Origin of the sequence: Microcoleus sp. T3_D1 (assembly GCF_036700405.1) — a bacterium.
In the GTDB taxonomy this organism is placed as follows: Bacteria; Cyanobacteriota; Cyanobacteriia; order Cyanobacteriales; family Microcoleaceae; genus Microcoleus.
In genome coordinates this window covers 18,292-60,076 of sequence record NZ_JAUBOV010000044.1, presented here as the reverse complement: position 1 = coordinate 60,076, position 41,785 = coordinate 18,292, and the positions used below count along the sequence as shown (strand labels likewise).

The following is a 41,785-nucleotide window of genomic DNA, read 5'->3' as shown; positions in this document are numbered from 1 at the left end:
TCCGCAATTAGAAAGCTTGGCAGCTTCGGAACACAGGTATTCAAGAATAGCTTGAACATCTGAATCAGCCAGAATTACATTTTGTTGACAGCCAAACATGAGTAGTCCTCTTTGTTGTAATATAATACAGCAAAACACCGGAAAAGAGCGTGAACAAACGTTGAGATTTTTTAGATGCAGGAATCTAAATTTGCACTCGTTGAAGATCGCTGCAAATCTGTAGGTAGAACTAAAACTGATGTATTTATAGTCAATCAGGAGCCTCAAGGTTAAGGAAAAGCCGTCCTGAAAGGACGGGGCTTCAGCCCTCCGCTACGCTCCGCCCAGTTTTTTGGTGAAATCTTCGAGCATTTCTTCACAAAAATCAGCGGCTTGTATCTGCAAAAAGTGCGATCGACTCACATCTTGCACCATTGTCAAGAACAGGCTTTTCGGCCTGTTCCACAAAGAGTGAATTTTCTTGTGGAACAGGCCGAAAAGCCTGTTCCTAAAAAGCTTATTGAGAATGGTGCAACATCTCCGATCGAGCTATTAAACATAAAACCCAGAATCCCGCCTTCTCCAAGAAAGCGGGATTCTAAATTCAGAAAAGTTTTATGCAGTTTTTTTTGTCGCTAGCATACTGAGCAAATTAAATGTTTTTAGTCTCAAGCGAGAGGGACTTCGTTTCTGTAGCGAGAGGCTTCAGCCTGTCGGGGAATCAACCAAAACGGCCACTCACATAATCTAAAGTAGACTCTTCCTTCGGAGTTTGGAAAATTACCTCAGTCTTGTCACACTCCACAAGATAGCCAAACCGCTTCCCATCGTCAGAAAGTTTAGCATTGAAAAAAGCAGTCAGGTCAGAAACCCGAGAAGCCTGCTGCATATTGTGAGTAACGATCACAATCGTATACTTCTCCTTGAGTTCCCGCATCAACTCCTCAATCTTAATCGTAGAAATCGGGTCAAGAGAAGCGCAAGGTTCATCCATTAACACTACATCAGGATTAATCGCGATCGCCCTAGCAATACACAAACGCTGCTGCTGGCCACCCGAAAGAGAAAAACCGCTTTGCTTCAACTTATCCTTCACCTCATCCCACAAATAAGCTTGGCTGAGCGATTTTTCCACCAGCTCATCCATATCTCCCTTATAATTGTTCACCCTCGCACCGTAAGCAATATTGTCATAAATCGACTTCGGGAAAGGATTCGGCTTTTGAAACACCATCCCAATCTTGCGGCGCACCTCCACAGCATCAATATCAGGATCGTAAAGATTTTGACCCTTGTAATCAATTCTACCCTCTAAACGAAAACCGCTAACTAAATCGTTGAGGCGGTTAAAACATCGCAGAATTGTACTTTTACCGCAGCCAGACGGTCCAATCAACGCAGTAATGCGATTTTTAGGAATCTCCATAGAAACATTTTTAACCGCGTGAAAAGCGCCGTAAAAAATATTGATATTTTCTGTCCGTAAAACTGTTTCCGTTTGCTTGTCTAAATCCATCATCATACAGATAATACTCCAATCGAATTTTACAAATTACCGCTGAACAACGATCTCAATTCCGGTAGATTTCTTATAATATCTTGGCCGGGGCGGCTTTACTGGAACTCGGGTTTGTATTGAATATCTTGGCGAACCCGCCCCTACAATAATTATATTTATTTAACCGGAAATGATATGACAACTGACAACTGACAACTGACAACTGTCAACTGACTAATACACTTTTTTGTGAGTAGCCCAGCGAGAAAGAATACTCGTCAATAAAACCATAATCACCAAAATCAAAGATGCCGCCCAGGCCAATTCTTTCTGTGCCTTAAAAGGAACCGTTGCAAAGTTGTACACCAAAACCGAAAGACTCGGAGTTGGCTTATCAAATCCTGCCGGCCAAAAAGGCGAATTCAGCGCCGTAAAAATCAAAGGAGCAGTTTCTCCTGCAGCGCGAGCAATTGCCAGCGTCACGCCCGTTAAAATAGCCGGAATTGCCGCAGGCAAAACCACCTGCAACACCGTCTGATAATTAGAAGCACCCACACCAACCGAGGCCCATCTAATATCTTGCGGGACGATTTGTAGAGCTTCGTCAGTAGTCCGCACAATCGTCGGCAACATCAGCACGGCCAGCGCCGCGCCCCCTGCAATTGCCGAAAAACCTCCCATATTTACCACGAACAAACCGTAGGCAAATACCCCTGCAATAATCGAAGGAACGCCGCTGAGGACATTAGTAGCAAAGCGCACCCAGCGAGCTACTTGGCCGCTGCTGAATTCCGACAAATAAACGGCGGCCAATACACCAAAAGGAACAGCAATTAAAGAAGCAATTCCCACCGTCATCAATGTACCGAGAATTGCATTAGCAATACCGCCTCCCGATAGTCCGGGCGGGGGTGGCAGCTTGGTAAACAAGTCTAAATTCAGGCGATTGAAACCTTGTACGGTGACGTAGGAAAGAACTGCAAACAAAGGCAGCAGAGTGATGGCCAGACTAGCTCCAGCCAATACAGTCATCCCCAGACTAAACAGCGCTTGCGGGCTGTTTTTAACCTTCTTTAAACTGCCTGTTTTTGATACCAAAGGATTCTCATCGGAGACGCTATTTGACATAAACTAAAAATATGTAGGAAATGGCGGCAAACTTCTAGTTGTACTTCGCTCTTACTTGAGAAACAATCCACTCTGCCAAAATATTAACAATCAGTGTCATAATAAACAGAATTAGCCCAGTGTACATCAGAGCTGCTACTTGCAACCCGGAGGCTTCCGCAAACTGATTTGCCATCAGAGAAGCAATTGTATTTGCCGGAGCTAGCACAGAAAGACTTAACTGATTGGAATTGCCAATTAACAGAGTCGCAGCCATTGTTTCTCCCATCGCGCGACCGAGCCCAAGCATAATTCCGCCGACAATGCCGGAAAAAGCCGCCGGTACGAGTACCCTAAAAATCGTTGTCCACCGAGTAGCCCCTAAACCTAGAGATGCTTGTCGCAAATCGGGCGGGAGACTTGCCAAAGAGTCGCGGGAGATAGCAGTAATAATGGGCAAAGTCATGATTCCCAAAATTACTCCTGCTGGTAACATTCCCGGCCCAACTGGCGAGGTGCTAAAAATCGGCAGCCATCCGAAAGTGCCGTTGAGAAACTTGCCGAGAGTAGTAATCAGGGGAATCAATACAGCAATTCCCCACAAACCGTAGACTACGCTGGGAATGGCAGCTAAAAGTTCTACTAAAAAAACCAAAGCTGTGCGGACTGGCAGCGGCAAAAAATCTTCACTCAAGAAGATTGCAGTCCCTACTCCTAATGGTACTGCAATTAGGAGCGCGATCGCCGAACTGACGATCGTCCCGTAAATCATCGGCAGCGCACCGTACTCTTCTTTAACCGGATTCCAATCACTACCAAACAGAAAGCCCAAACCGTACTGTTGAATTGCAGGTAAAGCCCTGTAACCAACGGTGAGCGCGATTACCAGCAATATTACACCAACTCCTATGCCCAAAATCCGCGTGAGCCAGATAAAGCCTTGGTCTAAGGATTTTTCTGCCCCAGAGCGCGATCGGCTCTGTGATTGAGCGCTGTTATTATCTGAAATCATAGAAAAAAAAACCAAATATATAGTAGCGGAAAATAGCCTGTTTCGGAAAAAGCTAGAAGGAAGCAGAAAGAAAGACCATAAATAAAATCACATAGGGGCGGGTTAATTCATCACCTAACTTTTCAACAAATATTTCTGGTAAAACCCGCCCCTTGTATTTTGAAAGAGGTAGATGGCGATTTACAGCCCAAGCGGGGGCGGGTTTATCAGATTATTGATTTTAAGCAATTATGGTTTGTGAAACCCGCCCCTACACAGATGCACCGATTGTTACATAGAAGAGGGGCGGATTTATTAATCCCCTGACTTTTTAACAAATATTTCTGGTAAAATCCGCCCCACAGAAATATCTCTCTTCGTTCTTCCTGATTTTTACCCGCACGCGCAATGCCGAAGGCCTTTTTTCCCTCTGACAACGGACAACAGTCAACAGTCAACAGTCAACAGTCAACAGTTACTATTTGGCTACCTCAATCTTGTAGTCTGGGCTGATGCCGTCAGCGGCTGCGGCTACTTTTTCTCTAACGTTTTGGGGCAGAGGAACGTAGCCCAATTCGGAGCTCACTTTTTGACCTTCAGTTAAGCCGTATTCAACCATTGCCTCGATGGTTTTGGCTTTGTTGGGGTCAGCAACTGTTTTGGGGACGAGCATCCAAGTGTAGGTGACAATTGGATAGGATTGAGCGCCTTCGGGGTCTTCGATAAATGCTCGCAGGTTTTCCGGCAGCGGCACAGTCGCTAAAGCTTGAGAAGCTGACTCGTCGGTAGGTACTACAAATGTGCCTGCTTTGTTTTCCAAAGATGCAAATTTGAGATTGTTGTTTTTGGCGTAGCCGTATTCTACGTAGCCGATGCTGCCGACGGTTTGCAGGAGTTGGGCTGTGACGCCTTCGTTGCCTTTTGCGCCTACGCCTACGGGCCACTGTACTGTTTTGCCGTCGCCTACTGCACTTTTCCAGTCGGGGCTGATGGCACTCAGGTGTTTGGTGAAGACGGCGGTGGTACCGCTACCGTCGGAACGGTGGACGATGGTGATGGCTTGGTCTGGCAATTTAGCGCCCGGGTTTGCCGCTGCAATTTTGGGGTCGTTCCAGTTGGTAATTTTACCGGCGAAGATATCTGCGTAAACAGCCCGTGGCAGTTTCAGTGGTTCGGTTAAGTCTGGCAGGTTGTAGCCGATGACGATGCTGCCGGCTGTCATGGGCAGCAGTATCACGCCTTTGTCTGCTGGAACTTTGGCAATTTCGTCGTCTTTCATGCCGGTGTCGCTGGCCCCAAAGTCTACTGTGCCTTTGGTAAATTGTTCGACTCCGGCGCCGCTGCCTACTGATTGATAGTTAATTTGTACTTTGGGGTTGATTTTGTTGAAGTCTTGAAACCAACGCTGGTACAGGGGGGCGGGGAATGAGGCGCCGGCTGCGGTGATGGCTACGTCTGAGGCTAGGGCGAGTTTGGTGTTTTCCGCTGTGCCGGTGGCTGCAACGGGGGATGCGCCGGGGGATGCTGCGGTGTCGCCGCCGGGGCTGGTGGTGCCGCCTGTGGGTGTGCTGGGACTGCTGCAAGCTGCTACACTGAGGGCGATCGCCATAGCGGAAATTGCAGTAGTCAGACGGTTTGGATTAATCAAGTTGAGACGAAAAAGCATAGGTATAAAAAATCTGCGATCGTTATAGGGGTGTCCCGCACCAGCATAGCGCGCAAAAGTAAAGGTTAGGTTAAGAATCTTTACACTTAATGGCAATTTAATATTAATTAATATTATTAATGTTAGTAATGAGCTTGACAATTGTGAATATATAAGATATAGGGCAGAGAAATAGCTACGGAAACAAGCAGTCGATCGCCCGATCGCGAAAAATTCCTCATTAAATTATCACAAGATCGAGGCTGGAGAACCAGAAAACCATACAATGGTGGTTATTTTGACAGTAGTGCTAGTATTAAGAATTTAAAAGCTGCGGGCATTTAAGCTTGCATCTGACAAATGCCTTCTGACGAATGCCGTTTGATGATGTAGCAACCGCCCTGACGGTTAGGACGTTCTTAATTGCACAAACATAAACGGTCGATTGCAACTTCCTTCTTTCTTCCTTCTGCTATAATGCCTGCTCCTATTGAATTAATCTGGGCTGTTATTGGTTTGCTCCTGACGATAGGAGGCACTTTTTTGCCTGCATCTGTCACAATTCCGATTGGGTTGTGGGACGATCGAGGACTTCAGGCCTACTCTTTAGGTGTTACCTATCAAATTGGAGCCGTCTTGCTAGTAGGCTGCATGGGGGGGAAAAATGCTGCGGCTCTCTCGCAAATTGCTTATTTGGCATTAGGATTAACTTTGTGGCCAGTTTTTTCTCAAGGCGGCGGCATCGGCTATCTCAAAGAAGCGAGTTTTGGGTATTTGCTCGGTTTTGTGCCTGGTGCTTGGGTGTGCGGCTGGGTGGCTTTTAAGGTGGCTTCGCGGCTGGAATCTATGGCTTTTAGCTGTTTGTGCGGTTTGTTCACTGTTCACGCGATCGGCTTAATTTATCTAATTTTTACTTACTGGCTGCCTCCGGCAAAAAAAACACCTTTATTCGATGAGATTCTTAAATATTCGGTTTATCCTCTGCCGGGACAATTAGCGGTAGTTTGTGCGATCGCAGTGCTGTCATTTACTTTGCGCCGCTTGATGTTTTATTGATTGCGAAGGAAGTTCGGCAACGGATTATGTAACGGATGTAACGGATGTCAGGAAGAAGGAATAAGGAATAAGGAAGGAGGAAGAAGGAACAAGGAAGAGGTAACTGGTAATTGTGCAAAATAAGGTTATACTATACATTGCCCAACGGGAGAGTCCTGTCGCTGCGGCTGGGATTGCTTTTATCCACTGCATTCTGCTCGCAATGACAAGTGAGATTGGAGTAAATTCTCTCAGGCCCGATGCCCCATTTTCTATTGCTTAATTCATGCGTTTTAAAAGAAATCCCTTGTTCTGGGTTGCTGCTGTTATCAGTTTAGTTTTAGACCACCTGGCTAAGTTTTGGGTGGTGCAAAATTTTGAATTGACGGTTCCTCCGCAAACGCAGCCACTGTTACCTGGGGTGTTTCACTTCACTTATGTTGTTAATACCGGTGCGGCTTTTAGTCTGTTCAGCAATGGCGGGGCGATTTGGTTGCGGTGGCTGTCTTTGGCCGTTAGTGTCGGATTGATGGTACTAGCTTGGTTCGGGCCGCGAATTAACCGCTGGGAACAAGCTGGCTACGGTTTGATTTTGGGGGGAGCACTGGGGAATGGGATCGATCGATTTGTTTCGGGCCACGTTGTAGATTTTATCGATTTTCGGATAATTCGGTTCCCCGTATTTAATCTAGCCGATGTGTTTATTAATGCTGGGATTATCTGTTTGCTGATTGCAACTTTTCACAGTCCACCGCCGCCGAGAAGGCAAGACGATGGCGATTCTATTTCAGAGTAAATTTGAAGAAGCAATAAGGAAGTTCGCCAACAGATTCGCTTTCTTCGGATGTAACTGAGATGTTGCACCATTCTCAATAAGCTTTTTAGGAACAGGCTTTCCGGCCTGTTCCACAAGAAAATTCACTCTTTGTGGAACAGGCCGAAAAGCCTGTTCTTGAGAATGGTGCAAGATGTGAGATGTAACGGATGTAACAGCTAACTAACTGTAGGGTGCGTCAGCGGGGAGATCCTTAGTTTGTGGTCGCCACATTCAACCCTGACGCACCCTACAATGACTTTGGAAATGGCTTAAAATGAGATAAGAACAGACCTATTGTTAAAACTAAATTTGCCCGTGAATCCTAATCCATTTGCTCAAGAACGCTTACTATTTGCCCCAGCAACCCCCGATGCTGATGCTATCCCGACTATTTTTGCTTTTCCCAACGAGTACACGGTGGGTATTACCAGTCTCGGCTATCAGATAGTGTGGGCAACTTTGGCTGTGCGATCGGATATTGAAGTCAGTCGTTTATTTACTGATATCCGCGAACAACTTCCCCGACATCCAGAATTACTGGGATTTTCGCTTTCTTGGGAACTAGACTATGTAAATATTCTAAATTTATTGGAATCTCTAGAAATTCCGATTTGGGCGTCAAAACGAACTGATAATCATCCGATAGTATTCGGCGGTGGCCCGGTTTTTACTGCTAATCCCGAACCTTTTGCCGATTTTTTTGATGTGATTTTGCTGGGAGATGGCGAACATCTCATAGACAATTTTATTGATGCTTGTAAAGAAGTCCGTACCGCCGACAGATTAACTAAATTGCGGCATTTAGCCCAAGTTCCGGGAGTTTACGTCCCCAGTTTGTACGAAGTAACTTATCTCGATGCTGCTGAGGGGATTAAATCGATTCAGCCTGTCGATTCGGGAATTCCCAGTATGGTTGAAAAACAGACTTATCGCGGCAATACTTTATCTGCTTCCACTGTGGTGACAGAAAAAGCGGCTTGGGAAAATATTTACATGGTGGAAGTGGTTCGGAGTTGTCCAGAAATGTGCCGTTTTTGTTTGGCAAGTTATCTGACTTTGCCGTTTAGAACTGCGAGTTTGGAGGCTTCGCTAATTCCGGCGATCGATCGCGGTTTAGCTGTAACTAATCGTTTGGGTTTGCTGGGTGCTTCGGTGACTCAGCACCCGGAATTTGAAGCGTTGCTGGATCATTTGAATCATCCGAAATACGACGGCGTGCGGCTGAGTCTTTCTTCGGTACGGACGAATACGGTGACAGTTAAATTGGCCGAAATATTGACAAACAGAGACAGCAAATCTGTGACAATTGCGGTGGAAAGCGGGAGCGATCGCCTCCGCAAAATCGTTAACAAAAAACTCACAAATGACGAAATTATTCAAGCTGCTATTAATGCTAAGGCGGGCGGCTTAAAGGGAATTAAGCTTTACGGGATGGCGGGAATTCCTGGTGAAGAGATGGAGGATTTAGAGGAGACGGTGGCGATGATGCGGGCGATTAGAAAAGCCGTTCCCGGTTTGCGCTTGACTCTGGGATGCAGCACTTTTGTCCCGAAATCTCACACTCCTTTTCAGTGGTTTGGAGTGAATAAAGATGCGGAGAAGAGGCTGAAGTTTTTAGATAAAGAATTGCGGAAGTTAGGTTTAGAATTTAGACCTGAAAGCTATAACTGGTCTGTGATTCAGGGTTTGTTGTCAAAGGGCGATCGGCGGTTGTCTCGGCTGTTGGAATTAGTGCGGCATTACGGCGATACTTTGGGCAGTTATCGGCGGGCATTTAAGGAGTTGCGCGGACAGTTGCCTGAGATGGATTTTTATGTTTTTCAAGAGTGGGAATTGGATCGGGTTTTGCCTTGGAGTCATTTAAAAGGGCCGCTACCGGAGGCGACTTTGAAGAAGCATTTAGCGGAGGCGCTGAGTCATTTTAGGACGAAGGATTTGCAGTTGACGAGTTAAGAAATAGCGGATGCGAAAGTGCGTTAGCGAAGCTCGCCCCTACGGGGGCTACGCCAACGAAGAGGATCGCATCTTTGCAAGTAAGTAGATTGAAAGCTAACTTAACAAGATAAAATAAGGAGCGACGTACTATAATACAATTATGCCAGAAGTTCAACCCAAGGAAATTCAGCGTTATGTCACATCAGATGGCAGAGTACCTTTCGCTGAGTGGTTTGATTCCTTCAAAGATACAAACACTCAAGCCAAGATTCGATCTAGGCTAAATCGGGTTGTTACTGGTAATTTGGGAGACTATCGTTCAGTTGGAGAAGGAGTTTGCGAACTCAGAATAGACTATAGCCCTGGTTTCCGAATCTATTTTGGGCAAGTTGGAACAACAATTGTGCTTCTCCTCTGCGGTGGAGATAAAAGCACTCAAAACCGAGATATCCTCCAAGCAAAAGAATACTGGACAGATTACAACAGGATTTAAAACAATGGCTAAAAGTATTCCAGATCATCCGTTTTTGATTGAATCTCTGAGAAAAAACCCGGCATTGTCAGCCGCCTATATAACGGCGACTATAGAGGAAATCGACCCGGAACCTGAATTGCTGAAACTTGCTCTGGGCGATGTAGCAGAAGCTTTGGGTCTACCAAAAATGACTCCAGAACAATATGAATTGCACTTAAAAAAACTGGATGAATTGCTGTCGCAGCAAGGAAGTGATGCGATTGACAATCTGGGAACTTGGCTGAATGCTTTGGGATTGAAACTAACAGTTGCTGTTTGTACTGATACAGAGGATAATACTGCAAATGCTGAAACGCGATCGCAAATAACTGTTTAACTTGATATACAAAATGCCTAATTTTCGATATTCATCCTTAATTAATGCCACCGTTGAAGCAGTCTGGAACTTTCACGAAAGGCCGGACATTCTGCAACTTTTGACTCCGCATTGGCAACCGATTCAAGATAAGACGAGGAGCGACATACTATAATACAATTATGCCTGAAGTCCAACCGAAAGAAATTCAGCGTTATACTACGCCAGACAACAGAGTGCCTTTCGAGGAATGGTTTAATGTTCTCCGAGATGGCAAAGCTAAAGCTAGAATTAGGTTGAGATTAGACAGAGTTCAACTCGGCAATCTCGGAGATTATCGATTTGTTGGAGAAGGAGTCTATGAATTAAAAATAGATTATGGCCCTGGATACCGAATCTATTTCGGACAAGTCGGCACAACTATTATCCTGCTTTTAATAGGCGGGGATAAAAGCACTCAAGGCCGAGACATACAGCAAGCTATCAAATACTGGACTGATTACAGGAGTGAAGATAATGCCTAAAAGTTTACCTTACCATCCCTCACTAATACAATCTCTCAAAAACCCCATAGATTCTGCTATGTATCTAGAGGCTTTTTTTGAAGAAGAAAACCCCGAGGCAGAACTGCTAAAAATGGTACTTAACAATGTAGCAGAAGCTCTCGGTCAACCACAAATGACTCCTGAACAATATGAATTGCACTTAAAAAAACTGGATGAATTGCTATCGCAGCAAGGAAGTGATGCGATTTATAATCTGGGAACTTGGCTGAATGCTTTGGGATTGAAACTAACAGTTGCTGTTTGTACTGATACAGAGGATAATACTGCAAATGCTGAAACGCGATCTGAAATAACTGTTTAACTTGATATACAAAATGCCTAATTTTCGATATTCATCCTTAATTAATGCCACCGTTGAAGCAGTCTGGAACTTTCACGAAAGGCCGGACATTCTGCAACTTTTGACTCCGCATTGGCAACCGGTTCAAGATAAGACGAGGAGCGACATAGTATAATACAATTATGGCAGAAGTCCAACGAGAGTGAAATTCAGCGTTATGTTGCCTCAGACGGTCAAGTGCCGTTTGATAACTGGTATGATTCGCTCCGAGATAGCAAAATTTCAACAATTATCAATAAAAGACTTAACCGAGTTATTTTGGGGAATTTGGGAGATTGTCAATCAGTTGGAAATGGAGTCTTTGAATTAAGGATAGACTATGGCCCTGGTTTCAGAATCTATTTTGGGCAAGTAGGAACAACAATTATACTTCTTCTGTGCGGAGGAGATAAAAGCACTCAAGACCGAGACATTCGCCAAGCAATAGAATACTGGACAGATTATAGGAGTTAAAAAAATGCCTAAAAGTTTACCGTATCATGACTTTTTGATGGCACGGCTAAAAAACCCCGGTTATGCGGCAGTCTATCTCGAAACTCATTTTGAATTAGATGAAGGCGAAGAACCTGACGAAGCATTGCTGAAACGAGCTCTGGGCGATGTAGCTGAAGCTCTAGGTCAACCAAAAATGACTCCAGAACAATATGAATTGCACTTAAAAAAACTGGATGAATTGTTGTCACAGCAAGGAAGTGATGCGATTTATAATCTGGGGAGTTGGCTGAATGCTTTGGGATTGAAACTAACAGTTGCTGTTTGTACTGATACAGAGGATAATACTGCAAATGCTGAAACGCGATCGCAAATAACTGTTTAACTTAATCTAGAAAATGCCCCATTTTAAATATTCATCCTTAATTAATGCTACCGTTGAAGCTGTCTGGAACTTTCACGAAAGGCCGGACATTCTGCAACTTTTGACTCCGCCTTGGCAACCGGTGAAAATCATTCGCCGCGAAGGGGGACTCGATGTGGGTGCTGTATCAGAATTTCGCCTGTTATTGGGGCCGATTCCTGTAAAATGGGTGGCGACTCACACTGAGTGCGAACAATATCGCTTGTTTGTTGATGAACAAACTGAGGGGCCGATGGCACGTTGGACTCACCGACACGAGTTTACCTCAGAAAATGGCAAGACTAGATTGACAGATGCGATCGCATTTTCGATACCGGGCGGCCCAATTGTCGATTTGTTGTTAGGTTGGTGGGTGGAAATGCGGTTAACAGATATGTTTCGCTACCGCCACGAAGTCACAAAAAGAGAGTGCGAGAAAGATGCAAACAACGGCTGAATATTACTGTGCTTTCTGCGGCGAACCGAGTACAACTTTTGTTGATATCAGCGGTGGTATGGAACAATCTTATATCGAAGATTGTCAGGTTTGCTGTCGCCCGAATGTTCTGTATGTCAGAATAGATGAAGATACCCTGGATATTGAAATAGATACTGACTATCAAGAATAAGTGACTATCCAAATGTATGAATTGCCTGTGATGCTGACTTGGTAGAGTTCATAAATTTTGAAGCTGCTGCTTCTACGAAAGCCTGAAAAATTCGAGCGTTGAACGAACAGTTGGGCGACATTTCCGGATGCCATTGAATTGCTATCATCCAAGGGTGATAGCAATGTTCCATTGCTTCTACCAAAGTGTCAGGTGCATTGGCTACTATTCGCCAATCGGATGTTACCTTCCGCACTGCTTGATGATGCCAGGAAACAACTGTTGTTGAAGTTTTTCCCATAATTTTTGCTAGCCGACTGGTTGGCTCAATTTCAATGGTATGCTCGATCGCACGCGGGGGAATTCCCGATCCGTGATTAACCTCATCTCCGTAAGCATCCGGTACGTGAATCACCAAACTGCCGCCGCTGGCTACGTTCAGGATTTGCATTCCCCGGCAAATCCCCAACACAGGTATGTCAGCCTTCAAAGCTAGCTTTGCTAAGTTTAATTCAAAATTGTCGCGTTCTGCATTAACCGAGTAAACTGTGCGATCGACATAACCGCCATAAAGTTCTGGGTTGATATCTCCGCCGCCGGAAAAAATCAAACCATCTACTGCATCAAAAATACTAGCGGGATCTAATTGATTGGGCGGCAGTAAAATCGGAATGCCACCAGCCGCCTGAACTGCATCAATATAAGTTCCATTTAAGCGATATTCGCCTGCTGGACAGCGGTTGTATGTTGTGATGCCAACAATAGGAAATTTTTTCATTTGCTAGAGACTGGGAGATAATTATTTACATTAATACTCAGATTTGGCACTATTTGTAATCAGTGTGTCATGGGCGGGCTAGAAGCCCAACCCCTACTCCCCACAATAAAACTTACTTACTTATTGTGAAACAGCCATCTTGCCTGTTTCTTCTCTGATTACTTGTGATTGATTTCTACATTAAACTGAAAATTCCCTGCACTGCTGTCTAATTTGTAACAGTTTCAGTATTAATTTCCGGTAGGGGTTTGCGCGTGCACAGATAAGCCAGCGGCCCGAACAGCGGTACTAATGTTACTGCCCAAAATGCTATAGAACTCTGCATTCCTCGGCGCGCCATATCGTCTCCTAATAAGGCAGGAAATAGTAGGCAAAGCATACAAAAATCTAAACTCATTACATGGATAAAGCGGCTAGTCTGCCACTGCCCAATAAAATCAGACCAATCGCCTTTTGTCAAGCCAAAGGCAACTAAACCAACAGCAGCTAATGTTAAGAAAAATCCAGTAAAACGGGAGTCTAATATCTTTAAAAAGATATTTTTATGACCGGAAAATTCTGGATTCGGCTGGCGCAGGGCTAAATAAGGCAGCAAGGCAAATGCGCCGATGCCAAAGGATAAAACGCCAAATAACCATGCAGGTATTTTCTGGCCCCTGCCGTCAGCAAATAAGACGCAACTGTAGATGAGCGGCCAGACTCCCATGAGGTTGAATAACGCTACAATTAAAGGGTTGATGTCTGCTATTTTGCCTGTGGAAATATTGGTAATTAGTGTGATGGTTTTTTCTGGGCTGTCGGGTGGTGCAAATACAAAGGCGTAGGTGATAAATGCAATCCAAAGCAGCCCAAATCCAATTTTTCTGAACATAGTTAGTTTTTCTTACTTCTGATATTACTATAGCAAGCTTCAATGGTTTTTGAATAAGACTTTTTTTATTTACCGCAGAGGACGCTCTTGACGCAGAGGAAGAACGGAAAATATCTGAATGTATTGCTATTTGGTATTGCGGGTTTTGGGCAGATTGCTAAATTTTTGCATAAATTGGCGATCGATCCAATCTTTCCAATACCACAACAACCGTGATTCCCACATGAAATTGCCGCGAGATGCGATCGCCCTTTTATTCCCAGTACCAATTAAGCCTAAGTATTGTTCTTGCGGTGCAAAGGGTTTCAGCGGTTTTTCCAATAAAAACTGCTGCAAATTTTCAAACAGCGGTTTGCCCTGACGCACGGCAAACACGCCTGCTTTGGGACGGGGATAATTAACCATCGCAGCGATATCTCCTGCCGCAAATACGTTGGGGTGAGAGACGGATTGCAGGCAATCGTTGACTTGCATAAAGCCGTTTGAGTCGGCTGCTAAACCGGATTCTCTTATCCAATTGGCTGCCGATGCTTGTGTTACCCAAAAAATGCGATCGCACTCTAATTCTAAACCTGATTTACAGGAAATTTGGTAATCGGTAGGGAATGGAAGAGTGGTTTCCCTCTCAATTTTTTTTACAGCACAGACTTTTTCCTTTAAATGCAATTGAATACCGCGACTGATGAGAATTTCTTGAAGGCGGTGACGCACTCGATGGTTATGTGCAGACATTAATTCAGCACCGCTGTGAAACAAATGAATTTCTGATGATAAATTTTCTAAAGTTTCTTCCCTCTTCCTTCTTCCCTCTTCCTTCTTCCCTCTTCCTTCTTCCCTCTTCCTTCTTCCCTCTTCCTTCCCCAATCGAGATTGCATATTTAATGCTAATTCTACGCCGCCTGCACCGCCGCCAACAATAGCTATACGCAGCGGTTTTTGGGGATGGTTTTGCCTTTCGGAAATTAACTGATTCCAGCTAGCTAAAAACTCCGGTACGGGTTTAGCTGCAATTGCATATTCTGCAGCACCCGGTACAGATAAAGTCGCAGGAGTGCTGCCGATATCCACCGAAAGCACATCAAAATTAACCGGAGGGCAAGTTTGACAAATAACTAAATTTTTGTTAATGTCGATCGCGATCGCCCGATCGATTAATATTTGACATCCGGCCAATTCCGCGAGCGATCGCAAATCGATGTGACATTCATCATAATCGTAAAACCCGGCAACGTGTCCCGGCAGCATCCCCGAATAAGGCGCGTGCAGCACGTCGCTAATCAGAGTCAAACGCACTCCCGGCAGCGGTTTGATACCGAACATTTTTAATACTATAGCATGACTGTGACCGCCGCCAATTAACACTAAATGTTTCACAATTACAGATGTTCTATCGAGATATTCCAGCACCGATATTGTACAGCACTTGCACTCCTTGGGGCACAGAGTCCGGTAAGGATAGCTGGCAGTGCGTAATTAATGATTTCCCAGCAGTTAGACAGAATGCTGTCACTTACCCTCTGTCTCAGAGATTATACGGATCTCAGTTGCGATCGCATAACATCAATTCACCCATTTCAGTTAACCGATCCCACATTCAGCGCAAATGGCTGTAGACTGTAGAGCGAGCAAATTTTATCACCAAATTATGCCAGGGTGTGTTTCAATAGCTAACTCACCATTCAAAACTATGACATTACGCATCATTCCGCGCAGTTGGCAGCGATCGATTAAAACTCTTTTCCCGCTTCTGTTTGCCCTCTCATTCATTATAGTATTGCTGGCGAACAACTTCATTCCGGCGATCGCCCAGCAACCCCGCCAGGAAATTCGCGGCGTTTGGATGACGACAAACGACAAAGACATCCTCAGAGATCGTCGCAAATTAGGAGATGCTGTCAGCAAACTAAAACGGTTAAATTTTAACACAATCTATCCCGTTGTCTGGAATTCTGGCTATGCAATGTATCCCAGCGATGTAGCGCAGCAAAAAGACATTCAACCCTTTGTTTACAGAGGGTTAGAGGGACAAGATATGATCGGAGATTTGATAGCTCAAGCTCACCGCCAAGGCCTGCTAGTAATTCCTTGGTTTGAGTTTGGTTTCATGGCTCCTCCCACATCAGAATTAGCCTTAAATCATCCCGATTGGCTGACACAAAAACAGGACGGCAGCCAAACATCTATCGGTGCAGGTGGCGAAGTAGTTTGGCTCAATCCCTTTCATCCCGAAGTGCAGCAATTCATTACCCAACTCGTACTAGAAATCACCACTAAATATAACGCCGACGGCATTCAATTTGACGATCACATGAGTTTGCCGTCTGAATTTGGATACGATGAGTACACAGTTGCTTTGTATACCAAAGAAACCAAACAACCTCCGCCAAAAGATTTTCAAAACCCAGCATGGGTGCAGTGGCGAGCCAATAAAATCACCGCTTTTATGTCGCAGCTAAATCAAGCCGTAAAAGCAGTCAAACCCAATGCAATTTTCTCTATTTCTCCCAATTACTACGAGTTTGCTTACAAACATCACCTACAAGATTGGCGGGCTTGGGTGCGTTTGGATATTGCCGACGAGCTAATTGTGCAAGTCTACCGTTCCAATCTAGAATCATTTGTAGACAAGATTAACCGTCCAGAAATGCAAGAAGCGCAGCAAAAAATTCCCACCGGAGTTGGGATTATGACAGGTTTGAGAAATAACCCCGTACCGATTCAGCAAATTAAATCTCAGGTGCAAGCAGTCCAAGGATACGGCTTAGGTGTCGCTTTCTTCTACTACGAAAGCTTGTGGGAATATGCACCAGAACCTCTAGCAGTTCGACTTTCTCAATTTAGCGGTTTCTTCCCGTCTTCTGCATTCCGAACAGCGCTACAAATACCCAGACGCGCGGCGACTTTCCCTCCGCCTGCGCCACCAAAACCAGACCCCAAAGCTAAGCCAGAGGAACCTACCAAAAACAGCCCACCTTCGCCATCACCAACCACGTAAAAGAATTAAAGAGTCATCAGTCATTAGTAATTAGTTAGAAACCATTAATTCTGAGGGGGGAGTTTTACAACAATAAGGCTCTGAGGGGCGGGCTAGGAGCAACCGTTCACAAGAAAATCCACTCTTTGTGGAACAGGCCGGAAAGCCTGTTCCTAATAGAGGCGCAAGATGTCAGTTTAACCGGAGTTAATATAACAACCATCAATAAAAATGCAAACAAAGCAAAAAATTTTACTGCCAAAAATGGGCTGCGGCACTTGGGCCTGGGGCAACCGATTCCTCTGGGGCTACAATGAAAGTATGGACGACGAATTGCAAGCCGTTTTCAATCTTTGTGTTAGTAACGGCGTCACTTTATTCGATACCGGGGACTCTTACGGAACAGGGAAATTAAATGGACGTAGCGAACAGCTTTTGGGTCAGTTTTCTCAACACTATCAAGGTGCAAATAAAGAGAGTATTTGTATTGCGACAAAACTGGCTGCTTATCCTTGGAGACTGACGCGACAATCAATGATATCGGCTTGCAAAGCCTCTGCTGCGCGCCTCGGAAAAAATGTAGATTTGGTGCAAATGCACTGGTCTACAGCCAATTACGCTCCTTGGCAAGAGGGGGCTCTTTTAGACGGTTTGGCTGACCTTTATGAGCAAGGATTGGTCAAGGGAGTGGGCTTGTCTAATTACGGGCCGAAACGGCTGAAATGGGTGCATCAAAGATTTAGCGATCGCCAAATTCCTATTGTTACTTTACAAGTACAATATTCGCTACTTTCTACCTATCCGGTGACAGAACTAGGATTGAAAGATGTTTGCGATGAATTGGGGATAAAATTGATTGCTTACAGTCCTCTAGCCTTGGGGTTGCTGACGGGTAAATATTCCGAAAATGGATCTCTTCCTAAAGGTATTCGAGGTTTGGCGTGCAAGCAGCTACTTCCGGGAATGCGATCGCTTTTGGAGTGTTTGCGAGAAATAGCGGCATTCAGAAACAAGACTGTTTCGCAGGTAGCAATTAACTGGTGCATCTGCAAAGAAACTATTCCGATTCCGGGGGCGAAATCTGGGGCACAGGCGAGGGATAATATTGGTGCTTTGGGGTGGGAGTTAGACTCCGGGGAGATTGCCGAATTGGATAAGGCGGCGGCGAGTGTAGATAAGAAAATGGTGCAGAATATCTTTCAAACTCGGTAAAAAGACTCTCGCGTGGGGTGGGGGCGGGTTTATTTAAGCTGTCTGCATTCTTTAAATCTTTTGGTGAACCCGCCCCTACAGTTTTTTGACGGCGGGTGCAAGAGATCGGGTTAAATAGATATGATTGCTGTAGGGGCGGGTTTTACAAACTATCATTGCCTAAAATCAATAATCTCATAAACCCGCCCCCACCGGATGACACAATCTTTTATTGATTCGCACAAAACTTTTCCACGCAGCGCACAAACATTTCTACACCCATCCCCAGCGCAGTTTCATCAAAATCAAAACGCGGGTGATGGTGCGGGTAAGCCAAGTTTTTCTCTGGATTTGCCGAACCCAAAAAGAAATAGCAACCGGGAACTTCTTGCAAAAAGAACGACATATCCTCGCCGCCCATTGTTTGACATTCTGGAACGATTCCCGCCGGAGTTTCGACAACTGCTTCTGCCACGTCGCGCACCAATTCAGCTATTCTCGAATCATTAATAACTGGCGGATAAAGCGCACAATAATCTAATTGGTAATTTGCCCCGTGACTCTGACAAATTCCGGCAATTACTTGCTCGATTCGCTGTGCAAAATAACCTTGATATGCTGGATTGAAATAGCGCACCGTGCCAGCGATTTGAGCAGTATCGGCAATGACGTTGTGGGTGTCGCCTGCGTGGAATTTGCCGACAGTTACTACCGCTGAGTCGATCGGGTCAATGTTCCGCGCGACAATTGCCTGCAAAGCGCTGACAATTTGGGCTGTAACTACGATCGAGTCCACAGTCTGATGTGGCATTGCGCCGTGTCCACCTTTGCCAAAAATCGTGCAGTCAAAAACTTCCACAGCCGCCATCAAAGCGCCGCTGCGGACGCCTACAGTGCCCAAAGGTAGATTGTTCCACAAATGCAAGCCGACGATCGCATCAACATCAGGATTCTTCAAAACACCCGCCTCAATCATCGGTTTTGCGCCTCCTGGCCCTTCTTCGGCGGGCTGAAAGATAAATTTTACCTTACCCGAAAAGCTGTGTTTGTGCTTTGCCAGATAACAAACAGTACCAAGGGCGATCGCAATGTGGCCGTCGTGGCCGCAAGCGTGCATAATTCCATCATGCTGCGATCGATAATCCACCTCATTTTCTTCTTGAATAGGCAAAGCATCCATATCCGCGCGAATTGCCAAAACCCGCCCCGGTTTGCCGCTGTCTATAGTTGCGACAATACCAGTTTTAGCAATATTAGTTTCATGATCTATTCCCCACTCCTGCAACTTTTGCGAGACAAACTGCGCCGTTAAATTTTCATCAAAACTCAACTCCGGCTTTTGATGCAAAAGGCGACGCCATTCGACTAGCTGAGGCTGCAAATTTCTAATTTCCAGCCGCAACTGAGATAAATCGACAGAGGTTAAATTCGGTAAAGTAGAAACCATTTTTTATTCTCCTTATAGCAATTCTGAATGAATAATTTGTGAAACTCTCTCTTTTCTTTCTCTGTGCTCTCTGCGCTCTCTGCGGTTAAAATAAAATCTTAGTTTTTAACCACAGAGGCCGCAGAGTACGCTGAGGAAGAGAAGAATGAGAAAGAGAGGTGTTGAGAATAGGGTTATTTAGAAGTCTGAGGAACTAAATTAACCCCTGGCAGTAACTGTTCTAAATCTAAATCTGAAGCAATTTTAGCTAATTTAGCAAGGTCAGTCGGGTCATCTAAATGCGGCAAAATACCCAACACAGGTATTTGAGTCAGCGACTGGATCAAATCAACGGGCGCTAAATCGGCAATTTCTTGTTCAGAATAAGCTTTAATGCAATTGAGCACAATTCCTCTCAGCTTAAAACCAGTGTGTCTGGCGAGAGCCACATTCGCCACAGCTTGCCCGATCGCCCCCAACCTCACAGGTACTACCAAAACCCCCCTCAGCCGCCAATCCCTGGCAATATCGGCCACCGTCAGTTCCCGCGTTACAGGTGAGCCCAGCCCTCCCAAAGCTTCCACCAACACAAAATCCTTGCGCTCAGAGAGGCTTTGCCACGCCGTCCAGACCTTTTCGAGCTCGATACGTCTCCCCTCCCGTTCCGCAGCAATCGGCGGTGCTAGAGGCGCATCAAAGTGCAGCGGATTGAGTTCTTCGGGGGATTGGTCGAGGGAAAACAAACGGGTGTAGAGTTCGCGATCGCCCGTTCCCGTTTGCATGAGTTTCATAAGTCCCAAACTGCGATCGGGAAAATACATTTGCCAATAAGCAGCCAGAGCGCTGGTCAAAACAGTTTTGCCCGCGTCGGTATCAGTTCCAGTAATTAGCAGCGAGTTCATTGGCAAATAGCTAACAAGTAATTGGCATCAACCTCAGTCTAGGGGAATTTTGCCAGAAGTTTAGAGTTCTGGCGATGGTGCGGGTGTTGGTGCTGGTTCCGGTTCCGGCGCTGGTTCCGGTTCCGGTTCCGGCGACGGTGCGGGAGTTGGTTCCGGTTCCGGCGATGGTGCGGGTGTTGGGGCCGGTTCCGGCGATGGTGCGGGTGTTGGGGCCGGTTCCGGTGTTGGTGCGGGTGTTGGCGACGGCGCGGGAGTTGGTTTGGGTGCGGGAGTTGGTGCGGGCGCCGGTTTGGGCGCCGGTTTGGGCGCTGGAGCCGGCGCTGGCGTCGGTTTTGGTGTCGGAGTTGGCGCTGGGCTTGGTTCTGGGTTCGGTTCCGGCAAAGGTTCTGGGTTCGGTTCCGGCAAAGGTTCTGGGTTCGGTTCCGGCAAAGGTTCTGGGCTTGGTTCCGGCAAAGGTTCTGGGTTCGGTTCCGGCAAAGGTTCTGGGCTTGGTTCTGGCAAAGGTTCCGGGGTTGGGGTTGGCAAAGGTTGCGGGGTTGGGGTTGGCAAAGGTAGCGGGTTTGGTATCGGAGTTAGTGTCGGCGTGGGATTTATGAGTGCTGGCGCAGTCGGAGTGGGTTTGGGGCGCGAATTGTTGAGAAATGAGCCGACTAAAGCCCAGGAACCGAAGCCTGTCAAGATTACTAAGCCGGCCAGCAGTCCGATCGCAGCAATGGGATTGTCCCAAAAAGTGTCGCCAGCAGGCTCAATTAACGGGTCTGGCTGGTTTTTTTGCGGGTGGGAACTCTGGGCGACGGGCTCTGGCGGTCTGCCCACGGCCACCGTTGCGATTAGCGAAGGGTTTGTCGGTACCACTGCTGGCGGCGCGGGCGGTACAGTTGGCTGGCTAGGTTTAGGATTAGTTTGGGCGTCGAGTGCTTGGGCGACTTCGCTGACAGATTGATATCGATCGCCCGGAGACCGGCTCAACATCCGATTGAGCACCAAAGCCAAACCCGTGCTCACCTGCACTTGCTGCTGCCAATTCCACTGCAGCGTTGTTTGATCGAGCAATTCCTGCGGTTCTTTGCCTGTCAGCAGGACGATCGCCGTTACGGCTAAAGCGTAGAGGTCGCTGCTGGCTGTTGCCCGCCCGCTTTGCAACTGTTCCATCGGCGCGTAGCCGATTTTACCGACTGTTGTCGCGTGGGCTGTTCCTTCGGGAGACTGGACTTTGGTGGCGAGTTCCTTCACCACTCCAAAGTCAATCAGCACCGGCATTTGGTCGTTTTCGCGCCGAATTATATTTTCTGGGGAGATGTCGCGGTGGATGATGCCGCGGGCGTGGATGTGAGCGAGTACCGGCAGCATTTGCCGGATAAATACCAAGACTTCGGCTTCGGTGAAGCTGCGACCATTTGAAGTTCGATCGAGCATTAGTTCGCGGTAAGTCATCCCTTCCACGTAATCCTGCACTAAAAACAAACGCTGGTTCTCTTCAAATATTGCCCGAAACTGGGGAATTTGTGGGTGCCCAATTTGGTAAAGTATTGCCGCCTCTCTTTGAAACAATTCCTTCGATTTTTCCAAAACGTATGGCCCGCTTTGCACGGGAATCAATTCCTTCAGGGCGCAGCGTTCTTGAAACCGTCCCAAATCTTCTACTAAATAAGTCCGGCCAAATCCTCCTTGACCTAAAATATTCACCAAGCGGTAGCGGTTTTGTAGGAGAGTTCCAATAGCAATAGGTGGCTGCATAAGTTTAAGTAGAAACTGGTGAACGAACCTGACGGTCAACTGAGTACATTTAGACTGCAGGCTTCTTTTTCCTTTTTTTCAAAGGCTTTTTTGAGTGACGGAGTTCCCCCGCCACTTTCGTAATTCAATCCAATCTTCTTTATAAGTTTGGCTGAGTTTTCATCTCGATCCAAAGATTCTCCGCATTGACAAGAATGCCAGCGCTCGGATAATTCTTTCGGTACTTTGTTGAGGCAATTCCAGCAATGCCCAGAAGTGCCTTTCGGATCGACAAACAAAACGCTTTTGCCCAACTTCCAGGCGACATATTTTAGGACGCTAGCAAATTGCCCATGAGCAGCATCAAGCATGGATTTATTCAAACCGCTTTTAGCTGACTGACCGTTCGGCAAGTAAACCAAATTGCCATTCTCAACATTAGTCTTGGGCTGGGCACGTCTCGTTAAATTTTTGACACTCAAGTCTTCAACAACTAAAACTTCACACTTGCTAAATAACTCGTGTGCAGTTTTAAACTGAAAATCTAATCTCGCTCTAGCTACGAACTGATGGAGTTTGGAAACCTTGTCCTTGATAACTTTCCAAGGCTTAGAACCCTTGACTCTATTAGCTAACTTCGCTTGAACTTTTGCCAATTTCTGGGCCGAATTCCTCAAAAACCTAGGATTCTCAACTCTCTCGCCATTGGAAAGATAGACGTAATTAGTGATTCCCAGATCGATGCCAACAGTATTTTCGACCGTCGGTTGAATTTCTGCAACCGTTACGGGAACTGTTTTATCTTCTAGCGTCAGGGAGATATACCACCCATCAGCTTCTCTGATAACTGTTCCCGTCTTAACTGTGAACCTTGTTGGTATTGGACGGTGGAAAACCATAGGTACTTGACCTATTTTTGCGAGGTCAATACAAATCCTATTTTGCTCGTCCTGGACAATATCAAGATTGTCTAGTTGAGGATAAGTGAAAGATTTGTAGTAATGAAGCCCTTTGAATCTAGGCTTGCCTCTACGATTGCCGTTTTTGTCGGGCGTGGTGAAGTTTGAAAAGGAAGTTTCCACTCTGTTGACGACATCTTGCAAAACCTGAGAATCTAACAGTTTATAATCAGGAAATACCTTTTTTGTGTTTTTCAGGTCGGCAAGTTGTATCGTCTGCCACTGTACATATCCGCCTTCAATGTTTGATAAAACATTACCTTTTTTAGTTAAAGGATTGCCTGATTCATCCTTTTTTCTGCCGTCCCTAGTTTGCACTCTACTTAAGGGAATATTTTGATAAATTTCCTCAATAGGGACTATCGAAACAATCAATGGGCAGGCGTTGATAGGCGTTCTCGTGGCTTCCCACCACCTAAATCTTTCACCGAGTCGGTAGTTGTACTGCCGACGGCAGAGTTCTAAATGAGCCACAATAGTTGTTAGTTGGGCTTTTGTGGGTTTAAGGCGGTATTTGTACGTGAGTTGCATTTTTTAACTTCCTTTTTTCGACCTACCTTAATGTACCATTTCTTTGGATTTAATGTTGAGAAAGTACATCAAAATTAAAGGTACTCGCAATGTCTAATTGTCGGTTTCCGTACCTACACCCGACGAGCCTTTCATCACGCTCGGTAATTTATTTGGGGTACTTCGCGCAGCGCTCAGATGTGTCCCCTCTAAATACACGCCTGGGACTTCCCGGCTGGTAGTTAAAAAATAGACGATCGCTCACAGACTTAGTAATGCTAGGTCTTTAATGCTCTTGAGCATACTTCACTCTCTGTAGTCCCCAGTCCCGACCAAAGTTAGTATTTTACATTTTTTTGACATTCTTGGACGCCATGATGGTCAGAAACCGGGTTTTTTCACGAAAATACACAGGTTGCAACCCGCAGATCCGATCGAAAACCCGGTTTCTGCGTCAATATCTCAAGGGAGAAATGCACGATTTTTCGTAGAAACCGGGTTTTTTGGCCTTAGCCCTAATAAATTGTCGCCCCCCGGCCTAAGCCATATCTCTATAAAGCTTGAGATTATTTATGGGAGATGTCTACTGACTACTGACTACTGACTAAGCTTTGCTTTCACCATGTCTTGAATTCTGTTACCGTCTGCTTTGCCCTTAAGCTGCTGCATTGCCTTGCCCATCACCTTGCCCATATCTTTTGCAGAAGTAGCGCCAACCGACGCAATCACTTCGTCCACGACTTGACTCACCTCTTCGTCTGACATTTGCGCCGGCAAATACTCTTCAACAATTGCCAACTCCGCCTCCTCTTGTGCCACTAAATCTTCGCGGCCACCTTTGCGGTATTGTTCGATCGAATCGCGGCGCTGTTTGGCTATTTGCATCAAAATTTCCATTTCTTGAGCTTCTGTCAGCGTTTCTTGCCCGGAGGGACGGAGGCTGACTTCTTTTTCGAGAATAAATTTCTTGATGCCGCGAACTGTTTCCAAGCGAAGTTTGTCCTTGGACTTCATGGCTGCTTTGATTTCTGCGTCAATGCGTTCTCTTAAGCTCATCGATTTCTACCTTGCTTTGCCCGATATCAAAAATCTGAAGTATGCTTCCGATTCTTAACTTTTTTTAGAGTATTTTTCAAGTTTATTGCCTGTTGGTGGCCTTTTTATCGCATTGAACCCGGATGCCTTCGGCTTTCGACTGAATTTGGGGTGGCTGCGCTTGCAGCCTCAGCCCCAAATTGACTCACGCTAGAACTTTTAGACGCAGGGGCACAAGTGCGATCGTACTTCTGCCAGTACAGAGTTCGCTAGAACTCACATCTTGCACCATTCTCGCTTAACAGGCAAGATGCATGTTCCACAAAGAGTAGATTTTCTTGTGGAACAGGCATCTTGCCTGTTCCTAAAAAGCTTATTGACAATGGTGCAACATTTCAGCTAGAACCCACATTCCCCACCCTGGGGGTGTCACACAGCATAATTACGCAGAATGCCCTATCTTTACAGTAATAAATTATGCCCTTAAAAAGTAATTTATCCGTTAATGTACGGTATTCTAGTATAACTTATAGTTTTATTGCTGGATAAAAATAAGTAAAAACCGATTGTGACCGTTGAGTGTGCCGAAAGTGGGCTAGAAACAGGGTTTCTCGGACATATTTCTGCAAGTCCTATTCAATTCGCCTAACCTAACACTTGTGGCCGCCCCGAAAGTTAAATCTCTTAAAAAATTGGCTGAATATTTCTAGTTTCAGATGGTAAGATAGCGATGGAATAAACGTCCTGCAAGAGGCCTGCTGTGATCCGTTCTGCTACTTTACCGCTTCCGCTTCCCGAGCCGCCGGTTTCCGCTCATGACCGTCTGCGGCTGTTCTCCGGTTCTGCTAATATTCCCCTCGCCCAAGAGGTGGCTCGCTATCTGGGGATTGATTTGGGGCCGATGGTTCGCAAGCGGTTTGCTGATGGGGAACTCTACGTTCAAATTCAAGAATCAATTCGGGGTTGCGATGTTTACTTGATTCAGCCAACGTGCTGTCCGGTAAACGATCGCCTCATGGAATTGTTAATTATGATCGATGCTTGTCGCCGCGCTTCGGCTAGACAAATTACTGCTGTCATTCCCTATTACGGATATGCTAGGGCTGACCGCAAAACGGCCGGAAGAGAGTCGATTACTGCAAAATTAGTGGCTAATTTGATTACGGAAGCTGGGGCCGGTCGCATTTTGGCGATGGATTTGCACTCGGCTCAGATTCAAGGTTATTTTGACATTCCTTTCGATCACGTTTACGGTTCGCCGGTGCTTTTGGATTATCTGGCGAGCAAGCAATTGACGGATATTGTTGTGGTTTCGCCGGATGTTGGCGGAGTCGCTAGGGCGAGAGCTTTTGCCAAAAAGCTTGGTGATGCTCCCCTGGCAATTATTGACAAGCGCCGCCAAGCTCACAACGTGGCCGAAGTGATGAACCTCATCGGTGATGTCAGGGGCAAAACTGCTGTGTTGGTGGACGACATGATCGATACTGCAGGCACCATTTCTGAAGGTGCGAGATTGTTGCGCCGCGAGGGTGCGAGGCAGGTTTATGCTTGTGCTACTCATGCGGTGTTTTCGCCTCCGGCGATCGAGCGTTTGTCTAGCGGGGTTTTGGAAGAGGTAATTGTTACGAATACAATTCCTGTGCCGGAAGAAAACCGTTTTAAGCAGTTGACGGTGCTTTCGGTAGCGAATTTGCTCGGAGAAACTATTTGGCGGATTCACGAAGATAGTTCTGTTAGCAGTATGTTCCGCTAGACAGGAAAGGCGCTTTTTGAATGTTTGTTTTAGGGTGCGTTAACAAGAGTGTAACGCACCGTTTTTTTGCCCGATAGTGCGATCGTTTCCCGCTAGTAATCAGCCCCGGTGCATCTAAATTTTACTGTCAAGTCCCATCAAATTCTTGGGGAGTGGGCGTCCCGCCCGCCCGGAAAATACAATTTAGAGACCGCACAGCTTATCAAGTTCCTCGGTAAAATAACGGTTATAAGTTTGTAGTGAGGACTAAAATCCTCATAAAATTCGCTCGGACTTTAGTTCTCACTACGAACCAATGTGACGATCGCCGATCGATCGCACTTGGTACCACCGGAACAAGAGATGGTAAAATTCTATCTTGTTGTTGGAAGAGGGCGACTTTTTTATATTCTAGATAAGTCTCATCACAATAAGGAGCCAATAGGGAAAAATCATGAAACATTCACTTGTACGAACAGTGGCCGCACTGGCAGGTTCAGCAATTTTAACACTTGGCGCGATCGGTTCGGCTAAAGCATTTACTTTTGACGAAACCGAAATTAACCAAGACCGAGTAATTGTCATCGCCCAACCCCGCCCTTTCGGCGGCCACCAATTGCTAATTGTAGAACAAGTATCTGACAAGCGAAAATGCTGGAGCGAAAGCGGCTCTAATCCCGTGAAAGTCGATCCGTTATTAGTTACTTTTGATTTCACCGGTATTTGTGGCCGCGCAACAGACAGCAACGGCTTTTCAATTCGCATGGCCGGCACAGATTTAGCATTAAAATACACCCTGACTTTGGAAAGTGTTGATGGTAATGTTCTACTAATGGGAACCCCGGTAGATTACCAAGGTAAATCTGTGATTATAGGTCGCACAAATGGCGATCTTAACGAATTCATGAAAATTACTCTCGATCCTGCTTGGCGCTTGAGTAAAAGAGCTTATCAAGGCCGCACATTAGGTCACTTTTATTTCACTACCAATGAACCCGCACCGGGAGAAATTGGCAATACCGGAGGCAATACCGGAGGCAATACCGAAGCAATACCGCAGCCAATACCGCAGCCAATACCAATACCAATACCGCCGCCAATACCGCAGCCAATACCGCAGCCAATACCGCAGCCAATACCGCAGGAAATACCAATACCGTAAGCAATACTGGCTTTTCTACAACTCGGAGATAGCTACCCTTCCGAAATTAAAGAAGCTGTGGGCTTTGGGTTTGTAGCGCGGTTTTCTCAAAATAATACTTTGCGGCCGCAACTTGCTGTTACCAGAGAGCAATTGGTATCTTTAGTTTGGGAATCCTTGAAATGAATACAAGGTGCTAATATCACATTTCCTAGCCATATTTCTATCCGTCCGTATAGCGACGTTGATATTCCCGCTGGAGTGCCGGAAAAGTTCTATTTGCGCGGAACAACAAGATAGTTAACTACTATCAAGATGGAACTTTTAAACCTACCCAGTCAGTCAATCGCCTTGAATTGATGGGGGGCTGCCAAAAGTGGAGGAATTTGGTTTGTCGGCGGGAATGCAGCCGAATTTAGTTGCTAAAGAGCCGTCTAAAACTTTTTCAGACCTTCATAATTATTGGGCTGCTTCTATTATTACTCAAATGTCTTCTTATTGTTCTGTTGGGAGCATCTCAGTTTGGCATTTACAGTGCGAGCGTCCCCGCTCGCGTATTGTACAATACGCGAGCGGGGACGCTCGCACTACAATAAAAAAAATGCTTTTTACACAACTGAGATGCTCCCGTTCTGTTACTGCCGCTATTAACAAAATGGGCAATCAATTTGCTCCGAATGATTATGCAAAGCGCAATTACGCGGCGGCTACTTTACGGATGCTGAAATGCGTTAACGCTTAGTAGGGCGAATTAGATACCCGACAACTTTGGCGAAGTCGGGTATCTGACTATTCTATTTTTTTTAGCTTGACATTTTACGCTACACCGTAATCAGTATAGGGCCGTTTGTATGGGGGTTGCAATCCCAAAACAATATCCTCTCTCGGTACTCCCATTTCAACTAATTCCTCCGCAGGATTTTGATCTGTCAAATTTTGCTGGAGCCAGATTTTGCCATCTTTGATGTCAATGTGAATGATGGTTCGATAAATCCGGCTTAACTCTTGCCAGCCGACATTCATCCACTGATAATGATCTCGTTCTGTGTCTAAAATAAGTTGCACTTCGACTTCATCATCGGAAACATCATCTTCGGCATAGTGGCTTATTAATGTCTGAACATATTGACGATATTGAGCTAGTTTGTCCATTGCACAATCACCTCATTTCTGGGATGGTATACGATTAGCAACACCTGATACTGTTGTACCGCAGTTTGAGTAAACTCATACTGAAAAAATGTTCTATACACTTCAAATGGAACTGCCAAGTACAATTTGCGATCGGGTTCAACCGATGCCAAGGCAAGCCGATAACTGAGAAATTGCCCCAATGCAGCATAAAAGTCTGTAATCGCAGAGGAATTGAGAAAGCTTTTGATTTCGACTGCAATTTTCTCCCCACCTCGCTCCGCTGCGACAAGCCTTTCTGCTCCCAAATCGACCTGAAAGTTAACATTACCAAACTTGAACTTTAGTGGATCGGCAGTAATCACCCACTGTTCTTTTTGAAGGGCCCGTTTTACGGATTCGTGGAAAGTATCTTTGGCAGACACAAACAAATTCTCAGCGCGATTGCAAATAACTATTAATTATATCGAAATTACGGTATATTGTCAATCGGTACAATCCTAATTTTCTAAAGAGTTTTAATTTTTAAGTTAATCAGGACTTGAGTCCTCATCATATCGTTTACTTGGGTTTCTTCTTAGATGGCTTTTTAGGACTTTTCGGGACGGGGATTGTCTCTGATTCTTGCTGTGCGATGTCTGGGGTTACTTTACATAAGTCGTTCAAGGAAAGTTTTTGCTGGGATTCCAGTTCGTTTAGCAAGTTTGATGCAGTTTCTAATATTTGCTTTCCCTGTCGGACTTGAATAGTAGTTTTATTTTCGATCGCATCTAACAACACAAAAATCGAGACTGTTTGCCAAATCTCTAAATCGTCGCCGATGACATCGCAAGCAGAGACAATTTTGCCGTTTTGTGGGGCGTGAATTCCTAAGCCGGAAGCTTGAATTAACGGCTGGATTTCTGCTATACTTAAATCCGCCAGGTCAGTAATTTTATGTTCGAGCGATACTAAATCTGCTAAATCTGGCAAGTTGACCGATTCGGCCGCTAAAGCATCGAATTTAAAGGTAAGAGTTTGATTCAGCGGATCGGAAATGGCATAAAGTGATTGAATTTGCGATCGACTAACCGCACCTTTATCGAAAAAATCTCTACCTTGGGGGGCGATCGCAATTTGCCCATTTTCAGCCACCTGCAAGCTTTCCAAACTAACCAGAGTCGCCGCCGTAGTCTTGACAAAAATCTCGTCTAACCCCAGCAAATCCGCCAATTCCTTCAAAGTTGGCGCAGGTTCAAACTCAACGCCCGCCCGCAAAATGAACTCTTCCAACACGTTAAACTCGCGCGGTTCACTAATCGCCACCTCCAGCGGAGTTTGGCGGATTGCGAAGCGGAATTGACGCGCCGCCAACACTGACAAACCCGGATTTTGTTGCTCAATTTGTTCGGCTAGCGAACTTAAATTCGAGTCTATTTGTTTAGTTGAGGACGCTAGAGACATCTACAAAACCTCCGCAGTGACGCACCGTTTTTGAAACTTCCTGATACATTTTTCCCACAGTACCTGTTTGTTGGGTAAATAAATCGTGGCAGCCGACAACTACCAGCAATTCTTGAGCGCGGGAAAATGCCACATTCACCCGTTCCGGTTCCTTAGCAAATCCAATATCGCCCCTAACATTATTGCACACTGTGCTGACAATAATTACAGGTCTTTCCATGCCTTGAAATATGTCAACCGTACCAGTGCGGATGCTCAAAGCAGGGAATCTGTCGCCTTCGATTCTGTCTTTAATTGCATTTAATTGAGCAGCATAAAAAGTGATAATTCCGATTTCTTTCGGTGGTTCACCCTCGGCAAATTTGGGCTGCCAAGCTATCTCCATTTGTTCGCACAAACGCTCGATCGCATCAATCTCCTTGACATTCAACCGCGAAGTACCCTGTTTTTCCTCTTCAAATCCTTGTCCGATCGGCGTTTTCACCCACAGAATGTGATTATTTTCTTGAAGGATTCCACCTGCGAGGTTGTGGGCGCGCTTGGTGTCAGCTTCCTGAATGCCACAGTTGAGTTTTTGCTGGTAAAACTGATTGATTGCGCCCATAATTTGCGGGTGCATTCGGTATTGAGTTGTCAGCATCTTTTTGATGCTGTCGCTGGCAGTTTCAAACAATACTTTAAACAAAGATTCTTTGATGAAGCTAAGTTCGTCTCCGGTACAGCCGATGTCTTCGGCAATATCGTCGATCGTACTTTGATTAAACATCGGCGGCAATTGTCGGTGATCGCCCACTAATACTAACTTTCTGCCTTTCAAAGCGGGAATTAACAACTCTGGGGGAGTGCATTTACTAACTTCGTCAATGATGACTGCATCAAAGCTAGGAAAGTTTTTAGTAAAATCGAAACTAGCAGCTTGCACGCAAGTAATGCCGATCACGTTGGCATTGTCAATATAAATTTGCTTTAAATCGTTGCGGTCTTTTTCAGAGGGATTGCGGAGTTTTTGAATCCAATCTGTTACAAAGTTTTGAGAGCGATTTAGTGCTGTTTCTTCTTGTTCTAATTTCCGCTGCCAAGTTTTGAATAGACGCTTAATTTTGTTTAAAAAAGCTACGCTGAAGAATCCTGTATTCGGAACTTCTGGCTGGTATTGAGTCGGGATAGTTTGCCATGCTGACTCCCACCAATTTCTTTCAACAAGTAATGCTGCGGTTGGTTGCTGCTGTTGTAGTTGAGCGTTAATTTCGCTCAATTCTGTTTGAAGTTCGGCGAGTTGCTGCTGCGAAGTTGCAGCCGCAATTTGCAGCGGGGATAAATGCTCGTCAAGAGTGTTTTTGATTGTCTCCAAAACCCCAAAAGGGTCTAAGTCAGCAATTGATTTTTCAAGCTGAATCGCGCTTGCTTTCCAAGCCTCAACTTGCTTGACAAACTGCTGCGGTTGCTCCCAAATATTCGATTTTTGGGCGAGATATTGTTCGGCTAAAATTCGCAATTTTTCAGGTACATTTGGCTGTTGGACAATTGCTTGCAACAAATTAGTAACTTCGCTAATTTTTAAGTTAGCCTCTTGCTGCGCTGTTTCTACCTGAAGTTTAGCGGCGGCTATTTCCTGCTGGCTCAAGGTTTGACCGATTTTATCTAATAACTGTTGCTGTTTTATAAGCTGCTGTTCGGTTTCGGTTTTCAGGGGAACCACGCACTGACGGGCATTTGCGAGGATACTGTGCAGCAATTCTTTGACTAGGCGATCGAAGGTAGCCTGGATCTGATTTGGGTGCAATGATTCACTATAAAATTGTTGAATGCTACCTAAGAAAGTGCGAGCTTTTTCGATGATAAATTTGCGCTGACTTTGGCTGACTTGGGAGTAGCTGGCGAAGTCTTTGGCTAGTTGTTGCCACTGTGTACGATCGCCCGCAGAGAGCACGATCGGCGTTTGACTCAAATTTAGGTGCAGAAACTCGCTAAACCGGAACTGTTGCCCTTGTATGTCCTTAAAACCTGCGCTTTCTTCGTGGGATATCGCCTTTTGCAACCGATCCAAATCGGGCAAATTGATTTTGCATTTGGGCGGCACGATCGGCAATTTGAGCGATCGGGAAATTTTCAGCAATCCTGGCGGCAATCCTACCATATCATCCGTGAGCATTGCGCCCGTTTCCCAGCAAGTTTTCACGACTTCATAGAGCCCCGTATCTGCCGTCTCAATCCACTGTGCAACGGCGACGACAACGGCTGCAATTTCCGCTTTTCGCAGTTCCAAATTCTTGATTTTCTGTTCGAGATTTTGGCGGTGTGTCTGATTTTGCCGATCGCCCAATTCGAGTTGATTGACAGCCTCAGACATCTGCCGCGACACCCGCAACGACTCTGCAACCGCCGACATAGCGTGACAAATATCATCAGCGCGATCGAAAGCCGTCTTAAATTCCGATAGTTGCGCTGCTACAGTTTCCTGCAGCCAAACCGCAATCCCAAACGCACCACAACCAGGGCGATCGAAGCCTATTTGAATAGCATTGCTAGCGGCAATCCGAACATTTGCCATAAAGTTTTCTACTAAAACATTGCCTTCGGAATATGGTTTTAGTCGGGGCATAAACTCGGCCACTTCTGGAGATTCCCAGTTAACATTAGGCGCATCCAGCAGATTTTCTAACCCACTAACTAGAGGTTCAATCTCGCTTTTTTCGGTTAAAACCCGTTCATACTCTGCTGCTTGCTGGTTGCACTTTTCCTCAAGACTTGCTTTACTGTCGTGCAGGTGTTTTAGTTCATTAAAAAAATCTCTCTCTGCGGCACAGTAGGCGGTAAATCGATCTGAGTCTGCCACCAACTGCCGCAAAGATTTGACATTAGTCAGACGCTGCGAGAGCTTTTGTTCGCAGTCAGTCGCCGTATTTTGCAGCCAAGTGCCGATCGCATTTTCCTCCAAAAACGGCTGGCCTTCTTCCTGCACCTTATGAGCTTTTCCCTTCCGCAAAGCCCGAATCGCCGGATTGTGAACTAAGCGACTCAAAGCATTGTCTACAGCCAAATTTGCTTGCGAAGCAATTAGCGTTTTGCCACCCTGACGGGCAATTTGATAGCAAATCTCCGCAATCACAGTTGTTTTGCCCGTTCCCGGCGGCCCTTGAATCAAAATTAAATCCCGCGCCGAAAGCACCGTTTCTACGGCAGCAAGTTGATCCTCATTAGCATTGCGATTTAATAAGTTTTCCCGATCCAATTTAATCACTTTTTCGGGCATTCTCGCCTGAGAAGAGTCGAATAAAAACTCACTTAAATAAGGATTTTGAGCGCGCCCGTCTGTCAGCATTTTTAAAGCTTTTTTCTTGCGTTCGATCTGACTGATATCGCCCGCCGCCTCAAAATACAAGAATCCTTGTTTGGGCATTTGATATCTGCCGCCCGCCATGCGATATCCTAAATCAACATCTAACTTAATGCGTAATTTACCATGTTCAAAGTCAATTTCAGCGATGCTGCCTAATGTCTCTCCATCTCGGCTGCTTCTGCTTCCGGGCGGCGAATCAAACAGGATAATTTCTTCATTTCTGGCTTTTTTCAGCCTTTCGCGAAAGTCGCCCAATTCTAAGGGATTTTCCTCATAGCCGTCAAGAGTTGCGGAATTACGATCGATTTCAAAAGTGACGATTTTAAAGCCGGAACCGTAATTGTGTCCTCGGAAAGGTACACAAAATTGACGCGCTTCGGCGATGCGTTTTTCCACATTTAAAAAAGTATGCCAAACTTTTAGTTGTTCGGTAGTCGGTATGTGTCTATCGTCCCAAAATGGCATTTGTTGGACGCGGGCGATCGACTTTACAGGAATTGGCGATCTACTCTTAGCCAAAAGTCGCAACTGAACCGGCAAAGAATACCCATCTTTCCTCCCTCTGGGAACCGCCACCAAACCAGCATCCAACAGTTTTAAACCGCCAATTCCGTCTTCACAGCGTACAGTTGCTAACAACCGCAAAGTGCGATCGGCTTTTTGCAACAATTGAGGTAATTCAAAATCATCTCCATCCGTAGCAAGCAGCAATTCCCAGATTTCTTCTTCCGAAAATCTCTCATTTACCTTTTGGCGGCGCACGTAGAAAAGATTGTGGGATTTGCCAGCTATCTCCGACATCAGAATTTCCGCACGTTCTCGGCATTCCCAATCGCAATATTTCCCTAAAGCCGCTTCTCCTTCTATATCCCGAATAAACTTATTAATTGTGCGATCGCCACTAAATTTATATCCCCAATCTTCTGTTACTAAAGATGGCATACTTTGATTTTAGATTTTAGATTTTAGATTTTAGATTGGATTTAAGGGTGTTGCTGATTCACGGTAGGAATCAAATTTTCGCTTGATGTTACAAAACTAACCCGACTTGGCTTATAGCAATGCCGAAATCTGAATTCTTATTTGTATTCAGCAACGCCGGATTTAAGATTAGCACATTGGAACTTGTGCCGACAGAACCGCGACATCCCAAAAAAAATTAAGGTGTGCATTGCACACCCTACGACCATCGCAAATTACCGTACAGGCAATGGGCGATCGAATTAAACAGTTGAGAATCAAAAGGGCGAACGATGGGACTTGAACCCACGAATGGTGGTACCACAAACCACTGCCTTAACCACTTGGCTACGCTCGCCGTATCAGTTTTAACTATAGCATCATATCTCAGCACAAGTCTAGGGGTAAGGCAAAAATATTTTGAAATATTTCTGAGCGTCCCTGAACCGGACAGATCGATGGTGCCTCAAGTTCCAAGCACAGTAAGACTATAGCACAATTTTCGCTCCGCGCGATCGGCCTGTGCGATCGGCCTGTGCGATCGGCAATTATCTCGCCCCCAGCACTTATGCGGCGTGGGTTCGGCCGCTCTGGCAGCGTCCCGATTCGATCCAGCGCATTAAAATAGCCTTATATCCCGGACTGCATCAGTTGTCAACCCTGTCTCTTCTCTCTCTTCTCTCTCTTCTCTCTTCCCTCTTCCTTCGCGCCCTTCGCGTCTTCGCGGTTCGTTAAAAAAAGTCTTGTCCGCCATCTAAAATCTAAAATCTAAAATCTAAAATCGATATCAGTTGTCAACCCACTCTCTTCTCTCTCTTCTCTCTTGCCTCTTCCTTCGCGCCCTTCGCGTCTTCGCGGTTCGTTTAAAAAAAACTCTTCTCCGCAATCCAAAATCTAAAATCTAAAATCGATATGAGCTACTGTATCAACCCAGAATGTCAAAATCCTCAAAACTCCAACACCGCCAAATTTTGCTTAAACTGCGGCTTTAACCTGTTGCTGAGACAGCGATATCGCCCGATTGAACTTTTAGGTAGAGGCGGATTTGGTAAAACTTTCCTAGCAATTGATGAAGACATCCCATCTGTACCCCGCTGTGCTGTCAAGCAATTTTATTTTTACGACCGTGACCCCGAAATTTTCAACAAAGCCGTTGAATTATTTCGCCAAGAAGCCGTCCGTTTAGACGAGCTCGGAAAACACCCGCAAATCCCCACATTATTAGCCTGCTTTGAACAAGAAGGCCATATTTATTTAGTTCAAGAGTTTATAGAGGGAGCGACTCTTAAACAAGAATTAGACAATAGTGTATACGATGAAGAGCAAATTTGGCAAGTGCTGCAAGACTTATTGCCCGTGCTGCAATTTATCCACGACAAGCGTGTCATTCACCGCGACATCAAACCAGAAAATATTATCCGCCGCCAGTCAGACAACAAACTCGTATTGATCGATTTCGGCATAGCCAAACTGCTGACTGATTCAGCGATACTCCGTTCAGCAACGCTCATCGGCAGTCAAGATTATGTAGCTCCCGAACAAATGCGCGGCAAAGTATTTCCTGCTAGCGACCTTTATAGTTTAGGGGTTACTTGCGTTCGCCTAATGACGCAAGTTCCTCCCTTGGATATGTACGACTGCAACAACGAGCGCTGGTGGTGGCGCGAGTTTCTCCCCAAAGCCACGAGTATTAGCGACGAGTTAGGTGCAATTTTAGATAAATTGCTGCAAACTCGTCTCACTCAGCGGTACAGTTTTGCTACGGAAGTTTTGCAAGATATCACAGCAGCTTTAGATATTCGCCATCAACATTTGCTTGCGCCCAAAAAGCCGATCGCTCCTGCTCTTAATTATAGCGACAACTCAACCGATATCAGCGCGCTACAAACTGCTGATTCTCCGATTTTACCCACAAATGCCGTAGCCAATTCCGCAGAAACTTTTCCCTTATCTGTTACTTCAAATCTCGATCCAACCCTGATTTCGGCACGGGGAATTAATTATACCAAACTGCGAGATTTTTTGTCAAACAAAAAGTGGAAAGAAGCCGATCGCGAAACTTGGGGCTTGATGTGTCAATCTCTTTCCCAGCAACCGGGAACTCAGCTAGAAATTAGCCAAATTTACCAGCTACCGTGCGAAGATTTGCAAACAGTCGATCGCCTTTGGCTGCACTACAGTCAAGGTCGGTTTGGCTTCAGCGTCCAAAAACAAATTTACGAAAGCGTTAAGGGAGACTATATCAGATTTTGCGATCGGGTCAACTGGCAAACCTACAATTCTGCTACTACTTTAGGGCAGATTAAATTTAGTCAGCAAGCACCAATCGGACACCTCCCGTCTCGCAGTTGGGTTGGCGGCATTCAGTGGCTGCGACACCTCGATGCCCTGTCAGCAAAATTAACCGAGTGCGACAATAATGCAGCTTGTAAATTGTAGTATTTATACCGACTAACTAGCTAAAAATTTAACTTTAAACTCTACCTGAAAGCAGATAAATTTGTCGCGAGAGATGTATCCATCGACCGAGGCTCGGTGCGATCGATTGTCGCACAATGGATGCTGAAGGTGAACACAGCTACAAGTCTGCGATCCTGAGACTGTAACAACAGAATTAAAGAGAGGTATCAATCCATGTTTTTTCACAAAAAACAATTAATGGCTGCGGTGACTGTAGACGAAGCCAACCCCCGTTTTGCCCAATTGCTGCTAGAACAGTTTGGCGGAGCAACCGGAGAACTGACAGCAGCTCTGCAATACTGGGTGCAGTCCTTTCACTGTGAAGATGCAGGGATTAAGGATATGCTCCAAGATATTGCAATAGAAGAATTCAGCCACTTAGAAATGGTTGGTAAACTCATAGAAATGCACACCAAAAACTCTGACCAAACAGAAGCTTATAAAAGCACTTTGTTTGCCGTGCGCGGTGTAGGCCCGCACTTGTTGGATAGCCAAGGTCAAGCTTGGACGGGTGCTTATGTCAACGAAGGTGGCGATGTAGTGCGCGATTTACGCGCTAATATCGGTGCGGAAGCAGGAGCTCGCCAAACCTACGAAGAGTTGATTAAACTAGCACCGGATATGGGAACGAAAAAGACGTTGCAGTTTCTGCTGACTCGCGAAATTTCTCACACTCAGATGTTCATGAAAGCTCTGGAATCGCTGGGTAAACTCACCGATCCGATGTTCGGCAATATTCCGCCAGATTCCACGGTGGATCTCTACTTTAACTTGTCCACAAATGGCAAGGATGAACGCGGCCCTTGGAACTCGGAACCTACTTTCCAATACATTGCCGATCCCGCTCCAAAAGCTTAATTTGATAGTTGTGTAGGGTGTGTGGCTTAACAGATTTAAGCCCAGTGTTAAGTAAGTTGTAAGCCGCGCACCTTCTTTTTGAGGGTGCGCGGCTTAGAATATTTAAGCCCAGTGTTCAGTAATTTTAAAACCGCGCACCTTGGTTAAGTTGTTACAGGTGCGTGACTCGGAATCTTCGGGTTGAGTGTTGAGTAATTTTCAAGTCACGCACCCTACGGTGCTATAATTATTTGAATTTCCGATCGAACCTTAACATCCCATCTATATTGAAATTGCGATCGACCTATTTATTAGTATCTCACGGCAGCCGTGACCCCAGACCCCAACTAGCTTTGGAAAACCTAGGTCAACTGCTGTCTCAAAATTGGGCTGACTCGTTCCCCGCAGTAGCAACCGCCACCTTAGAACTCGGCCCCGCACCCCTGCACGAACAAATTTGCAGTTTTGGCGAACGTACCCTGTCCCTGGGACTGACAGAATTGCAAATACTGCCTGTATTTTTATTGCCGGGAGTTCACGTCGCCGAAGACATACCGGCAGAGGTGGAAATTGCCCAAAAAACTTTTGGTGACCAGCTAAAAATTGAATTGCGCCCCCATTTAGGTTCCCAGGAAGCAGGCTTAACAAAATTGGTAAAAAGTCAGATGCAAGAGGTGACTTTTCTCCCCAATCTGCTATTGCCAAAATGGATTTTATTATCTCACGGTAGCCGTCGCCCCGGAGGTAACTCAACAGTTGAGGAAATCGCCAGCAAACTCGGTGCGGTGACAGCTTATTGGTCGGTAAAGCCGAGTTTGTCAGAGCAAATTGAGAGTTTGGTTCGTGGTGGACAGCAGCAAATAGGAATTGTGCCATACTTCTTATTTAATGGAGGAATTACAGATGCGATCGCCAAAAATGTCGCACAGCTAAAGCAGCAATTTCCAGCGGCGGAACTTCATCTCGCAAATCCTCTAGGCGCAAGTGTAGAATTAGCAGACTTAATTGGGAATTTAATTCAAGAATGAACCGCAGAGGCACAGAAGAGGTAAAGGAAGAAAGAAAAATGTCTTTAGGAAAAGTGTATTTAGTAGGTGCGGGGCCCGGAGATCCGGGTTTGATGACCTTGAAGGGAAAAGCTTTGTTAGAGTGTGCGGATGTCGTGATTTACGACGCTTTAGTCAGCCCTCAAATTTTGGCAGCAATCAACCCCCAAGCTGAACGAATTGATGCCGGAAAACGCAAAGGCCGCCACTCGTTAATGCAGGATGAAACAACTCAGTTAATGATAGAAAAAGCTGGAGATAATGCGATCGTAGTTCGTCTCAAAGGCGGCGATCCGTTTATCTTCGGCCGCGGTGGCGAAGAAATGGAAGAGTTGGTAAAAGCTGGAGTGTCAGTAGAAGTCGTCCCCGGTGTAACTTCTGGGATTGCGGCCCCTGCTTATGCGGGAATTCCTTTAACACATCGATCGTACAGTTCCTCTGTCACCTTTGTCACCGGCCACGAATCAGCGGGAAAATATCGGCCGGAAGTAAATTGGCAGGCGATCGCCCGTGGCTCCGAAACCATTGTAGTATACATGGGAATCCACAATTTGCCTTACATTATCGGCCAGTTAACAGATGCAGGATTGAGTGCAGAAACGCCCATAGCCTTAGTGCGCTGGGGAACGCGGCCGGAACAAGAAGAATTGATCGGAACTTTGGGTACAATTGTAGAGCAAGTTGAGGCGATCGGATTTGCAGCACCTGCGATCGCAGTAATCGGAAATGTTGTCAATTTGCACTCGATATTATCGGGCTGTCGGCCCGTTTCTCAGACTGTAGAATAAGCGGGATAATAGGAGCGATTGCAAATTAGGGGCCGTCAAGTTAATCTAGAATTAGCATCTTGTTCGCATCCCTTTTTTGAGTACGTCACTACTCCCTGATTGTATACGAGCGCCAGGACATGATATTAAGGATCGCGAATTAAATAATTTACACAAGTTTGTGGGGAGTAGGGGTTGGGCGTCCCGCCCGCCCTTTCTGGACGGGCGGGACGCCCATCCCACAAGAACCATCACGCATTGTAAGTTATTTAATTCTCATTTCTAAGCAACAATCTGGAAGTCGCTGACTGTCAGGGATGGCGTACCGTCAAGCGTGGCAAATAGCGCACCCGTTCCTAAACCAACTTGTGCCCCATTCTGGTTGAAGAATAAGTGGCCCGTGGCGCGACTGTAAACAATTAATTCCTTGCTGGTTTCTACTTCTAAATCGCTATTTACAAAGCCAATATGAGCAGAAGTAATTGCTCCGAATGCAGTTTGACCTAAGATAATTTTGTCTGTACCGATGGTAAAATCAGTAATGCGATCGCTCCCAACATCAGCAGCATTAAAAGCACTGTTTGATTTAAACAGAAACCCATCTTGACCAGCACCACCAGTTAGAAAGTCATTGCCTGCATTCCCTGCAAGTTGGTCGTTGCCATCGCCACCCATCAGCGTATCATTGCCATCGCCACCGGAAACACTGTCATCACCTAAGCCACCATTAAATGTGTCGTCGCCACCGGACATATCAACAACTGAATTGGCGTAGGTTCCCAACAAGTTAATTACATCATTACCATCAGAATTTGAACTCGCAGCTTCATCGCCCTTGAGGCCGATGGAGAACCGAAAGTCGTTCATGGTGATAGTAATGCTGTCGTTACCGATGCCGCCGATAATTTTGTGGTCGGAACTCGGTGCATCGTCGGGATGGGTGTTGTTGTCCCAGGTTTCAGCAAAGGTGATGTTGATGCTGTCATTACCAACACCGCCTTGAACATCATTTACGCCGTCGGGGTCGGTAATGGTGTCGTCGCCCGTACCGCCGAAAATGCGATCGAGATTGCCTAAACCGCCGTTGATGAGGTCATTGCCGCCCTGGCCATCAATGAAATCATCCGCACCGTCGTCCTTGATGGTGTCGTTACCGTCCGCGCCCATCAGTGTATCTGGATCGGGAGTACCGCTGAGAATCAAAGGGGTAATCGGGGGGTTTGTATTAGCCGGATTGACGGTGAGGTTGACCTTAGCTGTTGCCGTACCTCCTTGACTGTCGCTGACTTGATATGTTAAATAGTCCGCGCCGTGGAAGTTAGGATTGGGGGTATAAAGGATGAAATCACCGATCGCCGCGCCCGGTATGCCATTTTTCACCAAAGCCTTACCATGAGACGGATTGGTGGCAATGCTGAGAGTCAGCGCATCGCCGTCTGCATCGCTGTCGTTGGACAAAACATCGATCGCAATCGCCGAGTCTTGATTGGTGATGGCACTATCTGCGATCGCGATCGGCGCCTGGTTGACCTGATTAACGGTGAGGTTAACAGTGGCTGTCGCTGTCCCCCCGTGACTGTCGTCAAGCTGATATGTAAAGCTGTCCTGACCCGTGAAGTCACCCTGGGGCTGGTAAGTAATGAAATCATCAGCCTTGTCAAACGTACCGTTATGGTTAATCTCAGCTTTCCCGCCGACTCCATTGGTCAAAACTGTAAAAGTTAGGGGATCGCCGTCTGGATCGCTGTCATTTGCTAAAACTGGGATATTGACAGCAGTGACTCGATCTGTGGTGGCGCTGTCATCGATCGCGATCGGCAATTTGTTGGCAAACTCGATCGTTACAGTAGCTTTCGCTATACCCCCGTGAGTGTCATCGATCTGATAAGTGAAGCTATCCGCCTCCCAGAAGTCACCGTGGTGCCGATAAGTGATGAAGTCATCAGCCTTGTCCAGCGTGCCGTTATAGTTGATTTCAGCTTTGCCGCCGACTCCGTTGGTCAAAACTGTCAAAATCAGAGGATCGCCGTCTGGATCGCTGTCATTTGCTAACACTGGAATATGGACAGCAGTGTCTCCGTGGCTGGTGGCGCGATCGTCGATCGCAACTGGCAATTTGTTGACGGCTTTAACTGTCACCTCAACCTTGGTAACAGCAGTACCTCCCTTACCGTCGTCGATTTGATAGAGAAACACATCCTGCCCGCTGAAGTTGGCATTGGGAGTGTAGGTGATGGAATCGTCTTGTGGATTGTCCGGCGTACCGTTGTTGTTGACTTCTGCTTTGCCGTTGTTTGAAGTCTTGAAAATGCTGAGGTTCAGGGGGTCGCCATCCGGTTCCCTGTCATTGGCGAGGACGTTAATCTCGATCGCACTGCCA

At 45.9% G+C, this 41,785-nt stretch carries 37 protein-coding genes, 1 tRNA gene and 2 pseudogenes; 21 read left to right on the top strand and 19 right to left on the bottom strand.

All coding sequences use genetic code 11. The features are described 5' to 3' along the window. Nucleotides 1–312 precede the first annotated feature (312 nt). The 5 genes from QT992_RS20070 to pstS all read right to left on the bottom strand — a co-directional run bounded on the left by QT992_RS20070 (nucleotide 313) and on the right by pstS (nucleotide 5,241). Nucleotides 313–447 (bottom strand): hypothetical protein, encoded by a 135-nt coding sequence (locus QT992_RS20070; RefSeq protein ID WP_333338699.1) that lies wholly within the window; start codon nucleotides 445–447, stop codon nucleotides 313–315. 253 nt (nucleotides 448–700) lie between these two features. After that, nucleotides 701–1,501, bottom strand: a complete 801-nt coding sequence (gene pstB, locus QT992_RS20065; RefSeq protein WP_333342936.1) for a phosphate ABC transporter ATP-binding protein PstB — start codon at nucleotides 1,499–1,501, stop codon at nucleotides 701–703. A gap of 210 nt (nucleotides 1,502–1,711) precedes the next feature. Next, complete coding sequence (pstA, locus tag QT992_RS20060) at nucleotides 1,712–2,605, bottom strand: phosphate ABC transporter permease PstA (protein ID WP_333107069.1); 894 nt, start codon at nucleotides 2,603–2,605, stop codon at nucleotides 1,712–1,714. Nucleotides 2,606–2,639: 34 nt separating this feature from the next. Further along, nucleotides 2,640–3,596, bottom strand: a complete 957-nt coding sequence (gene pstC / locus QT992_RS20055) for a phosphate ABC transporter permease subunit PstC (protein ID WP_333321808.1) — start codon at nucleotides 3,594–3,596, stop codon at nucleotides 2,640–2,642. 457 nt (nucleotides 3,597–4,053) lie between these two features. Continuing rightward, a complete protein-coding gene (gene pstS, locus QT992_RS20050) occupies nucleotides 4,054–5,241 on the bottom strand; it encodes a phosphate ABC transporter substrate-binding protein PstS (protein WP_333342937.1) in 1,188 nt (395 codons plus the stop codon). Between the two features lie 456 nt (nucleotides 5,242–5,697). On the opposite strand from pstS, the gene QT992_RS20045 reads away from it, so the two are divergent. From QT992_RS20045 to QT992_RS19985, 13 genes and pseudogenes are all read left to right on the top strand, one after another. After that, nucleotides 5,698–6,276 carry a biotin transporter BioY gene (locus QT992_RS20045; RefSeq protein WP_006635529.1) on the top strand — a complete coding sequence of 193 codons (579 nt, stop codon included), beginning with the start codon at nucleotides 5,698–5,700 and terminating at the stop codon, nucleotides 6,274–6,276. Between the two features lie 265 nt (nucleotides 6,277–6,541). Beyond that, nucleotides 6,542–7,051, top strand: coding sequence for a signal peptidase II (lspA, locus tag QT992_RS20040; RefSeq protein ID WP_333139481.1), 510 nt, complete (start codon nucleotides 6,542–6,544; stop codon nucleotides 7,049–7,051). Nucleotides 7,052–7,387: 336 nt separating this feature from the next. Next, complete coding sequence (locus QT992_RS20035) at nucleotides 7,388–9,025, top strand: radical SAM protein (RefSeq protein ID WP_333377608.1); 1,638 nt, start codon at nucleotides 7,388–7,390, stop codon at nucleotides 9,023–9,025. Nucleotides 9,026–9,167: 142 nt separating this feature from the next. Further along, nucleotides 9,168–9,500 (top strand): type II toxin-antitoxin system RelE/ParE family toxin, encoded by a 333-nt coding sequence (locus tag QT992_RS20030; protein WP_333321802.1) that lies wholly within the window; start codon nucleotides 9,168–9,170, stop codon nucleotides 9,498–9,500. Nucleotides 9,501–9,504: 4 nt separating this feature from the next. Next, a complete protein-coding gene (locus QT992_RS20025; RefSeq protein WP_333321800.1) occupies nucleotides 9,505–9,858 on the top strand; it encodes a transcriptional regulator in 354 nt (117 codons plus the stop codon). 13 nt (nucleotides 9,859–9,871) lie between these two features. Further along, nucleotides 9,872–9,985: pseudogene (locus QT992_RS20020) on the top strand (SRPBCC family protein); the annotation flags it as partial. A gap of 34 nt (nucleotides 9,986–10,019) precedes the next feature. Continuing rightward, on the top strand, nucleotides 10,020–10,361 hold the full coding sequence (locus QT992_RS20015) for a type II toxin-antitoxin system RelE/ParE family toxin (protein ID WP_333321798.1): 342 nt from the start codon (nucleotides 10,020–10,022) through the stop codon (nucleotides 10,359–10,361). After that, the gene (locus QT992_RS20010) at nucleotides 10,354–10,704 is read left to right on the top strand and encodes a transcriptional regulator (RefSeq protein ID WP_333321796.1); all 351 of its coding nucleotides are present in this window, start codon (nucleotides 10,354–10,356) and stop codon (nucleotides 10,702–10,704) included. Before QT992_RS20015 ends, QT992_RS20010 begins: the two co-directional genes overlap by 8 nt. Nucleotides 10,705–10,717: 13 nt before the next feature. Further along, nucleotides 10,718–10,831, top strand: a pseudogene (locus QT992_RS20005) (SRPBCC family protein); the annotation flags it as partial. 59 nt (nucleotides 10,832–10,890) lie between these two features. Continuing rightward, nucleotides 10,891–11,196, top strand: coding sequence for a type II toxin-antitoxin system RelE/ParE family toxin (locus tag QT992_RS20000; protein WP_445251180.1), 306 nt, complete (start codon nucleotides 10,891–10,893; stop codon nucleotides 11,194–11,196). A 4-nt stretch (nucleotides 11,197–11,200) separates the two neighbouring features. Continuing rightward, nucleotides 11,201–11,560 carry a transcriptional regulator gene (locus QT992_RS19995; RefSeq protein WP_333336503.1) on the top strand — a complete coding sequence of 120 codons (360 nt, stop codon included), beginning with the start codon at nucleotides 11,201–11,203 and terminating at the stop codon, nucleotides 11,558–11,560. 13 nt (nucleotides 11,561–11,573) lie between these two features. Beyond that, nucleotides 11,574–12,035, top strand: a complete 462-nt coding sequence (locus tag QT992_RS19990; protein WP_333377605.1) for an SRPBCC family protein — start codon at nucleotides 11,574–11,576, stop codon at nucleotides 12,033–12,035. Further along, nucleotides 12,019–12,207 carry a CPXCG motif-containing cysteine-rich protein gene (locus tag QT992_RS19985; RefSeq protein ID WP_006635525.1) on the top strand — a complete coding sequence of 63 codons (189 nt, stop codon included), beginning with the start codon at nucleotides 12,019–12,021 and terminating at the stop codon, nucleotides 12,205–12,207. Before QT992_RS19990 ends, QT992_RS19985 begins: the two co-directional genes overlap by 17 nt. 4 nt (nucleotides 12,208–12,211) lie before the next feature. Here the strand turns inward: QT992_RS19985 and QT992_RS19980 are convergent, their stop codons facing one another. The 3 genes from QT992_RS19980 to QT992_RS19970 all read right to left on the bottom strand — a co-directional run bounded on the left by QT992_RS19980 (nucleotide 12,212) and on the right by QT992_RS19970 (nucleotide 15,209). Beyond that, entirely contained in the window at nucleotides 12,212–12,964 is a 753-nt protein-coding gene (locus QT992_RS19980) for a gamma-glutamyl-gamma-aminobutyrate hydrolase family protein (protein ID WP_333377602.1), read from the bottom strand. 208 nt (nucleotides 12,965–13,172) lie between these two features. Then, nucleotides 13,173–13,835: a DUF2834 domain-containing protein gene (locus QT992_RS19975; protein WP_333321789.1), complete on the bottom strand. Its 663-nt coding sequence runs from the start codon at nucleotides 13,833–13,835 to the stop codon at nucleotides 13,173–13,175. Nucleotides 13,836–13,961: 126 nt separating this feature from the next. Beyond that, nucleotides 13,962–15,209 (bottom strand): FAD-dependent oxidoreductase, encoded by a 1,248-nt coding sequence (locus tag QT992_RS19970; protein WP_333377598.1) that lies wholly within the window; start codon nucleotides 15,207–15,209, stop codon nucleotides 13,962–13,964. A gap of 229 nt (nucleotides 15,210–15,438) precedes the next feature. Here QT992_RS19970 and QT992_RS19965 point away from each other — a divergent pair, with 229 nt between their 5' ends. Together QT992_RS19965 and QT992_RS19960 are read left to right on the top strand one after the other, a co-directional pair. Then, complete coding sequence (locus QT992_RS19965; protein WP_333336494.1) at nucleotides 15,439–16,830, top strand: glycoside hydrolase family 10 protein; 1,392 nt, start codon at nucleotides 15,439–15,441, stop codon at nucleotides 16,828–16,830. A gap of 210 nt (nucleotides 16,831–17,040) precedes the next feature. Next, on the top strand, nucleotides 17,041–18,021 hold the full coding sequence (locus QT992_RS19960) for an aldo/keto reductase (RefSeq protein WP_333336492.1): 981 nt from the start codon (nucleotides 17,041–17,043) through the stop codon (nucleotides 18,019–18,021). Nucleotides 18,022–18,229: 208 nt separating this feature from the next. Here the strand turns inward: QT992_RS19960 and QT992_RS19955 are convergent, their stop codons facing one another. The 5 genes from QT992_RS19955 to QT992_RS19935 all read right to left on the bottom strand — a co-directional run bounded on the left by QT992_RS19955 (nucleotide 18,230) and on the right by QT992_RS19935 (nucleotide 24,569). Further along, on the bottom strand, nucleotides 18,230–19,447 hold the full coding sequence (locus QT992_RS19955; RefSeq protein ID WP_333336490.1) for a M20 family metallopeptidase: 1,218 nt from the start codon (nucleotides 19,445–19,447) through the stop codon (nucleotides 18,230–18,232). A 173-nt stretch (nucleotides 19,448–19,620) separates the two neighbouring features. Further along, nucleotides 19,621–20,328 carry a dethiobiotin synthase gene (bioD, locus tag QT992_RS19950; RefSeq protein WP_333336488.1) on the bottom strand — a complete coding sequence of 236 codons (708 nt, stop codon included), beginning with the start codon at nucleotides 20,326–20,328 and terminating at the stop codon, nucleotides 19,621–19,623. Nucleotides 20,329–20,388: 60 nt separating this feature from the next. Beyond that, on the bottom strand, nucleotides 20,389–22,065 hold the full coding sequence (locus QT992_RS19945) for a serine/threonine-protein kinase (protein ID WP_333336486.1): 1,677 nt from the start codon (nucleotides 22,063–22,065) through the stop codon (nucleotides 20,389–20,391). Nucleotides 22,066–22,100: 35 nt separating this feature from the next. Further along, nucleotides 22,101–23,534 carry a transposase gene (locus QT992_RS19940; RefSeq protein ID WP_333336484.1) on the bottom strand — a complete coding sequence of 478 codons (1,434 nt, stop codon included), beginning with the start codon at nucleotides 23,532–23,534 and terminating at the stop codon, nucleotides 22,101–22,103. Nucleotides 23,535–24,110: 576 nt separating this feature from the next. After that, nucleotides 24,111–24,569: a GatB/YqeY domain-containing protein gene (locus QT992_RS19935; protein ID WP_333336483.1), complete on the bottom strand. Its 459-nt coding sequence runs from the start codon at nucleotides 24,567–24,569 to the stop codon at nucleotides 24,111–24,113. Nucleotides 24,570–25,308: 739 nt separating this feature from the next. Between QT992_RS19935 and QT992_RS19930 the strand changes: the two genes are divergently transcribed. Together QT992_RS19930 and QT992_RS19925 are read left to right on the top strand one after the other, a co-directional pair. Next, nucleotides 25,309–26,301: a ribose-phosphate pyrophosphokinase gene (locus QT992_RS19930; RefSeq protein WP_242716335.1), complete on the top strand. Its 993-nt coding sequence runs from the start codon at nucleotides 25,309–25,311 to the stop codon at nucleotides 26,299–26,301. A gap of 433 nt (nucleotides 26,302–26,734) precedes the next feature. After that, entirely contained in the window at nucleotides 26,735–27,442 is a 708-nt protein-coding gene (locus tag QT992_RS19925) for a DUF3747 domain-containing protein (protein ID WP_333322307.1), read from the top strand. 795 nt (nucleotides 27,443–28,237) lie between these two features. On the opposite strand, the gene QT992_RS19920 is transcribed toward QT992_RS19925, so the two are convergent. From QT992_RS19920 to QT992_RS19900, 5 genes are all read right to left on the bottom strand, one after another. Continuing rightward, nucleotides 28,238–28,573 carry a XisI protein gene (locus QT992_RS19920; protein ID WP_333319378.1) on the bottom strand — a complete coding sequence of 112 codons (336 nt, stop codon included), beginning with the start codon at nucleotides 28,571–28,573 and terminating at the stop codon, nucleotides 28,238–28,240. Then, nucleotides 28,561–28,977 carry a XisH family protein gene (locus QT992_RS19915; RefSeq protein ID WP_333319376.1) on the bottom strand — a complete coding sequence of 139 codons (417 nt, stop codon included), beginning with the start codon at nucleotides 28,975–28,977 and terminating at the stop codon, nucleotides 28,561–28,563. The genes QT992_RS19920 and QT992_RS19915 overlap by 13 nt, the downstream gene beginning before the upstream one ends. Before the next feature lie 136 nt (nucleotides 28,978–29,113). Continuing rightward, nucleotides 29,114–29,995 carry a hypothetical protein gene (locus QT992_RS19910; protein WP_333377595.1) on the bottom strand — a complete coding sequence of 294 codons (882 nt, stop codon included), beginning with the start codon at nucleotides 29,993–29,995 and terminating at the stop codon, nucleotides 29,114–29,116. Beyond that, on the bottom strand, nucleotides 29,973–34,277 hold the full coding sequence (locus QT992_RS19905; protein ID WP_333377592.1) for an AAA domain-containing protein: 4,305 nt from the start codon (nucleotides 34,275–34,277) through the stop codon (nucleotides 29,973–29,975). The genes QT992_RS19910 and QT992_RS19905 overlap by 23 nt, the downstream gene beginning before the upstream one ends. Before the next feature lie 303 nt (nucleotides 34,278–34,580). After that, nucleotides 34,581–34,653, bottom strand: a tRNA-His gene (locus tag QT992_RS19900). Between the two features lie 554 nt (nucleotides 34,654–35,207). Between QT992_RS19900 and QT992_RS19895 the strand changes: the two genes are divergently transcribed. The 4 genes from QT992_RS19895 to cobA all read left to right on the top strand — a co-directional run bounded on the left by QT992_RS19895 (nucleotide 35,208) and on the right by cobA (nucleotide 39,426). Beyond that, on the top strand, nucleotides 35,208–36,734 hold the full coding sequence (locus QT992_RS19895; RefSeq protein WP_333377589.1) for a serine/threonine-protein kinase: 1,527 nt from the start codon (nucleotides 35,208–35,210) through the stop codon (nucleotides 36,732–36,734). Nucleotides 36,735–36,929: 195 nt separating this feature from the next. After that, nucleotides 36,930–37,613, top strand: coding sequence for a manganese catalase family protein (locus tag QT992_RS19890; protein ID WP_333377587.1), 684 nt, complete (start codon nucleotides 36,930–36,932; stop codon nucleotides 37,611–37,613). A 230-nt stretch (nucleotides 37,614–37,843) separates the two neighbouring features. Next, nucleotides 37,844–38,620 (top strand): sirohydrochlorin chelatase, encoded by a 777-nt coding sequence (locus tag QT992_RS19885; RefSeq protein WP_333377584.1) that lies wholly within the window; start codon nucleotides 37,844–37,846, stop codon nucleotides 38,618–38,620. Continuing rightward, nucleotides 38,617–39,426: a uroporphyrinogen-III C-methyltransferase gene (cobA, locus tag QT992_RS19880; protein WP_333319363.1), complete on the top strand. Its 810-nt coding sequence runs from the start codon at nucleotides 38,617–38,619 to the stop codon at nucleotides 39,424–39,426. Before QT992_RS19885 ends, cobA begins: the two co-directional genes overlap by 4 nt. A 261-nt stretch (nucleotides 39,427–39,687) precedes the next feature. On the opposite strand, the gene QT992_RS19875 is transcribed toward cobA, so the two are convergent. Beyond that, on the bottom strand, nucleotides 39,688–41,785 hold a 2,098-nt coding region (locus tag QT992_RS19875), incomplete at its 5' end, for an Ig-like domain-containing protein (protein ID WP_333377581.1).

What these genes read in the sequence shown, in the direction of transcription:
- QT992_RS19905 (WP_333377592.1), bottom strand. Translation starts at nt 34,277, where the DNA reads ATGCCATCTTTAGTAACAGAAGATTGGGGATATAAATTTAGTGGCGAT.
- QT992_RS19955 (WP_333336490.1), bottom strand. Translation starts at nt 19,447, where the DNA reads ATGGTTTCTACTTTACCGAATTTAACCTCTGTCGATTTATCTCAGTTG.
- QT992_RS19940 (WP_333336484.1), bottom strand. Translation starts at nt 23,534, where the DNA reads ATGCAACTCACGTACAAATACCGCCTTAAACCCACAAAAGCCCAACTA.
- QT992_RS19910 (WP_333377595.1), bottom strand. Translation starts at nt 29,995, where the DNA reads ATGTCTCTAGCGTCCTCAACTAAACAAATAGACTCGAATTTAAGTTCG.
- pstS (WP_333342937.1), bottom strand. Translation starts at nt 5,241, where the DNA reads ATGCTTTTTCGTCTCAACTTGATTAATCCAAACCGTCTGACTACTGCA.
- pstC (WP_333321808.1), bottom strand. Translation starts at nt 3,596, where the DNA reads ATGATTTCAGATAATAACAGCGCTCAATCACAGAGCCGATCGCGCTCT.
- QT992_RS20030 (WP_333321802.1), top strand. Translation starts at nt 9,168, where the DNA reads ATGCCAGAAGTTCAACCCAAGGAAATTCAGCGTTATGTCACATCAGAT.
- QT992_RS19890 (WP_333377587.1), top strand. Translation starts at nt 36,930, where the DNA reads ATGTTTTTTCACAAAAAACAATTAATGGCTGCGGTGACTGTAGACGAA.
- QT992_RS20010 (WP_333321796.1), top strand. Translation starts at nt 10,354, where the DNA reads ATGCCTAAAAGTTTACCTTACCATCCCTCACTAATACAATCTCTCAAA.
- QT992_RS19895 (WP_333377589.1), top strand. Translation starts at nt 35,208, where the DNA reads ATGAGCTACTGTATCAACCCAGAATGTCAAAATCCTCAAAACTCCAAC.
- QT992_RS19945 (WP_333336486.1), bottom strand. Translation starts at nt 22,065, where the DNA reads ATGCAGCCACCTATTGCTATTGGAACTCTCCTACAAAACCGCTACCGC.
- QT992_RS19920 (WP_333319378.1), bottom strand. Translation starts at nt 28,573, where the DNA reads ATGGACAAACTAGCTCAATATCGTCAATATGTTCAGACATTAATAAGC.
- QT992_RS19925 (WP_333322307.1), top strand. Translation starts at nt 26,735, where the DNA reads ATGAAACATTCACTTGTACGAACAGTGGCCGCACTGGCAGGTTCAGCA.
- QT992_RS19935 (WP_333336483.1), bottom strand. Translation starts at nt 24,569, where the DNA reads ATGAGCTTAAGAGAACGCATTGACGCAGAAATCAAAGCAGCCATGAAG.
- QT992_RS20025 (WP_333321800.1), top strand. Translation starts at nt 9,505, where the DNA reads ATGGCTAAAAGTATTCCAGATCATCCGTTTTTGATTGAATCTCTGAGA.
- QT992_RS19990 (WP_333377605.1), top strand. Translation starts at nt 11,574, where the DNA reads ATGCCCCATTTTAAATATTCATCCTTAATTAATGCTACCGTTGAAGCT.
- pstB (WP_333342936.1), bottom strand. Translation starts at nt 1,501, where the DNA reads ATGATGATGGATTTAGACAAGCAAACGGAAACAGTTTTACGGACAGAA.
- pstA (WP_333107069.1), bottom strand. Translation starts at nt 2,605, where the DNA reads ATGTCAAATAGCGTCTCCGATGAGAATCCTTTGGTATCAAAAACAGGC.
- QT992_RS19975 (WP_333321789.1), bottom strand. Translation starts at nt 13,835, where the DNA reads ATGTTCAGAAAAATTGGATTTGGGCTGCTTTGGATTGCATTTATCACC.
- QT992_RS20045 (WP_006635529.1), top strand. Translation starts at nt 5,698, where the DNA reads ATGCCTGCTCCTATTGAATTAATCTGGGCTGTTATTGGTTTGCTCCTG.
- QT992_RS19965 (WP_333336494.1), top strand. Translation starts at nt 15,439, where the DNA reads ATGGCTGTAGACTGTAGAGCGAGCAAATTTTATCACCAAATTATGCCA.
- QT992_RS19985 (WP_006635525.1), top strand. Translation starts at nt 12,019, where the DNA reads ATGCAAACAACGGCTGAATATTACTGTGCTTTCTGCGGCGAACCGAGT.
- cobA (WP_333319363.1), top strand. Translation starts at nt 38,617, where the DNA reads ATGAACCGCAGAGGCACAGAAGAGGTAAAGGAAGAAAGAAAAATGTCT.
- QT992_RS19980 (WP_333377602.1), bottom strand. Translation starts at nt 12,964, where the DNA reads ATGAAAAAATTTCCTATTGTTGGCATCACAACATACAACCGCTGTCCA.
- QT992_RS19960 (WP_333336492.1), top strand. Translation starts at nt 17,041, where the DNA reads ATGCAAACAAAGCAAAAAATTTTACTGCCAAAAATGGGCTGCGGCACT.
- lspA (WP_333139481.1), top strand. Translation starts at nt 6,542, where the DNA reads ATGCGTTTTAAAAGAAATCCCTTGTTCTGGGTTGCTGCTGTTATCAGT.
- bioD (WP_333336488.1), bottom strand. Translation starts at nt 20,328, where the DNA reads ATGAACTCGCTGCTAATTACTGGAACTGATACCGACGCGGGCAAAACT.
- QT992_RS20015 (WP_333321798.1), top strand. Translation starts at nt 10,020, where the DNA reads ATGCCTGAAGTCCAACCGAAAGAAATTCAGCGTTATACTACGCCAGAC.
- QT992_RS19995 (WP_333336503.1), top strand. Translation starts at nt 11,201, where the DNA reads ATGCCTAAAAGTTTACCGTATCATGACTTTTTGATGGCACGGCTAAAA.